Below are 41,738 nucleotides of genomic sequence, written 5' to 3'. Positions count from 1 at the left end.
CGGTTTCTCGTCCTATTTGCTTATACAGAGGCTAGTTATGTCACAGCCTCTTTTTTACTTACGTTATACGAATTGACGCATTTTAATGGTCGTTTTCTTCGATTACCTGCAAGCTTCAAATATTTATTAAATGATGAATTTGAAAAAATTTAGCTGAATGAGGTCCATGAATATAAAAATTTGCAATATGCATAGATTATAAGGTGTAACTCTGTGACCTGCGATGCTCCGGATATCACGCAACTTGATATTTTCAACGCTCCTGAAAGTGATATGTGTTAAGTAAGCTGTTTTTTCTGGCAGAGATTTATTTCAGGAGATATTTACTTACAAAAAAGATTCCGATTCAAAGATAGTTATGAAATCGGAACTGACCCAGGATAACAAATCTTAAAAAAGGGAATTCTTTTAAAAGAGCACTATTGCTGTGTAGTGAATGTTGTTGCACGCGTTTGTTTATCGTGAAAAGGGTGATAAGATTGTTAGCGGGTGGTTGCTAGAATGTTGATGATAGTAACTTAATCATTTCTTACAGGTTGCTTAGCGTGGTGCGTTGTACTTGGCAGCCAAACGTTGAAGTGTTCTGATAGTGACTTGACGTTCATTGTATTGATTAGCGGACTCTTTAATATTTTTGAAACAGGCATCGCTTTTCAATTGAGTCAATAGCTGGCACCCTGCTCTTGTAAGTTCACCGATTGAGTAGTCTAGATCATCATTTAAAAGATATTCGTTCTCAACTTTGATAAGGTTACTTTCATATAAGGATTGGACTGTCGACTCTATTACTTTTTTAGAATATGTCTTGTCGAGACCGAGATTGCTACTGTTAACATATTGACCAAATGGTTTGTCAGCGACAATTTTTAGTACATCACGCACACAATTGACATTAATCCCCATGATGGATAACACCTCCTCAACATAAATATATAACGAAGTAAGTTTTTTACAAAATATTTAACACTTTTTTATCCGTTTTGCTTAAATACGCTGTAATTTACTTTCATAGTTTCAAATTTAATTGCATTATTTAGGTATTTTTTCTGCTTAGGTTTTTCCGTTAGTTTTGGATAGGGGTGGTGAAAGTAAAGTCTGCAAAATTATAAGGATTCTTAAAATTTTAGCATATCAGAGATTTTATTTTTAACAAAAGTGATGATATTTGTTAGTATATGACTGCTTGAGAATTTATTATTCTTGAGCGTATTCAACTGATAGGCTTCAGCTAGAAATGGCTGGAGCTTTTTAGTATATATTCAGCTTTTATATCTCAAAAGATTTTAAAATTGAAAACTGGCGATTTCATCGGACTGATAAGCAACAGCTTTTGTTGTAGAAAGACCGAGTGCATTTAAAAGCTTCCCTGTTGGTTCGGTAAAACAAAATGGAATTGTATAAAAAAGCGCCGCACTTTATGATCTTAAGTTACGGCGCTTTTTTGAATTTTATGGAATAGAGAATGAACCGGCTGCTGTATTAATGGTGTAGGTCATTGATCATTCCTTTATTCTAAATTTGAACCAAAGATAGAAATAAAACAAAATTCCGGAAAAAGATATAGCGGCAGCTATTTTAAAACTAACTGGAGTTTGATAATGAATAGAAATACTATCACTGTTGGCCGGCAGAGAAAAGCAGAGGGTACCGCGTTTAGAAACATGACTCGGCAACCTTATGTTTTGCGCAGAGACTGTCAAGTTACCATAGTCTAGGAAAGGAACATCCAGTTTTTGTTCGTGTGAAGCCAAAGGTATATGATAGAGCATACCGTCAGGCAGAGGGGTTCTTTTATTGAAAACATATTTTCGACCGTCGATAGTACCTTGATGTTTTTCGATTTTACTTAAATACGAATGGCTTTTAACTGGTTCATAATCCATATATTTTGTCTGCATTGTAAGTTTTTCAAGCCGGCTAGTCGGATATTTAAGCTCAGTGCGGGATGTATAAATAAAAATGGTTGAGAATGTGACGGTAATCATCAATATCAGACTAACTATCTGCCAAGTTCGTTTATTTAATTGAGTGAGGTAGTCACTCAGACATCCTGCCATAAACAAATTGACAAAAATCAACAGTCGCCAAGGATGCTGAAGTATTCTAATTGGTGTATGATCGAATAACTTCCATGGGAAAAAAAATGTACAAAGGAAAAAAGCAAACATTCCGCAAACATACATTTTTTTTCCAAACTTACTCAAGCGTTTAAAGCAAATTGTGCAGATCAAAATAGATGCTAAAATAATAATTCCCAGGTTGACCCCATGAGTTGCTTCTTTTGGGTTAATAACGTTGCCGGTGCTTAAAACAAACGCTGAAAAACCAGACATAGCTTGCTTGCTTAGTGAACCTAGTTTGGGTGACGTTACATCGACTTTGGATGCAGTTGTAATAAGTGGTATAAGTAAAAAGAGCGTGTTGATTAAGATAAATAAAGAAGACTTGCATAGAGTCAGCAGACGTTGACGACGATGGTCCATTTTAAAAAAAGAACATAAAACAATTATTACTGTTATAAAAGCAATAATAACAGTTGAGAGCAAGTGACTGTAGGCAATGGTGGTTGCTGAAAAAACAAACCAATACCAGCGCTGCCAGTCTCCTAAAAGAATATCATACAGACCTACTGCAAAAATAGGTAGGATTATCATAACAAGACATTCGCCTAAATCAAAACGAACAATCAGGTTAAAAATATAATAGCCGCTTAGACCGTATGCAATTGCAAAAATAATCGGTCTGTTTACGGAATTATCCTGATATGCTAATTTTGTAAAACGTGTCATGGCAATATGTGCACAGACAAAATTGGTAAACAGCAGCGCTGTTAAGCCAAGATTGACACTCAGTGTAAGGTTGGGGATTATAAGATGCAGTATTGCAAAAGGTAACAATGTTAAATAAGGATAAAATGTATTCACGGCTAATCCAATTTGAGAAAAAGCAGTGGTATTGATAAAGGAGATAGGGTGTAAATGACGTAAGTTAGCTGTAAGATCTACAATCCTATTTAAATGAAAACTTTGATCCCATCCACCGAAAAAACCAGGTGTTGTTAGCAGAGGAAACGTAAGTAAAAAACTAAGTATTAGATAAAGAAGACTTAGTTTAAGCCACCGAAATTTTTCTTTTTTTAAAAATTGTACAAGCATATGCAAGATGACTTCTTTCATTCATTAAATTTATTTAGTGAGAGGTGCCGTATAGTTGAAATCAATTTGATGAACATTTTTGGTAAAGTTGTTGAATAACTGATCATTTTCACTAATTTGGCGTTTGACGGCTTTGTTTAGCTGCTCCAGGTTAGTTATTTTTTTAGAAGGGATATTTGAATTAACTTTGAAATTGTCCTGATAATTATTTTCACCTACAGCTAACATGGCATTTTTAAATTTATTGTTGATCCTGTTAGTTGTAACAATATCTTTGCGTAAAAAATGCCAACGAGCTTGAATTTCCTGTGGGAAAGATTCAGCTACCAGCTGCAGCAGACGATTTCCTTCTCCGCTCCTTAAATCGCCGCCGTTAGGATAATTATAGCGAACTTGTCTGGCGGATGGATAAAGTATTTTCCCATTTTCATAGAGGCCCCATGTCGCATCTAAATCATAGGCAATGGGGTACCAGTGTTGGTTATCATTTGTCAGATAAATCATATTTCGACCGGCACCGTCCTGATTATGAGTTAAATTAGTAAAAATATAATAGTTGATCAGCATTGGAATATTCAGATACCGATGGGCATTTTGTTTGAACTGTGCAACAGAAGAATTTGAAATGAAGCTGACAAATCGATTCACACTTTTTTGTTGTTGATCAGAAAGTTTAGATGGACTCAGTGACTGCCAATTTTTTTCATCAAATTTGGCCACTGATTGATAAAAAAGTGTGTTTCGGGAATAACCATTAGATCGTATTGCGATGTTTGATGAATCCTTTTTAGACATTCCCCAAAGTTTGCGGCCTTTAGCTGTTGTCAATGTGTATAGGCCATGGTAATCCCCGTTAATTTTAAGTGTCACAGGAAATCCCTGAACAGCGCCAAAATTATTTTTACTTTTCAATTGTGATGGATGATTCGAGTCGAAACGAACGAAGTCGGACCATAAATCGGCACTTACAAGGTTGCGGGCACTTGTCGAATCAGTATAGTTAGCTTTTAAAACATATTTCGAACTTTTTCTCCAGCCAGATTGCAGTTTTACAGAAAGTTTATGCTTGCACTTGGAACCAGAGTAAAGAGTTACAGCATAGTTTTTTTCTGGAAATTTTAAACTATGCTGGCCTTGAAGACGTATTTTTGCGTAAGCTTTGACTTTTTTGCCATTTGCCTTCTTTAAACGAAACTTGATAACTTTCTTTTGATGTGCTTCAAGGTTAGTGAGAGGACCAGTTAGTTTGACTGTTGGCAAATCGACAGTGCTGGAAGCAGATTGAGGCAACTGTCGATCTTGCTGAGAATAGAGACAGTAACAGATTACCAAAAGTGTAAGCGAAACAAGTGTAAAAATTAACCAGTGTGGTATGTGTTTATTTTTCATTACGTTATCCTCATTTTGAAATTTCTAAAGTGAAACATGACGATCGAAATTGTCATTTGTTAAAATAATTTCTAAGTTATCATTAAGTTGACGCAGTTCATCAAGAAAATATTTTTCATTAACTTCTTTTTTTAACTCAATACGGTAACGAGCTTCAAATAAAGTTCCTAAATTGACAGTTTTAACAGCATCAAGTTGGGTAGATTGCGTATATTTTTCGAAAACACTACTAAACGCACTTTGATAATCAAGTGACTCAGGAAATGTGATCCTTAGTAGACGCATATTTTGTTTCGCACTGCCGAAATTGATAAAAGTGTACAGTAGCATGCTTAAAGATACAACAATGGTGAAAAAAGTTGCGTATAGTAGGTATCCACGCCCTGTTGCTAAACCAACTGTCATTGCAAAGAAGATAGTTGCCATTTCTCTAGCATTGCCTGGCGCAGATCTAAAACGAACTAAACTAAATGCACCAGCAACAGTTATGCCGGCTCCAAGATTGCCATGGACAATCATAATGACTGATTGAACCATCGTAGGTAACAATGCAACTGTAAAAATAAAATTTTTTGAATAATCATTTTTGTACATGTGTACGAGAGCGATTAAAAGTCCCAAAAGAAGGGTTACTATTATAGTGACAACAATCTGTTGAAAAGTTACCAGATGGTGCTTTGTTCCTAAGTAGCTAATGAGCATATTGAGAGTCCTCCTTGATTAAACCATACTTGTATGCCATCCCATACTTTGAAAAGGGACGCGGACGTAATTCAAGTTGTGAAAAAATTTTGCTCCAGGGATAAGGAATTGCATTCATAACTTTGATTTCCATAACGACAGTTCCAGGTTCAAGTAAAAAATGATACTTATTGTCTGAGGTAACTTTTTTCCAACGGATATTTTCATCAAAAGTCACACGAATGGAGGGATCTAGTATTCCGAAGCATGCGGTTCGTTCATAAGCAATTTCAGTCTCGTTAACTAAAGGCCATTGTTCAACAAATGTTGTTATCTCAGAGAAACCGGGTTGATCTTGACAAACTTGCGGTAAATTTGTCTGCTGCTTCATGTAATTGACAGCGGACAATTTAGAACTACTGATGCGTCTCTTATAAGTTATGCCGCTTAACTTTTTTTTGAGCTCAATGTAAGCCGGAGATTCTAATGTTGCCTGTCCATAAGTCCGCAGGCGTAGCTTTTCTCGAAAGCTTTGTTTAGTCAGCTGTTTGCGGGCAAAAAAGTAGTCTTGTGTGTCGTAGTAAATCGAACGGATAGTTTGACTGCCGTATTGATCGACTTGAAGTGTTGTTTCTAGTTTTTCCATAAGTGATTGATACTGAGCAGATGTTAGAAGATATTTCTGCTCAACACGTTTAAATGTTGCTTGAAATCTACCATTCTGAGATAAAACATTGGTTGTAATCATTAAATCTCCCCCTTAGTTCTAGTTGTTTTTTATTTGTAAAAGTACTTCTGCTCATAGAACAAAAAAATGACGTACAGCAAAAGTCCAACGCATGAAAGAAAGAGTCCGCTGATGAGACCAGGTGAGTGGTAATGCAGTTCGACATAATTTCTTCCCTTATTAATTGGCAAAATAACAAACCCACGCAAACCTTTCTGAACTTTGACGGAATGATGATTGACTTTTGCATGCCATCCCTTTTCATACGGAATAGATAAGAAAAGATGTTGCTTGCTAGATGTACCGTCAATAGTTCCACACAAACAGTTTCCATTGATTTGATGCAGATGAAATCGTCGTTCATATGTTTTGTTCATGGCTTTGTCAAATTGCTTGGCATTTAAACTAAATAGCTGCTGTGCTTTATCCCAGTTCCTAGAGCTCGTAGCAAGTGAGAGGTGAATTATTTGACCTTTGGGATAGTTTCCGAGCGGGCAAATCATACGCTGTCCTTGGTTGTCAACAGTAGGTTTTTTTGAACGATTGTTGATTCGTAAAGTTCGCAATTCGGCAGATGCATCTTGAGAGTAATAATATAATGGTCCGGCAACTGTTGTGCGTAAAGTAATTCGATGAATAAACTTTCTAGAAGTATTTTTTTTGTGATTATGAACTTTTAGCAAGTCCACCTTTTTAAAATAATGTTTTTGAGCAGGTACAAGATGTTGCAGAATCGTTTCCTGGTTTTTAAGAGCTTGACGCTGTGGTAATTTGAGCCCAAGTATTTTCTGATCGATGGCGGCTCCCAAACCAAAATAACTTGTATTTATTTTCAATTGAGCATCATTTTTATTCAGATCCAGTTCATTTTGAACACCCAACAAACTCTGTGTTAGTTCAGTGCCGCCAACAAAGCTTATCCGACGCGGATTAACGCTCAGATATCCCAATGACTCCAAATCTTGGCGTGTTGCTTTATTCAAAGTCGAACTATACATACTAATGCCAAAATAACGGAAGAGAAGCGCATCGTTGTAACAGTTGTATTTCTCATTGTAGGCATTTTGAAAGGACGTATCTTTAACTACGGTCCGTCCCTGATGATGAAAATAACTATTATGTTTCAAATTTGTAATCTGTTTCTGTTTGAATTGATAATTTGAAGCATAATTTTTTTGGTTACCATAGGGAGTTCCAAACATACTCAATCCAAAGTTGATCATCAATTCTGCACACGTCAGAGCGATTAAAAGTAATTTCACATTTTTCGAGAGTGGTAGTTTGAAGAGTAAAAACCAGCTCATAGCATAGAAACAAATGCTTAATATAAAAGACATCCAAATTTTCACTGATGGCAGTCCGGCTTGTGAAAGCAACTTTGAGAATGACTGATTTGAATTGAATTTTAAAACATTCTTCCAAATGAAACCGATACAAAAACTTGCAAGTGGGATGAAAAGTGTCCAAAATTTTTGGGAAACAGTTAAGAAGTGCCAAGGTTTGTATTGGATTGAACGATAAGCTGTGCAGACTGCAAAAAAAGTGAAAAATAGGGCATTTCGAAAGGGAAATCCAGCTGGGTGCTGAAACAAATGCCATATAGTATTAAAGCAATTGATCCACATGCATAGAAATAAAACAAGCAGTGTCGCAGCGGTGCGCTTTTTTTCGTTGGAAGGGACATTTTGATTAAAGAAAAACGCAACTATCAATAAGAAAACACAACTGCCGGTAAAAAGGGCAGGTCCGTGATTTAAACGCGAAATATAATTGTTGGCGCCTAAGCCTAATTGATTCAAACTACCAAGCCCAAAAGCAGGGAGCAGGCTATAATTTGACCAATTAAGAGCGGCCTTGTCTGTCGCCAACATTCCTAAAGAAGCTGGCAGCAGGATTGACATGCTTGAAAGGACTGCCAAGAGCGAGATTAAAACAAAGTGGAAAATTAGTTTTGTTTCTTGTTTAATAAAAGTTAGAAAATGTTCGTTGTTTTCTTGAAGACCTGAAAATTGATAAAAGAAATAAATTACGGCGAAGAGGCATGTCATGTATCCCATATAGTAGTTAGTAACAATTGCTGCTAACAAGGAAATGAAATATAGTTTTGAGGTATGTTTATGAATTAAAAGGTCAAGTCCGACACAAACTATCGGCAACAAAAGAAGTGCGTCTAACCACATTAGTGTGTAGTATACGGATGCGACCCAACTAGAAACTGCATAAGCAGTCGAAAAAAGTAGAATTATTATGTTTTTTTTATTTCGAAAAGAGGTAGTCGAAAGAAAGATTGCCATTGTCAATCCGCTTAAACTGATCTTTAGAGTCACGATCCAGGTCAAAGCGGTCGGAATCTGAGATGCTGGGAAGAAGATTACGATCAGATTCAGAGGGCTCATTAGATAATAAGCATATGTTGGCAGCGTATTGCTACCTAAGCCCAAGTAATAAGAGTATTGACTAAAAGTATGGTGCAGTACATCATGACGCAAACTTGTCAGAAAAATATTGTACTGTGTACCAACGTCACTAAAAAGTAAATTGTGATTTCCCCAAGGTGTGACCTGCTGGGACATAAAAAGAACCATTATGATTAAAAATGGCAACAGGAAGGCTAGAAGAAATAATTGCTGTTGTTTATGTGAACGAAAATAACGTAGCATAACGATTCAAGTACTCCTCAGGAAAAATTATGATGGTTTAGAATACAAAATGTTATACATTTGAACAATGCATAACAAAACCATCATGGGATTAAAATAACATTATTAGCATACACGCTTGTCTCCATTAAAGCAAGTAAGTACTTGAATGCTTTTTGGAACCGGCGTATTTGAAAGCAAAAAATATAGAGCCAACTTATTATTTTTTAATATTGAAGAAAATTTACAATGTTTTAAAATACTTTTCGCAATTTTTACGATATATGAAAAAACCCAACTGTGCTGCTTCGCTAAGAGCAGGGATCTGATTTACATGAATTACATCATGAAAATAATAAATACCAATTAAATATTTTAAAAAAAAAAGCATGAGACTATGACCAACTCTTGTTGGAATATAGTTTCATACTTTTGCGTACTATATATAAAAAACATTTTTATTTGAGCTGTTGAATTTTTAAGAGGCCTAAATTACGTTTTATTTTTAAGATGCGGTAAACGGACGCATTAATTTGTTTTTCTTTGATACTGCCAGCGCGCACAGCTTGTTCGATTGCAGGTATTCCTTGCACATAGTTGTTGCTGAGCAAAGCATCATTTCCGGCCTTAACCGCAAGAACATCCGGTGTAACTTTATGTTCCTGACTGTATTTTGTAATAGCCCCCATACCTAAATCATCTGTAATGATTACACCTTTAAATTTAAGCTTTTTACGTAAAAGCTGATGAACTTTTGGAGACAAAGAAGCGGGCAATTGACTGTCAACGCTCTTCATAACGACATGTGCGACTAGCACAGTCGAAACATTTTTTTTGATACCTGCTTCAAAAGGAAGAAAATCATTTTTTTGAAAATCAGCAAGCGAACGGTCAGTACTGGCAAAACCAGTATGTGTGTCAGCAGCAGAACCATAACCAGGAAAGTGTTTCAAACTTGCTACAACATGCTGTTTCTGAATTGCAGGAACCACTTTTGAGATATAAGTAGCAGTTGTTTGATAATTTTGTCCTAACGTCCGCGGGTAAATAAAGCTTTTTGGATCATTTGAAACGTCTGCGACAGGAGCAAAGTTCCAATTGATTCCAAGGTTATGCATAATTTTGGCTGTTTTTGAGGCTTCAGCAATGGTTACGGCAAGTCCTTGTTGATTGTACGTTTCCTGAGGTGAAGGAAAGTATCTGCTGTTTGTCAGTTGAGGATCAGTACTTAAACGTGAAACTGTCCCACCTTCTTGATCCGTTGCGATAAACAAGGGAATTTTCGCAGAGCTTTGAAAAGAAGTAAGCTTTTGCTTGAGCTGAGCAGCATTCTGATTCTTGAAATCATTTCCGAATAAGACTAATCCACCCAGTTGATATTTGCTGATGTCATTGTTAGTTTTAGAAACGTCTACAGGACTGGGAGTTATGTACATCTGACCAATCTTTTTAGCAAGTGACATTTTTCTAACAGCTTGGTGGAGCTGATTATTAGTAGGCCTAACTTTTTGAGCATATGTCACTTGTTCAGATGAGAATAGTACTAACAATATTTCAAAAAATAAGGCATAAAAAATTTTTTTCTTCATTACAGTTTTTCCTTCTTTTATTAAATCATTTGAGACTACAAAGTTTATTATATATTTTTTTGAGGGAAGGCGATAGATATAAAAATATTTAAGTCAAAACAGATAATTAAGTGATAAGAAGTTGAGAACGTAATGTTTGTAGTAATTTATGTTTAACTTAAGGCATCCTTCACTAACGTATCTTCAGAATTTTGCTGACTATCGTGTTCAGGTTATTTATTTGCGGTTAAAGATAATTGAAATGTATTTTGAATATAAAATATTTGCAGCATTGATTTGTCAAAGCCATGAAGCGTATACTTATATGTGGTATTTTTTGTTACACAGCTTTGTCAAAGCAGGAAGGATTTATAATACATATATGAAAGAGAATAGGTTACAGAAGTTTAATGAGTTAAATAGTTGGCAACTCTTTGCGATGACGGCTTCTATGGTGATGACTGTTTATGGTTTTGCTCCATTTGCTAAAGAAGGACCAACAGCACTATTTTTCCTCTTTTTGGCAGGAATTTTTTGGTTCACACCTGTCACCAGAGCGGCTGGAGAAATGGCATCCATTAATGGATGGAGTAAAGGCGGTGTCTTCACATGGACAAGTAATATGCTGGGGGAAAAATCCGGATGGGCAGCCTTGTTTTATCAGTGGATTCATATTACTGTCGGAATGGATGCGATGATGTATTTTATCATCGGTTGTCTTTCGATGGTTTTTGATTTGCCGCTTTTAAATAATAATCCATTGGTAAGATTTGTTTTGATGATGATTATTTTATGGACAATTATTTTATGTCAGCAACATGGTACAAAACGTTCGGGTAAGATTGCACAGTGGTGCTTTTCTCTAGGGGTTATCTTGCCGGTAATTTTTTTACTGGTATTGTTTGTTGCATATTTAGTTCATGGTAATCCGGTGTATGTCCATGTTTCATGGAAAACTGTGATTCCGCACAGCTTCAACGGTACGGTCCTAGTAGGTTTTGTCCCGTTTATGCTGGCTTTTGCCGGTGCAGAAGGATCGGCTGCACATGTTAAAGATTTGAAAAAGACCAGCTCATATCCAACTGTGATGTTAGCATTGTCGATAGCAGCAATTGTTTCGGATATAGTGGGCAGTATGTCAATTGCAATGACAGTTCCAAATGATCGTATTCATCTTAGCACAGGAATTGTTTATGCATACGGAGAACTGGTTAAACATATTGGATTCACACCTGTTTACTTTGAAAAGATGATTGGACTCATGTTGGCTATCGGTGCTATTGGAGAAATCAGCAGCTGGGTTGTAGGACCAAATCAAGGAATGTTTGAGGCTGCAAAAAAAGGTTTCCTACCGGTCCGTTTTGGCAAGACAAATAAATTTGGTGTTCCAACAAAAGTGATGGTGCTTCAAGGCAGTATTGTTTCTATCACTGCAGCACTATTTACTTTTTCCGGTGGAAAGAATGCTGATTTGGCATTTGATATGGCAATGAGTTCAACAGTGGCCCAATACACACTTATGTATATGCTGCTTTTTGTGAGCTATTTGGTTTTACAGTTTAAGCATGCCGATCTGAATAGAACTTATTTTGCTTCAAAACATAAATTTATGCGGCTGCTATATGGCTTTTTTGGGTTAGGATTATCAGCGTTCGGTTTTGTTGTTACCTTTTTTCCAACTGCCGGAATGGATCAGCAGATGCGGCGTGTGTATACATGGCTGCTACTGGCGACCTGTTTCTTGGTCTTTGTAACTCCATTTATTTTATATAAATTTCATTATCGCTGGAGTCACAAAACTGATTGATTCTGATAGATTAGAATATTACGCAATGGAGAAAAATATGACAATGTTGTTGTGATAACTTTTTTTAATACCAATATAAAAATGAGACGGTGTGATATAAGTCGGTCGAAATTGAGGACTAGCATGAAATTACGAACATAGCGTATTATTTTCTATGGGTGGTTTGAAGTTAGGCGGATTGAAATTTGACTTGTGGAGCATGTTCATATGTATTAGGGAGCTTGATCAAAATTAAATTTTTGATCAAGCTCCCTTTTTTTAAAACATTTTGTTTGCCGTAGAACCTATAAATTTAAACGTTTAAATTAAAAGAATAAGCTTTTGTAACCTCATCTCGTGCAATTAACACTATAATAGTAGTGTAGTACTTTTTAATAACATAAAAATTTTAAATAGCTAATCAATTATCTTTCAATCGGCTAGCGATGAGATCGATTGGAAAATAGCTGGTTGAATTCGAAATGAATTGCGGGAGCTATTCAAGAAATGTTTTATGAGTGTTTTGAAAAGTAAACTGCTGGCAGGTTAAGAATCAAGTTTCAAAAGTTTATGATGAGGTGAATAAATATTATGTTGGAACATAAACGAATAGGGATAGAGGATTCGTTTTTAAGATATGCATCTTCGGTGATTGCATTGGGCGGTTTTCTATTTGGGTATGACACGGGTGTGATTAATGGCGCACTTTCATTTTTGAGCCAACCAAGTCAACTAGATTTGAATTCAGCTCAGCAAGGTATAGTCTCAAGTTCTTTAATTATTGGTTGTTGTTTTGGAGCGTTGCTAAGCGGTCGTTTGGCGGATAGGATCGGCAGAAAAGCCTCTCTGCAGTGGGTAGCGATAGTGTTCACTATAGCGACAATTGGCTGTTCTTTTTCAATTACAAGTAATATGCTGATTATTTTTCGGACTATCTTAGGTTTATCAGTTGGTTGTGCTTCTGATCTTGCGCCAATGTATTTAGCTGAAATTTCACCAAGTGAATGGCGGTCTCAGAATGTTAATAAAAATGCAATTGCGATTGTTATTGGACAGCTTGCTTCGTTTACAGTTAATGCTGTATTGGGTAATGTTTGGGAAAACTGGGCCCCAATTTGGCGTGTGATGATGGGAGTTGCAGCTTTACCGGCGTTCCTGCTATGGCTCTTGTCTTTTGATCTGCCGCAAAGTCCTAAATGGCAGTTGTTAAATAATTCATTAGCACAAGCAAAGAAAAATTTCAGTAAATTAGGATTTCCTAAAATTGATATTCAAAAGAATTTGGTTCGTGCTAAAAAAATAGTTGAAACCAAAAAAGATAAGATGGATGTTAAGAAAATATTCAGCAATAAACATTTGACGTATCTCTTGGCAGCAGGTGTCAGCATTGGTCTTATTCAGCAATTGTCTGGTGTCAATGCTGTTATGTATTATGGAACGATACTGTTGGAAAAGATCGGAATGAGTCGGGGCATGTCTCTTTACAGTAATATTTTGGTTGGTGTGATTTCAACAGTTGCAACACTTCTTGGAACACGATTAATAGTTAATCATAATCATCGGCGAATGCTGGGAATCGGACTTTTAGGTAATTCTGTGTTTTTAGGTTTGCTGACAGCTGTTTTACATCTTGGTCTTTTTTCAAGGACGAATACAAATATGGTTGTTTTAATACTGCTGGCCTTATTTTTAGCTACTCAGCAAGGAATTGTAAGCCCAGTCACTTGGTTGATGTTATCCGAGATTTTTCCGCAACAGCTTAAAGCACGTTTTATGGCTGTTTCAACAACTGTTATTTGGTTGACTAACTTTGTAATTAGTTTAGTTTGTCCCATCTTGCTCGGAAGTTTTGGCACAGCTAATGTTTTTCTGATGTTTACAGTCAGCAATGTTTTGTGTATAAGTTTAACTTTCTTTTTCATAAATCCGCGGGCATTGAAAGACGCATTTAAGCAAGTAAAATAGTGTGTTTCTACTTGTAAATGAGGATTATGCAAGTGTCGACTTGTGATATAGTGTATAATTGAAAAGGATAAAGTCAAAGGAGGTTTTATTAGTGAAAACAGTTGTTATAACGGGTGCAGCTTCTGGAATGGGGCTTAGTGCTACAAAGTTATTTTTAGCAAAAGGTTGGCAGGTCATGATGGCAGACTTTAACCAGGAAACTGGGGAGAAGACTGCTGATGAATTAGCCACGCGTTATTCGAAAAAGCAAGTGGCTTTTCATAAAACCAATGTTGCTGACGCATCTTCAGTTAAAGAATTGAAGAATGCTACAGCAAAGTTCTTTGGTGTAGCTGATTCAATTATAAATAATGCTGGCATATTTACCAAAGGGGCATTGCATGAGGTTTCAGAAGAAAACTGGGATCGAATCATGGCAGTTGATGTAAAGTCTATTTATTTAATGACCAAATATTTTGTGCCGGATATGATAAAACAAAAAGCAGGAACTATCGTTAATACAGCTTCTATTTCGGGCTTGACAGGCGACTATAATATGGCTGCTTATAATGCTGCTAAGGGAGCCGTTGTCAACTTGGTTCGTGCGATGGCACTAGATTATGGAAAATACAATATTCGTGTTAATAATGTTGCTCCCGGTCCTACAAATACACCGATGTTTCAAGCTAATCCGCAATCTGTGATTGACACATTTAAAAAAGCCAGTCCACTAGGCCGTTTGGTTGAACCTGATGAAATTGCTAAAGCAATTTACTTCTTAGCATCTGAAGATTCTAATTCGATAACGGGTGAGAATATTCCAGTTTCAACTGGTTATGAGATTTATAGCGGTCAACCTGTTCAATAAAAATTAATGATGTAACAACGAAAAGAGAAGAGCCTATGACAAAATGATTGTTTTGTCATAGGCTCTTCTTGCCCACTTGATAATTATTTTACAGTAATGAAAGGAGTGAAACCATGTAACTAGGGGAAGTTACGGGGATTTGAAGGATTATCATACTTGTAAAATAACTAACACATAGTTTAGTGTCATTGCGGACAAATCAGAGCTTTTTATCAGCTAGTAAAAGCAAATTCAAATAATAAAAAATTTGTTTGAACATCACATCCGAATCTGGAGTAACTTGTTTATCGGTTAGTTGAAAAAGGTACAAAGGTAAGGGCGTAAGTGAAATTGTTGGAATTTTATAAGCATTGGTTCTGCTTAAGTAAAAGCATTTTCTGGGAGATACAAGTATTTTTTTATTATTCAACTGGTTTGTCTTAGAAAAATGAATAATTAATTTTCGGGTAGTGCGTGTTGAAGCATAAAAAATGTTTTCTTTAGAAAATTTGAGTGAACCTAGATGTTCCATCGTTAAACATAAGAGGGCCTTTTGATGATCTTTCTTTCCATCCCAGTACTCTGGATAATGAGTCAACCAATTTGTTGTTGCTGAATGTTCTTTTTTACCGAGTTGGGATAGCTGTGAGTGCCCACTGATGAATAAAAAGTGCAGGTTCTTTTGTGGCACAATTTTTTGATCGTGAAAATATTTAAGGATTGCCAGCACCCCTAATGGACCGTTTCCTTCAATTGAATTTGGACCATCAGTATGTGAACTGATAATTATTGATTTGCTGTTTTGCAAAGTGCCTGGGATGGTTACAGCTAACGATTCAGTGCGCCATTTTTTATGATATGTTCCAGTAAGAGTTAGGCACACTTTTTTATTTTGTGCTGCGGCAGCAATCAGACATGCAGCATTTTTTTGGTTAATCCATAATGTTGGAATCCCTAAGTAGGTATCGGTAAAGGGCAAGATATTATTTTTCATTAATTTTTCTGGAAAATGGTGACAAATCAGAATAATTCCACTTGCCCCTAAATTTCTGATTTTTTTAATCAATGTTATTATATGCTGGCTTATAATTGCAGGCTGGATTAATTTAGATGGTAGATTGAATCCGTAGGGCAATTGACTGTAAACCTTATAAAGCATATGTCTATTTGCTTTATAAGGATAGACATCCAAAAGAACTAATTTATTTTTAATCTTTTTTTGATTAAACTTATTCCATCTAGTCAGTGTACCAGTTATTCCATTAGCGGATGTTAATCCTGAATATGGAACATAGCCAATAGGTTGAACTTCTTCGAAACTCCCGTCAGGCTTTTGCACTCTTAGCCGCCAATAATTTACTTCACAGTAATTAAAAAATTGGGTACAGTTTTTTAAATCATACTGCATATTCAGAAGTTCAGTTTTTAGCCATTCGATGAATGCAACATGTCCGTAACTTCCAGTTAGGTGTGACCCAAGCTGGTTGAGGTGCTCCTGCCATTTGGCTAGATTTCTTTTTAATTGGTCCTGTACCGGTTTATCCAATTAGACACACCTTCCAAGCAGTTTGATTAGTCAGCTGGTTGTTTTATTCCGAAGTTCTTATAGGTTTTGCACCCAACAATAATCAAATGTACAACAATTGCGGCTAAGCCAAGTAATATTAAAGCAAAAAGCAAATGATGATTGCCTGGTCCGCCGTATAAGAGATTAAAATCAGCTTGAATAGTGTAGAAACACGGTGAGAACTTACTCATCATTTTGAAAAATTGTGGAAGAATCATTTCTGGAATCAAGCCTGCACCAGAAACAACCTGAATCAGCATGAACGGCATGTTAATCAAAATTCCTAATTGACCTAAAATAAGTGTAAAAATAAAATTAACATTTAATGCAGCAAAAAGCTCAGTGCTATGAATCATCCAAAGATGGAAAAAGGTCTGATTGTCAAAACCATTTAGATGTTTTGCTAAACCAATAATCAGCGGTGGTGCGATAACAGCAAGCAAAATGATCGATAGTTCGGCAAGAGCATAGGATTTCCATTTACCAATAATTTTTACAAAGTCGTTGTAAGTCATGTATAGAATCATTGCACCTATCATTGATCCAATGTAGAAAGCAAGTGAAAGAAAGAAGGGGGCCATACTGTGATTCATACCTGATGGAATCCTGTTGACTTTCTTTATTTTATAATTAACAGTATTACCGGCTTTTTTATATAAAGCTGCAGATGTCTTAGCGATATCTTTTCCTTGCTGCTGAACCTTAGCTTGAATTGTTTTGGCTGCAGCAGGATTGCTTTTAATTTCCTGCTCGGCTTGTTTTTGCAAAGTTAACAATTGGCTCTTAGTAAATATTGCTTGACCTGAAGCTAAAGTTATCTTGTTTTTTATAGATGAGCCAATAAGTTTAGCGGTGTTTTCCATAGCCGTAACAGCAGTTGTAGGATTGGATTCATTTATCCAAAATTTTAAATTAGTATTCTGTTCTTGTTTGACAATTTTGCTGTGGAAATTTTTAGGTATCTGAATAATCATATAAATTTCTCTGTTTTTTAGTTTCTTTTGTGCTTGAGTTAAAGTGTATTGGGTTCGAACGTGATGAAAAGGTAGATCCTTTTTTAATTGCTTTTTTAGGTTTTGACTTTGTGTATCTTGATTGACGATGGCGACTGGTAATTCTTTAACCTTATGAGGAATCACCTTGTAACCCGAAAAATATGTTCCTACCATCACTAATCCATAAAATAAGATCATAAACAAGGCCCCAATGGTTCCTTTGCTTATCAAAAATTTGCGTACATTCATTAAATATTCCTCCCTATTTGCTATGGGGATAAGATAACACTTTTTAGTAAAGCGTGCAAGTGCACGCTTGCAATAAAAACGAACGGAAAAATGATTTTTAAATTTTTAAAGTTTTACAATCAAATGTTATATATATTTCTGCTAGATCAAATGAATTGTTTATCAGGATTTTCATGTATTTGGAAAATGTTTGTAACTTGAGTGCAAGCATATGCAGGCGGAAATAGCTAAAAAGATTATAATGAATGGCAAATGTGTGTTGAAGTATTGGCAATAAAATAGCTAGGTATTTTTAAAAGAGAAAAATAAAAAACTGCAAAGAAATAGAGATCTGCTTCGATTTCTATTTCTTTGCAGTTTTTTTAGGCCTAACTTGTTATTAACAATAATGATGTTTAGCAGTGTTTTAACAAAAATATGTTAATAATTTATTTTGTTTGACCAGAAAGGACTATAATTTTTCTGCTACTTTTTGATTAAGTATAACTAATTCAGCATTTAATTTATGATGCTGCGCAATTAATTCCTCAATTGACTGATCAGCTAATTCACTGAATAGTTTCTGCGTAACCCCAACTTGGCTTCGAATGTCTGTGAGCATCTTAAAAGAAGCTTTATTTAGAGAAATTTCTAGGCGCCGGTTGTCCTTAGGAGCCTTTTTTTTTAACTAGCCAATTTTTGTTTACCAGTTTTTGAATCACCGGAGTCAAAGTGTTATTCGCCAAATCTAATTTTGAGCAGATAGTCGATAGTGAAGTTTGTTTCTCATTTCTTACAACTATTAGTACCATATACTGTAAGTATGTTAATTCATATTGACTGAGTATCTTACTATATAGACGGTGAAAATAACGATTGGTTGTGTACACGGAGAAGCAAAGCTCATCATAAGGTTCATGTGTTGATTTAGTCATAATTAACGGACTTCTTCATAAATCATATATCGTGCACGATATATGATAACACATTAAAAAAAATGGTCAAGAAAATTATCTTTTTATTTTGTGTTTTATTTAAAAATAGACAATGTTTTAATAAAAATTCACATTTAACATTTGTGGTCTAGGTTTCTACTATATTTTACAGATAATTTTGACCATTTAAATGAAACTAAGGTGTAATAAGCAACTCCTGTGCACCGACATATTCATAAATATGTTGCAGTTTACTGATATAATTTTGAATATCAAACCTAAGTGCGGTTTTTTTGACTTGCTGACGGTCAAGTTCATCTCGCAGGTAATAAATTTTTGAACAAGCGGCAATAAAAGCAGATTGATCGTTCATAGGAGTTAAGATACCGTTCTTATCGTTAATAATATCAGATGGGCCTGTTGGACAGTCAGTTGCGATGACAGGCAAGCCATGAGAAACGGCTTCAATAACAACCATTGGAAAGCCTTCATATGTTGAGCATAAAAGCAGGCAATCAGCTTCTGAAATTTTATCCCAAGGATCAGGGACCCATCCGCGCCATGAGATATTTTTTTCAATTTTTAGTTGATGTGCTAACTGTTGGGCATCTTTGATATCTTTTCCTTGTCCAAAAATGTCAATCTGCCATTTAAATGGCAGTTTAGCTAAAACATGGAGCAGCATACGGACGTTTTTTTGATCGTCCAATAGAATGCGTCCAATAAAGACGGCGTGAAAGGGTGCTTTTGTTTTAGGACGGGCAATTATTTTATGTGAACCTGATTGAATCGGGTTAAAAATCAAGAAAACATTTTCCGGTGCAACGCCAAAGTCAATTAGTTGTTTTTGGATGCCTGAACTGATAGCTAAGTGATAGTCAGCGTAGTGAATATTTTCTTTTATAAAATTCTTCGAATCAGTGATTGATGTATGTCCCCATGAAATAATTTTAAAGTGAAGATGATACTGCTGCCTAATGTACGAAGCTAACTTATTGGCTTTTCCCTCCAGACAAAGAACAATATCAGGTTTTTGGGTCAAAATATTCTGAATTACAAAACAACGTTTTTTCTGTTCAGTGTTGTGATGGCAGATTTTGACAGAATATCCTTTTGGACGGGTAAACCATTGGAGCCATTCAGGTTTACCACTAGAAGGAACTAGAACCTGATAATCATTCTTTAGATCATGATTAATTAATTCTGTAATTACACGTTCTGTTCCTCCATGTCCTTCTAAAAATTGTGTTATTAATGTTATTTTCACGGTATTTCATCCTTTCAAGTATGAATCTAACATTGAGAAAACGCGGGCAGCCATGACACAAACTGCCTGAAATTGTTTTACCAAAATACATAAAACAATCATCTATAATGTAAACTGCACCTTAATTATAGTCCCAATCTAATTATATGTTAATTATACTGTTATGAATTAAGCCGTTTAGCAGCAATTTATACTTAAAAATGGCGTCAAAATATTGGATAAAAATAAAAATTGTTAGAAAAAATTAATTCTTTTTATACTCTTAAATACTCATCTATAAAGTTAACCAATATTGATTTTTAAGTTTACTAACAATATAATATGCTTAACAAAATAATAAGATAAAGGATGTGGGGAAATAGTAATGGTTGAATGTTTTGATTTTGAAGCAATAGCTGCGCGATATGGTGATCGAATAGCTATCATATCTCAAAAGCAAAAAGTGACCTATCGTGAGTTAGCCGAGCTTGCTCGCAAAAAATCGCAAAAATTTCATTGGAACTGTCCATATGTTGTACTAAAAGGTAGGCAGCAACTTGAATTTGTCGTAGAGTTTCTTGCTGTTCATTATGCAAAAAGAATTCCAATTGTTGTTAACGACTTTATGATGCAGCATTTGGAGAAAACGCTTGAAAAAATAAAAGGCAGATGGCAGCTTTTAGGGGAGAAAAAAGAAAATAGGGAGCAAACAACAGAAAATAATGTGTTGTTTTTAGGATTAACATCTGGCACAACAGGGCTTGCAAAGGTATATTGTCGAAATTGGATTTCATGGAAAAAAGGCTTTGTTCTATGCAATGAATGTTTTGGGCTAGAATCCTGCGAGAATATTGCGACTTTCAGTCCGATGGCAACATCACTTGGAATGCATACATTATTGCTGAGCTTATATTTAGGTAAAACGATGTATCTTATAAATAAAAAAAATATTTTTCCTGATACTGACACTTCAAAAACAGCAATTTTTGCCGTACCAGCCTTTTTTGAACAGAAGCTAAGTATGGTCGATTGGAGAAATGTCAATTGCTTAGTATTATGTGGTGGAATTCTGGCTGAAAATCTTTTAAATAAAATTCAACAACAAAGTGGTGGGACAGATGTTTTTGAAATGTATGGTTCATCAGAAACTAGTTTAATTTCTTGGCAGAAGCTGAACAAAGAGAAAAAGGAAAATTGTGTTGGAAAGCCATTTGCACAAGTACAGTTTGTATGTAACCAGTCTTCATTGATTGAGGTCAAAAGCCCATATTTGTTCTCAGGTTATTTAGGCTGTAAAGCCAAAGAGACGGTTGTAACTAGTGATATTGGCGAAGTGAAGAAAGGCAAAGTTTTTATTTATTCCCGGCAGAGTGAAGTAATCGATCATGGCGGCAATAAAATATTTCCAAGTGAAATTGAAAAATGTTTATTGCGTTTTGTTGATGAGGCTGTTGTTTTTGGAGTACCCGACAAAAAGTATGGAGAGCGGATAGTAGCCTTAGTTGTTTGCGAGATGACGCGTAAAAAAATTGAGCAAGAAGCAGATAAACTTTTGGAAAAGTACAAAAAGCCACAAGAATATATATATGTTTCTAAAATTCCGGTTGGTCCTAATCAAAAGATATCCCGGTTGTGGCTTGCTCAAAAATATGAAAGAGGGGACCTTGATGAAATTTAAAAACAAAGTGAGTATTGTCGATGCAAAAAGACTGCCGATTGGTAAAGTTAATGGTATTTTGCGAACCGCTATCCCTGAGGATTTATATGCTACATTAATTGCGAAACAGTTTGAAAAAGTGGAGTCAATTAAGCTCGCTGATATTGAACAGGTTTTTTTAGGAAATGTTATGAATCTTGGCGGAAATATAGCACGCAGATGTGCCTTAGCTGCACAAATTGCTCCTAAGATTCCAGCGCAGACGATTGATTGTCAATGTGCATCGGGACTAGCTGCAATAATAAGTGGGGCTGATAGTATTTTAGCGGGTAACGCTGAAACAGTGCTAGCAGGTGGGATAGAAAGCAATTCGAATGCTAATTTGATAATCGATCGAGTTACAAAAAAACAAAAATTTCGCTATCCAATGACTGCTGGGGATTTTCCAGATAGAGATGTCGGTTTTTTGACAGATAAGCTGGCGGCTAACTTTGGCTTGAAACGCTCGGAAGTCGATGAATATGCCTTTGAAAGCCAGAGAAAAGCTTACGTTGCTTTTTCAAAAGGGATGCTCAAAAACGAGTTGATTCCCTATAGGGGACTGATGAAGGATGAATGTCCACGTTTTGACACAAATATGGAAAGATTAGGTCAACTAAGAACTGTTTTTTCAGATTCAGGGATTTGTACAGCTGGGAACAGCTGCCCAATTAACGACGGTGCTTCATCTGTCATTTTGAGGAAATTCCGTAAAAATGACAAGGCAGCAGGCTATTTGCTAGGTTCTCAATTAGTTGGTTGCCGTCCAGAAGAATTTATTTTAGGTCCGATTTATGCAACCAGAAAATTATTGCATAAATTTAATTTAGATCTTGAACAAATTGATGCCTTTGAGATGAACGAAGCTTTTGCTGCCCAAGCACTTATCTGTCAAAGAAAACTTAAAATTCCAAAAGAAAAACTGAACAAATTGGGTGGAGCAATTGCCTACGGACATCCTTATGGTGCCACTGGCGGTATTCTTGTTACACATCTGTTGAATGTCTTGAATAGACTGCAGCGACCAGCTCTTGGAATTGCAACCTTATGTGTGGCAGGAGGCATGGGTGCAAGTATTTTAATTGGAAATGCATATTGGAGCCAAGAGAATGATTAAACTGTGCGAGCAGCGGATAGATGAGCAGGAGTTGGTTGAACCACATATTTTTAGCAGTGTAGGAGGAATGTGGCAACGACTAGTCTTACCTTCTAAATACAAAAATGGCAGAAATATTCTTTTGGAGGAGAATTTTTATCTACTAGAAGAAGGGGTTCTTAAGACGGACAGAATCGTTTTGAATTTTATTCGCAAATATCGGACCTCAAAAGGGAAAAAAATTATTGAACTGTCTTTAGACCTGTATTACAAAAATAAAATTACCGCAAGGTTGCAGCTAACGATGATGACAGAGGTTGAGTGGAATGAAGATCTATTTAAAAATTACAGACAAGATGGTTAAAAATTATATTCGACAATATAATGATCAGAACCTCCTTCATACAGGCTCAGACAAGATTATTCCAGGAAATTTACTTGTTGATCGGCTTGAAGAATATTGTACCAGCATTAAAAAAGATTCGCTGAGATATTTGAGGATTAAATTCAGTGAACCGCTGTACACAGATGAGAGAATACTGATTGAAATTACTACTAAAAATTTTACTATTAAAAGGATACAGTCTGACAAGACAGTATTGCTTGCATTTGGGAGCTGGAAATAAATGAGAAAGAAAATTTTGATAACTGGTGCTACACGTGGAATAGGATGGGCACTTGCTAAAAAAGCAGCTGTTACAGATTTGGACGTGTTTCTTCAGGGACGAAATCCGCAGCTTTTAGCGGAAAGAAAAAAATTTTTGGAGAAAGATAACATTGAAATACATACTATTTGCTTTGACATCCGAGATCGTTCAGCAGCCCAAAAAGAACTTGAAAAAATTAGTGATATCGATTACATTGTTAATAATGCAGGGATTGTGGCTGATAATTGGTGGGGTGAAATGAAGACCAAACAGTGGGATGATGTACTTGCAACAAACCTTACAGGTGCATTTAATATAACAAAAGTTTTGACCCCAAAACTGAATAAAAATGGTCAAATTATATTTTTGACATCACAGTCAGGTCTTCTAGGGAATGCTGGTCAGTCCAATTATAGTGCTGCAAAGGCTGGTTTAGTAGGCTTGACATATACTTTGGCTGAAGAATTACAGCGTTTTTCTATTCGCGTAAATGCTGTCTCACCTGGTGCAGTGACCGAAATGACTGCCCCTGTACTAAAAAAGTTAGCAGATAAATATGGGAGTTTGCCCTCTGAATGGCATTTAGGTTCAGCAGATGATGTCGCAGATTTTATCATTGATGAAATTTTACCAACAAAAAGAACAGGCACAGTTTTTGCAGTTAATGGAAATAAAAAAGGATATTGGAGTAAACCGCAATACAATTCCTTGTAGATAATTATCATGAAAGTAGGCGGTAAAAAATGTGGTATCAAGATATAGGTCTAAAATATCCTATTTTTCAAGGTGCGATGTCTTGGGTCTCAACACCAAAGCTTGTAGCTGCAGCGTCGAATGAAGGTGGGTTGGGTATTCTTGCCAGCGGCGGTCGGACTGCTTCTGAATTGCGCAATATGATCCGTCAAACTAAAAAAATGACTAAATGGCCCTTTGGTGTTAATTTGGTTTTATTTGAAAAAAATGCTGGGGCTTTGTGCAGAGTGATTTGCGAGGAAAAAGTTGCGGTCGTTACGACTGGGGCAGGGACTCCTCAAAGATTTATTAAACAGCTAAAAAATGCTCAAATAAAAATCTATCCTGTCATTCCAACTCTTAAGATTGCTAAAAAGATGCTGAAACTTGAAGTCGATGGACTTATTGTTGAGGGAATGGAGGCCGGCGGACATATTGGAACTGAAACATTGTTAACGATGTTGCCGCAAGTGACAGCGATTACTAATAAACCTGTGATTGCTGCTGGAGGAATCTATGATAAGCATTCAATTGAAGCAGTTAAATGTTTAGGAGCCCAAGGAGTTCAGGCTGGAACAATTTTTTTGGCAACAGAAGAAAGTGAAATATCTTCACAGTACAAGAAATTGATAGTTTCTGCAAGCAATCCAGGAACAACTATCAAAAGATCAAATGCAGGTTTTTCTGCTAGAGTCCTTGATCTCAGTGGTAACAATCAAGCATTATCATTAAGGGATGCAGTTATTGAGGGAGATGTTATTACAGGAGCTTTTATGGCAGGACAAGTTGCCGATCGTATAAAAAAAATCGAGCCATTAAAAAAGGTCTTCAAACGTTTGCTGTAGCTGGTTGAATGCTATGGAAGAGAAGCGGCGATTCAATATTAAATAGGGAAAAACTAGAAAGATATTTTGAGATGTGTTTCGCATAGTCAGCTGATAAGCATGTTTGAACAATTAGATATAGAATTAAAAAAAGAGGATTTCTGTCGCCAACGTGTTTTGCAGACAAAAATCTTCTTTTTGTGTTAGAGCGAGTAACTAAGCATTATAATCCATGCGAATAATAACGGGTGTCTTTGTAACATAGTCTCCAATATGGGCTAAAAATTTTTGGAAATGGGGTGTTTCGTTATGTTTTGCAACAGCTTGCTGATCCTTCCAATGTTCGATAATTTCATATTCAAAGTCAGCATTCAACTTTTTAAAATGACTATAGGAAAGATTGCCTTGTTCGGCGGCTGAGTGTTCCACTAATTCATTTGCGAATTTTTCATATTCGGCTTGCAGCTCAGGTTTAACAGTTAATTCAACATTGATGACTTTCATTGTTTCCTCCAACGTGTTTTTTTAGTATATGGCTGGTGCATTAAACGTATCTGACAGCTGTTCCATAGGCTGCAACAGATTGCATATCGGTGCCAATTGATCCAGAGTCAAAACGCATCATAACAACCGCATCGGCTCCCATTGCTTGAGCATTTTTTCTGAGACGTTCAAGTGATACCATTCTTGATTCTTCAAGCATTTTAGAATAATCTTTTATTTCGCCACCGACAACATTTTTTAGTGAAGCACCAATATTTCTAAGAATATTTTTTGATTGCGTGGTTAAGCCAAAAACTTCACCAATAGCTTCATATTTTTTGCCAGGGATGTTTTCGGTGGTAACAATTAAAATATCAGACATAAAAATTCCTCCTTCAGTACTATTGTACCTTAGTTGAAAAATATACCAAGGTACTAAATTAAGAGATGCAAGGCTATGCATGCTAAAAAAGATTAAAAGAGGTTAATAAAAGGTTAAAATAATAGTGAAACACAGAAAAGACATACCTGTTCAAGTTACACTTGGTTTGTGTCAAGCAAGGCACTGTTACCAGCACCTCATTGGAGATGAAAGTATGAATTTTTTTAAAGGTTTGTTCAATGGAGTATTTATGAGTATTTTTTTATGGGCGTTGGTTTTTTTAATAATAAAAATTGTATGAACGAACAGATAATGAGAAGTTTCTGAGGTGATGTTAGACCTTAGAAACTTTTTTCGTGTATGATAAGATTATAAAAAAGACTGAGGAGTGAAAGTTTTATGAAGATTGGGATCGATAAATTAGGCTTTTTCACCCCTAATTTGTACATTGATATGGCTAAGTTAGCCCATGCAAGGCAAGAGGATCCGAACAAGTATTTAATCGGAATCGGACAAGAAAGGATGGCTGTTATTCCTCCAACTCAGGATGTCGTGACGATGGCAGCTAATGCGGCAGATAAGATACTGACAGATGATGATAAAAAACAAATTGATTTTGTTATTTTCGCAACTGAATCAGGTATCGATAATTCAAAAGCAGCTGCTGTCTATTTAGCACGGTTGCTGGGCTTGGGTTCTGATATTCGTGCGATAGAGATAAAACAGGCGTGTTATGGAGCAACGGCAGGAATACAACTTGCAAAAGAGCATGTTGCGCTTTTTCCGGAACGCAAAGTATTGGTGATTGGAGCCGACATTGCGCGTTATGGTTTGCGAACACCAGGTGAACCGACACAAGGTGGGGGAGCAGTTGCAATGTTAATTGGTGCTAATCCTCGAATTTTGATGCTCAGCAAAGAAAGTACATATTATACGCAGGATATTATGGATTTTTGGCGGCCTCTGGGCAAAACTGAAGCCATGGTCGATGGTAAGTATTCCTCGAATATTTACCTTGAATTTCTTGAGCGGGTCTGGAACAGTTACCAAAACAAAACTGGTCTTGCACTTAAAGACTTTGATGCGTTATTGTTTCATTTACCGTATACAAAGTTGGGTTTAAAGGGCTTACGCCAGCTAATTGCTGGTGCGGATTCTGTTTTGACGGTACGTCTAACGCAGGAGTTTGAAAATGCCCGGATGTTTAATCGGATTGTCGGTAATTTGTATACCGGCTCGCTTTACCTAAGTCTTTTATCCTTATTGCACAATAGTGAGCGACTAACTGCTGGTTCAAGAATTGGTTTATTCAGCTATGGATCGGGAGCAGAAGCTGAATTTTATTCGGGTGTTTTGCAAGATACCTTTAGGGAAGGTTTGATGAAGATCGATTATGCGCGGGAGTTAAATCAGCGTAGGGAAGTTAGTATCACAGAATATGAGGAATTGTTCAATAATCAGCTGTATAATGTGGAAACACGAAAACTTGAGTATAAGAACGATCCAGCTAACTTTGTTTTGACGGGGATCAAAGGATATCAGAGACAATATCTAAAAAAATGATTATTATTGATGCGGTGTTTTGGACGGATAGCAGTTATTTGCTGATATGACAGTTATATTATTGAGTTGTTTTATTAGGGAATGTTATAATAGCGCTATACGTTAGTGCAATAATTTTAGAATTATAAATAACCTCTGCTGTTTTTTGAACACAAAAAGAGCCGCTTTTGCTCATTTTTGCATCAGGTAGGCTTTAAACAGGTAGTTGTTGATAAGGGGAGATAGATTTGGCGAATATACAGGATAGTGTAATACAACGAGAACATGTGCTTGCAACGACTGAATTGACAAAGGCAGTTGCGAATAAGGCAAGATATTTACAGACTTTGGCGGCGGCAATTCAGGCTCAAGATGATCGGTTGATTTATCAATTAATAGATGGTGAACGTTATTCTAAAGAAATTCAACAGGCTAAGCACGGCTCCTCAGATGAGAGGAATGAACAGCTTGTTATTGATATTTCAGATAAACTTAGTCAGTATCTTAGTGGTAACTTAATTGCATATCTCCATGAAACCTATCCCTTTTTTTATTTTGAACAGACTAGCCTCGGGCACTTTCAATTCTATTTTGGAAATTGGTGGGATCGCCGTCTTTTTGGAACCTTAGATGTTCTCAAAGTAAGATTTAACTTTGATCAAACTGAATATAAAAAGTTGGAGCTTGCTTTTAAGCTTGAGATACAAAAAAAGAGATTAAACAGCGATAAGATCGCGGCTATATCACAACAGACAGATCAATTACAATCTTTGATAGACTCACAGGATAGTCGAGATCAAGAGAAAGAAAAAGTTAGACTTCAATTAAAAAAATTGGCACAGGATAAAGTTTTGCCATGGGAGGCTTCTAAGGCTAAAGAGGCCAAGCAGAAGTTGGTAGAACGTTTATCTTTTCTAACTGATCAGGACGAAAAAGCGCAGCAAGCGTACAAACTTATTCGTGAGAGTGAAGAAAAAGTATTAGCTCTTTCAAAAGAAGACACACTGATTGGCTACGAGAAACAAAGTATTGTCGCCAAATTTGGCGGCTTTGAAAACTTTACCGCACGCAATGCATCGCTTTATCGCGATTACATCGCTGATTTAATCGCCACAAAAGGGCGGGTGAAGATCAATGAGTGAAAACTTTGAGCAGAAAACAGTCACTTTCAAACCAAAAGAAAAAAATATTTTAAAGACAGATGAAGAGGCAAGTGTCCGTGAAAGTGCTGCAACTTTAAGTACGACTGGTCGCTTAATTGCATATAACCAAGAGTTAAAAGACAGCCTGCATAATGGCATTCGGTTTACACAACTTCTAGAACAGCTAGTCCAAACGAAAGAACCACAAACATTATTTGAAGCAGCATTGAAACTTGTTAACTTCCAGCTAGATAATTCTTATCTTGTGTTTCCACAACAATACAGTCGAGCTGATTTTTATTTGATTTTCTTGAATCGTTTACTGGAATTACATAATAGCGAGAAGGTAATCTTACAGTCGTCGGATAGAAATCGCGAATTGTACCATGAATTTCCAGGAATAAATACACATGGCTATTTTGCATTTCAACTTGAAAAAGGAACAACTGATGGGGCCTATTATACGGAAAAAAATTCTGGTGAAATTCTCTTTTATTTGAATTTTCATAAAAATATTGTTCGTTTCAATAGCCGGTCCCTTGTTCAACTGCTGCTTGTAGATTATCCGGATAAAATTCTGCCTGAGGCTATTAAGAGTTTTGAAACTTATTTATTGAATATCGGTCGCTTTTTCAAGGAGGATTACGGTTTTGATGTTGACTTTAACTTGTTAGATCCGTCTAATAGTGCAGTCTATGAATTGTCGAATCCTCAGATTCAGCATAGTGTCATTGACCAATTGTTTGTGATGGCTGCTGAGGGTGGCAGGATGCTTAAAGTTGGTGCACATAATGAGGCTATCTTGAATCTGAATGAGGGAACTGTTGTTACTTTATTCGACAAGAGTATTCAGAATAATACAGGCGTGCCTGAATGGGCAATCAAGGTAAACGACGCTGAACATCAAGTTTCATGGTTTGATATTCTGCTTCAATATCAATTTGTCAGGAAATGGTATCTTGATAACTTGTCTGATTTGGAAGTAAGGTCTGATTCGTTATATTTTAACTAAGAATAAAGGAGAGATCTGAACTTGCAGATAAAAGAAATGATTGATACTGCGCGGCATTTTGAAGATGGATCGCTGGCTGGAAAGTTTACAGACGAAGAAAAAGCAGCGGTTTTGTATATTGAGTTAAACAGCGCACTGGCAGTTCTTTTTTCAAAAACAGCCAAGAAAATGGAAGGTACAGAGCTACTTGCAAGTTATTGTGATGTTCTATGTGCATTCTGCAGAGTGGGTAACCATCAAAAGTGGACATACTTGATGCTACTTTCGGATGAAGAAACTGACCGTATGAGACATAAATGGACGAGTCACTCATTTGCAAAGTTGTTCATGATTCTGCAACAGCAGTTGAATAAAAGCTTTTTTGAGCGGCAAAGTGAACCTTTTTTGCATGCTTGGCATATTTTGATCAAATTTGGTTTGGTTGAACTGGGGTATACACCCACACAGATTGAAGAGAAGTATTTTGAAAAATTTGGAAATTTGTCCAGCTAATAAAAAGCTTGAATTATGTAAGCGTGACTGACTTATGCAGCACGGTATTTAAAAGGGATACTATATCGAAGTTTAATTTACGGTAGAGTATCTTTTTTTGTGTCTTTTTTAACAAAAATTGAGCTGATTAGTGAAAAAATGCTTGCTGAGCATTGCTCTCTAAAATTAACTGTTAAACAAGTTAAGTTGAAATTAAATATTGTGACCAATATCCCAACGATGTAAAACTTGCTAATTCAAATTCTGGTGTAAATGGTAAGTGTACAGTTGTTAACTGTCCAAGTACTAAAATTTAATTGCTAAATCAACAGTTACAAAAAATCAAAAAAGCTGCAACCATCATACCGGTTGTAGCTTTTTCGCACAGCTATTTAGTTTATAAAAGCAGCTGACACTTTAAATTATTACTTATAATAATACACAATTAATCCAGAGTTAAGTGCCACAAGCCTCAGGAAAGCAATGCTATTTACCCAAAAGTTTGTCTTGTCGTACATCATTCTTGAAATGCTTATAGCCGCTGCGAGTTTTGCGCTGGTTGTCATAAAGCTGAATAATACCAGCGAGGAGCAAAATACCTATAAGTGCTAAAAATTGTATCATTCAAACCATCCCTTTTTTTATATTACATTTCATTTACAATATTATCACATGATTACATAAACATTTCAATTATAATGCTTATTTATAGATTGTTAATAAAATAAGAATATTTTCAAAAAAAGTTTTGACAACATAGGTGGAGTCATCCTATAATAGTTAGTGTTGTTTATGGCTCGGTAGCTCAGCTGGATAGAGCATCCGCCTTCTAAGCGGACGGTCGAGAGTTCGAATCTCTCCCGCGCCATTACGGCATTAATAGCTGAGGTGCCTCAGGGCATCTTGGCTTTTTTGACTGTAAGAATTATAGACTTTTGGAAACGGTAAATGAATTAGTAAAAAAGATTGACGATTCGCTTGTTTTTTGCTATCATTTGAGTGTTGTATTTGTGCATGCCACAACTGCAACCGCACGTTTTAAGTTTAAGAACCTGAGATTATTATCTTGGGTCACTACATTACGGCGAGTCTAAGAAATTATAAGGAGGTGCACAAATGTACGCAATTATTGAAACAGGTGGTAAACAATTAAAGGTAGAGGCTGGACAAGCTATCTATATTGAAAAACTTGCTGCCGACGCAGGTGAAAAGGTTACTTTTGATCATATTGTCTTAGTTGGTGGAGATAAGACTGTTATTGGTAAACCATTCGTTGATGGTGCCAGTGTTACAGGAACAGTTGAAAAGCAAGGCCGTGCTAAGAAAGTTGTTACTTTCAAGTACAAGGCAAAGAAACATTCACATACAAAGCAAGGACATCGTCAACCATACACAAAGGTTGTCATTGATGCTATCAACGCTTAGTTATTGATGAAAGTGAGGCCTTGGAGATGATAAAAGTCCGTTTCTTTGAAACCGGACAGAATAAGCGTGGCTTTGAGATCACAGGTCATGCAGATTCTGGTGTATATGGACAGGACATTGTCTGTGCAGCTGTTTCAGCATTGGCGATCAGTACGATCAATGGGCTGGAAAAGCTTGCACACACCGATCCCAAGGTTGATGCAAATGAGGAGGAAGGAGGCCATCTGAGAGTTGAACTGAACTCGCAAGAGTTGAACAATAGCGATGCTCAATTATTATTGGCCAACCTCAAACTTGGTTTGCAGGATATAGAAAAAAATTACGCTAATTACATTAAAATAACCGATTGAATACAGGGAGGTGCACTTAACTATGTTAATGAACTTACAATTCTTTGCTCATAAAAAGGGTGGTGGTTCCACAGCTAACGGTCGTGACTCAGAATCTAAGCGTTTAGGCGCAAAGAGTGCTGATGGACAAGTTGTTACAGGTGGTTCTATCCTTTATCGTCAACGCGGAACACGTATTTATCCAGGTGTGAACGTTGGTTTGGGTGGTGACGACACATTGTTTGCTAAAGTTAACGGCGTTGTTCGTTTCGAACGTAAAGGTCGCGACAAGAAACAAGTGTCAGTTTACCCAGTAGCTGAATAAGATAATTATGTTTCATTATAAGACCAATGCGAGACAAAACGTTTTGTGTTGGTCTTTTTTGTTTTTTCATAACTGTTTTATAGGAGATGATTCGGTGAATACTAAAAGAATCACGAAATTATTGGTTCGGCTGGAGCAGATGAGTCTCGATTCTTTTATGGTAACGGATCCGGTGAATATTTTTTACCTAAGCGGTTTTACTGGCGATGCAGGAGTTTTGTTGCTAACAAATGAGGAACAGTATCTAATAACGGACAGCCGCTTTGAACAGCAGGTCCAAAAAGAGTTGACGGGTTGGAAGATCATGATCAGCCGCGACTACATTGGAACAGCATGTGACTTGGCTGAGAAGTTGGGATTAGTCGCTATGGGGTTTGAAGATACGCTATCGTACCGACAGTACGATTACTTAGATGAAACTGCAGTTTGTGACATTATTCCGCTGGAAAATGTAATTGAAAATTTACGTTCAGTTAAAGAACCTGTCGAGATTCAAAGTATCAAAAAAGCAGCGGCATTAGCAGGCAGATGTTACCGCGCGTTTTTAGAGGTGGTAAAACCAGGCTGTACTGAACTTGAATTGGCGAATTGGATTGATAATTATATGAAACAAAATGGCGCCAGTGAAAGTTCTTTTCCAACGATAGTGGCAAGTGGAGAGAGGACGGCATGGCCACATGCTGTTGCATCTTTTCGCCGGATTACATTGGCTGATCTTCTGACCCTTGATTTCGGTTATTACTATCAAGGATATACTTCCGATGTGACACGGACTTTTGCGCTTGGTCCGCAATCTGCTGAGGTCAAAAAAATGTACGATGTTGTTTTACGAGCTCAACAAAAAACGATTTCGGCTGTTTGCGAAGGTATTTCAGGTCAGGAGTTGGATTTAATTGGGCGTACTTACATTGAAGAAAATGGTTTTGGCGCTTTTTTCAATCATGGGATGGGTCACGGAATTGGTTTGTCAATCCATGAATTGCCTAATATCGGTAAGAATTTTACGAATAAGCTTCAGGCAGGACAAGTTATTACGATCGAACCAGGTATCTATGTTCCTGGTACTGGTGGCATCAGAATTGAAGACGATATCTTAGTCACAGATAACGGTTATGAAATTTTAACGGATTTTGAACGCAACTATCTAGAGATTGAAGGATAGACTTGCATTTCAAGGGTTTTTATTGATATTATTAACTGTAATCAATTGAATCTGAGAATGCACTTAAATCTTTCTAATAGAGAGAATTTAAAAGAGTAAATGACTCAGAGATTTGTAGGAGGAACATTATGATTTCAGTAAACGAATTTAAAAATGGATTGACCATTGAAGTGAATGGTGAACTTTGGCGCGTTGTCGAATTTCAACATGTCAAACCGGGAAAGGGCAGTGCATTTGTACGTTCAAAGCTTAAAAACTTACGGACAGGAGCTGTTCAGGAAAAAACTTTCCGTGCGGGTGAAAAAGTTGAACGTGCACAGATTGATAACCGTAAGATGCAATATTTATATGCCGATGGTACAAGCTATGTTTTCATGGATACAGAGACATACGAGCAATTGGAACTTCCAGAAGAGAAAATCAAAAATGAATTGAACTACTTGAAGGAAAATATGCTTGTCAGCATTATTATGTACGGTAATGAAACATTAGGGGTAGATCTTCCTAATACGGTTGATTTAACAGTTAGTTCAACTGAACCAGGAATTAAAGGCGATACAGCTTCAGGCGGGTCAAAGCCTGCAACGTTGGAAACAGGACTGATTGTACAGGTTCCCTTTTTCGTCAACGAGGGTGATGTTTTAACGATCAACACGCAAGATGGAAGTTACATTTCCCGTGCCTAAAGTTTAAAGGAGGTACTATCGATGGCTGAGAGTAAGAGTATTGTTTTAGCAAGTCAAAAACCTGCACTGGGTCAGATAGAAGTTGCACCTGAAGTTATCGAGATTATAGTGGGAATTGCGGCCAAACAAGTCGAAGGTGTTTATTCGATGAGAGGCTCATTGGCAAGCAGCTTGAATGAGTTATTCGGCCGCAAGAGTCGTGGTAAAGGCATTAAGCTCGAGCAAGATGGTGATACATTAAGTGTAGAGATTTATGCTTTTCTTGATTATGGTGTTTCTGTTCCTAAAGTGGCGTTGGAAATCCAAGAAAAAGTTAAACAGCAGTTGCTGTTCATGACAGGATTGGAGCTCGAAACAGTCGATGTTTACGTTCAAGGTGTAGTTCCTGAAAAACAAACTCAGAGTGTGGATCCAGACGACTTGTTTGGTGAAGAAAATGGTGACAATAAGTGAGCATGACAAGACATACTATTCGACGCATTGTTTTTCAAATATTGTTTGCACTTGAAAGCAATCCGGAGACGAATATAGAAGAACTGTATACCCAAATTCAGAGTGAAAGTGAAGCTAATGACATTGGTGTAATTCCAGTATATTTAACTGAACTGGTGAATGGTGTAGTATCTAAAAAAGAGGAACTTAATCAGGTTATCACATCTCATTTAAGCAATAAATGGAGTATTTCACGTTTGAATAAAACAGACCTGCTTATTTTACGTATTGCAATCTATGAGGCCCAGTTTGAAGATGGAGTACCTAAAAAAGTTGCGATTAATGAAGCCTTGCAGTTATCAAAGGAATTCAGTGATGAAAAATCACGTCGTTTTATAAATGGTGTTCTCTCAAATTTGATAACAGAGAAACAAAATGATGCAGAATAATCTACTAAATTTGTGTATAGACTATTAATTTTTTTAATGAGCGGTTAAGACTACTGAAAATGTGAGTCTTGATCGCTTATTTCATTTGGTTTTTTTAAATGAACTGGATTGGTCTATAGAAAGAAAAGAAGATATGCTAGAATATACTTTAAGTAAATAATGATGAGGATGAATAAAATGGTCGCAAAACTGCTGGATGGAAAAGAATTATCCAAAGAAATTCGCAATAAGTTAAAACAGAGAGTTACGGTATTGAAGGAAAAGGGAATTACGCCTAAATTAGCAGTGATTTTAGTAGGTGAAGATGAAGCGAGCAAAGTGTATGTTCACAATAAACATCGTGCTGCGGAAAAAATTGGGATTGAGACAATTGATATAAAACTTGCGCAGGATATTACTGAAAAAGAACTGCTCCTGCAGGTAAGAAAATATAATGAAGATGATTCTATTCACGGAATACTTGTTCAACTACCTTTGCCTAAACAGATAAGTGAAGAAAAAGTAACATGTGCGATAGCGCCAGAAAAGGATGTCGATGGTTTTCATCCTGTAAATATTGGACATTTGTTTATGAATAATCCGCACTCACTACCATGTACTCCGCATGGAATTATGAAATTTTTTGAAAAATATGAACTGCCGATCGCAGGGAAAAATGTTGTGATAGTGGGTCGCAGTAATATTGTCGGCCGACCAATGGCTGCAATGATGCTGAATAATGACGCTACCGTGACGATAACACACAGTAAGACAAAGAATCTCTCTGAATTCACACGGCAAGCCGATATTTTGATCGCTGCTGTTGGACATGCTGCTTTTATAAAGAAAAATGATGTAAAACCAGGAGCAGTTGTAATTGATGTTGGAATGAATCGAAATGATAAAGGGAAACTAGTTGGTGATGTTGAGCAAAAAGGAGTATCCGAAGTAGCTTCTTATATAACGCCTGTCCCAGGAGGTGTTGGCCCAATGACAATCGCTATGTTGATGGAACAGACTGTTAAATTTGCAGAACGAGGTGTACAGATTGGCAACAGAAAAGTATCTAACGGTTAGTGCTTTAACAAAGTACTTAAAGCGCAAGTTTGATGCAGATCCTTATTTAGGACGTGTCTATCTTACGGGGGAAATCTCAAATTTTCGAATGCGTCCCAATGCCCACCAATATTTCAGTTTGAAGGATGAGCGCGCTAAGATTAGTGCTATTATGTTTCGTTCATCTTTTGAAAAAGTAAAGTTTCGGCCCGAAGAAGGAATGAAAGTTTTAGTTGTTGGACGAATTTCACTTTATGAAGCAACCGGAAATTACCAGATCTATGTTGAAAAAATGGAACCAGATGGTGTGGGAGCTTTGTACCAAGCTTATGAGCAGTTAAAAAAGAAACTTGCGGCCGAGGGACTTTTTTCCGCTCCCAAGCGAAAACTACCTCTTTTTCCGCAACGAATAGCTGTGATTACGAGTCGTTCTGGTGCGGTAATTAAAGACATTATGACAACTGTCAGAAGAAGATATCCTATTGCACAGCTGGTATTGTTTCCAGCGCTTGTTCAAGGAGAAAGTGCGGCAGCTGACATCGTGGAGAAAATTCATACTGTTGAACGTTCAAATAATTTTGATATCTTAATAATTGGACGTGGGGGTGGCTCGATTGAGGACCTGTGGCCTTTTAATGAGGAAATGGTGGCACGTGCTATTTATGATTGCGATATACCGGTTATCTCATCTGTCGGCCATGAAACAGATACGACAATTGCTGATTTGGTGGCAGATGTTAGAGCAGCCACCCCAACGGCTGCTGCTGAGTTAGCTGTTCCAGTGCTGAATGATGAACTTTTAAAAATAAATCAAGTCAAGATGAGGTTATATCAAGCTTTTAAAGCTGAATTAAAAATAAAAGAACAACAATTGTTGAAGTTGCGTTCTTCCTATGTTTTTCAACAGCCCGAACGATTATATGAAGGTTACTTGCAGAAGCTTGACTATTTTGATAAAAGAGCTGGACAAGCTGCTCAAGCAATAGTTTCGGTACATGAGCGGCGCTTTGCACGGGTGCTGTCCCGTTTGCGCGAGGCTGCGCCTATCGAAAGTGTACGGTTAAATGAGAAGCAGATTGAATATTTGCAAGAAAGACTCCGTAAAGCAGAAATGACATTTCTTGAACAGAAGGAACAGCGGGTTAAAGCCGCAATTGTCAGTCTGGATATGCTGAGCCCTTTAAAAATTATGACACGTGGTTACAGTTATGTTTCACAGGACAAGCATGTTATTAAATCGGTGAAACACTTAACGAAGAAACAGCAAATTGAAATTCATTTTGCAGATGGTAATGCTACAGCCGAAATAAAGGAAATCAAGGAGGAGCAGGATAATGACCGATAAACCAACTTTTGAAGAGAATTTAAATGAACTTGAAGAAATTGTGCAAAAATTAGAGCAAGGTGACATTCCTTTAGAGAAGTCACTTGAAAAATTTCAACGTGGAATGAAACTTAGCAAGGAATTACAAGCAAAACTTGAGAATGCAGAGAAAACACTGACTAAAGTAATGGATCAAAATGGAAATGAAGAAAAATTTGAACGGGATGATAACGATGAAGAGTGAGTTTGAACATTTTCAAGAACAGCACCTTACACATCTTAATAAATATCTCGAAATGTATCTATCACGTTTGAATGGCGAACAGACGCTTAAAGATGCTATGTTTTACTCGGTTTCTGCAGGAGGAAAAAGAATCAGACCGATGTTGATCCTCGCTATTTGCAACGAAACAAAGAGAAAGATAGATGAAGACGTTTATGCAGTTGCTGGCAGTCTGGAATTATTGCATACTTATTCATTGATACATGATGATCTTCCTGAAATGGATAATGATGATCTTCGACGAGGACAATTGACAAATCATAAAAAATTTGGTCAAGCGATTGCAGTTTTGGCAGGAGATGGTTTGTTGACGACAGCGTTTGAATGTATTGGGAATACTAAGCTGAATGACAGCATAAAAGCCAAATTGATGACGGCGCTGGCTAAAGCTGCAGGACCGCAAGGTATGGTTAGCGGACAGGTTGCAGATATTGAAGGTGAAAAAAAGCATCTTACACTTGCAGAGTTGCAATTACTTCACCAGCGTAAAACGGGTGCCCTAATTGCTTATGCTTGTGATGCCGGCAGTCTTTTAGGCGGCGTATCAACTGAGCAGCAGAAAGAAATACATCAGTTCGCTATGGCCTTTGGACTGGCTTTTCAGATTTATGATGACATCTTGGATGTTGTCTCGACTGAAAAACAGTTGGGGAAAGCTGTCCATAAAGATCAGTTTGAGCATAAAAATACATATCCGGAACTGATGGGACTTGATGGAGCATACCATCAACTAAATGAGGCCTTGTTCAAAGCTCAGTGCAGTTTAAAGTCTCTGGGACAGTTGGGCATGAAAACTGAATTGTTGAGTGGCTTTTTAGATTATTTTGCGAGAAGGAAAAATAAATGAAAAAAGAACGTGTTGATGTTTTATTAGTTAAGCAAGGATTATTTGCTACACGTGAACAAGCTAAAAGAGCAGTAATGGCAGGCGAAATATTAGGTAAGAATGAAGAACGGCTTGATAAGCCGGGAATGAAAATTGATGAAGCAACCAAACTTCATTTTAAGGGTGTTAAAATGCCTTTTGTCAGTCGAGGTGGTTTTAAACTTGATAAGGCATTGAAGGTGTTTGATTTAGATATCAAGGGTAAAACGGTGCTAGACATTGGTTCATCGACCGGTGGTTTTACGGATGTGGCTTTACAGAATAAGGCTAAAATGAGTTACGCATTGGATGTTGGGACAAATCAGTTAGCTTGGAAAATACGCCAAGATCCGCATGTTGTGGTCATGGAAAACACCAATTTTCGCTACAGCAAGTTAGAAGATTTTACGCATGGACAGCCGGATTTTGCAACAATTGATGTTTCTTTTATTTCGCTTGAGCTGATTTTACCGGCACTTCATGAAATACTGACGCCTGGTGGAGATGTTGTTGCATTGATTAAACCTCAATTTGAAGCTGGAAAAGAAAATGTTGGTAAACATGGTATAGTTCGTGATAAAAAGGTGCATAAAAACGTTTTGAATAAAATTCTGTCTTTTGCATCAGAGCATGGATATAATGTTTGTGGACTTGATTTTTCACCCATTACTGGTGGTGAAGGCAATATTGAATTTCTCGTTCATCTGCGTAGTGTGGTGCAGAATGTTCACCTTGACGAACAAATAGATATTGATGGGGTACTCGAATCGGCATATGCAACTCTGAAATGAAACAGCTTTAGTTATAAAATACAATTATTCTTTAATATTTATACAATATAGGCTATCATTAAGGATAAATGCGAATATTATTTTTAGAAGTTGGTGACTGTGATGCGAAAGCAAGATAGACAAAAAGCAATAAGAACGCTAATACAGCAAAATAGTATTGATCGGCAGGAAGATATTGTAAAACTTTTAAGAGAACAGGGAATTGAAGTAACACAAGCTACCATCTCACGTGATATTAAAGAAATGCAGCTAATTAAACTACCTTCACCTAAGGGAAATTATCAGTATAGTATGCCAACAGAAAAAAAGATGGATGCGGAAAAAAAATTAAGACACACACTACATGATTCATATGTTTCCTCCAGAATTCAGAATGAGTTTTTTTTGATTAAGGTTTTGCCAGGAAACGGACCTGCTGTAGCAAGTTTGATAGATCAGCTCAAAATGGAACAAATTTTTGGTACAATTGGGGATGATGATACAGTGCTGGTCATAGCTGCTACGACTGAAAAAACACATGAGGTACAAAAAATATTATTGGAAATGACAGAATAATATTTTGTTTGGTATTTAAAAGATTATGGTTACCCTTTAATTGGGGTAAAAGGGATGGTTCAATGTTACAGGAACTCACGATTAGGGATTTTGCGATTATTGAAAAGATGGATATTGATTTTCGAACAGGAATGACGGTTTTAACGGGTGAAACAGGAGCTGGTAAATCAATTGTAATTGATGCACTGGGGCTTTTAGCCGGGGGTCGCGGGTCACAAGAATTTATCCGTAAAGGTGCAAGTAAATCGATGTTGCAGGGGCTTTTTACCCTTTCAACGGATGATGCACTGAATACATTACTGGATGAAATAGGTATTGAGCACGAAAATGATGGTCTAATTTTGCAGCGCGACCTTTATCGCAATGGTCGAAGTGTTTGTCGAATCAATGGAATACTTGTTAACTTATCAGTGCTTAGACAAGTTGGTGAAAAGCTGATTGATATTCATGGACAAAATGAGCACCAAGAGTTGATGAAGACAGAGCGACATATATTTCTTCTTGATGAGTATATACCTTCTTTTGCTTCTTTAAAGAAACAGTATCTACAGGCTTTTCAAAAGTATGGTTCTTTGAAAACTGCTTTGGAGAAAAAAGAAACAAATGAAAAAGAATGGGTTCAGAGACTTGATATGTTAAAATTTCAAGTTAAGGAAATCGAAGATGCCGATCTAAAAATTGGCGAGGAGGAAAAATTAAGTACTGAAAAAAGTCAGCTGGAAAATTATCAGACGATCCGAAGTGCTTTGCTGAGAAGTTATCAATTGTTATCTGGTGAAACAACTGATACATTAGGGCAGATTGGGGGAGCAATGGAGGAATTAAACAATATTGCCTCTTATTCGGATAAATTGCAGGCAATCAGCGAAGGATTTGCAAATGCTTTTTATGCACTTCAAGATGCTGTACATGAAATCTCAGGTGAACTAGATATGATGGAATGGGATGAGGATCGTCTAAATGAGCTTGTTCAGCGATTGGAGTTGATTCACCAATTAGAGCACAAATATGGTGATTCAATTGAACAGGTCCTTAAATATCAGCAAAAAATTACTCACGAGTTATCTGAGATGCAAAAAACTGAAAATAACAGTGAACAACAAAAAGAAGCTGTGTTGTCTGCATTTGAAGCGGCTAAACAGCTTGCAAATAAGTTGTCAGTCAAAAGGCATGAAGCAGCTAAAAAATTGCAAAAGGATGTTCATCAGCAACTAAAAGAACTTTTTATGGATAAAGCGTTGTTTGAGGTGAAGTTTAAACGTTCGAAAAATGAACTTGGACGCGAAGGTATAGATGAGGTTGAATTTTATATACAAACTAATCCTGGTGAAACAATGGGCCCTCTAGCCAAAATTGCTTCAGGGGGTGAGTTGTCTCGAATTATGCTTGCATTGAAAACTATTTTTGCTCAGACTCAAGGGGTTACCAGTATTATTTTCGATGAAGTTGATACGGGAGTTAGTGGTCGTGTTGCGCAGGCGATAGCCGAAAAAATAAGTCAAATAGCATCTCATTCGCAAGTTTTATGTATTACACATCTGCCACAGGTGGCGGCAATTAGTGATCATCATTATTTCCTTGCTAAACATACTGTGGACGGAAGAACCGAGACAACTATCAAAAAGATGAGTATGCATGAACGTGTAAATGAGCTTGCACGTATGCTTGCAGGGACAACGATAACTAAATTAACACTTGAACATGCTGAAGAATTGTTGAAGATGTCGAATGAATTGAAAAAGAAACGTGCTGAAAAAATGCAAAAAAACTAGAATTATACGGATAATACTCAATTGGTTTGAATTCTTATTGAGTTTCACCCTATAATTCTAGTTTTTTAGAACAGGTTTTATATTATTACTAAAGAAAGTTACGATATAGACCAATTACTTTGCCAAGAATTAGTACGGAGTCCAAAATAATTGGATCCATTGTATCATTTTCAGGTTGTAACCGGATATGATCATCTTCTTTGAAGAAACGCTTGCATGTTGCTTCATTTTCCTCAGTCATTGCGATTACAACATCACCATTGTCGGCATAGCGCTGTTTTCTAACAATAACCTTATCACCATTTAAAATTCCAATGTTAATCATGCTTTTTCCGCGTATAGTTAACATGAAGAGATCATCTGCCGATTCCATATTTGGAGGTAATGGGAAATATTCTGTTGCTTCCTCAACGGCTAGAATGGGTGCACCCGCAGTTACGGTTCCTAAAACTGGAATGGAATCCGCATGTTCCTGAATTCCGAGTGCCTCCAGACCAGCCGCAGTTAATTCAATTGCACGCGGTTTGGTTGGATCTTTTTGAAGAAATCCTTTTTTCTCTAATCGTGCAAG

General features: G+C 36.7%; 43 protein-coding genes, 1 tRNA gene and 1 other annotated feature (1 of these 45 cut by a window edge). Of the genes, 28 read left to right on the top strand and 16 right to left on the bottom strand.

The window, feature by feature from the left end; translation table 11 throughout:
• Positions 1-540: 540 nt before the first annotated feature.
• The 7 genes from FD20_RS03500 to FD20_RS03470 form a co-directional block, all read right to left on the bottom strand.
• Positions 541-903, bottom strand: coding sequence for a DUF2513 domain-containing protein (locus FD20_RS03500; RefSeq protein ID WP_057736196.1), 363 nt, complete (start codon positions 901-903; stop codon positions 541-543).
• 596 nt (positions 904-1,499) lie between these two features.
• Positions 1,500-3,176 (bottom strand): glycosyltransferase family protein, encoded by a 1,677-nt coding sequence (locus FD20_RS03495; protein ID WP_235807698.1) that lies wholly within the window; start codon positions 3,174-3,176, stop codon positions 1,500-1,502.
• 9 nt (positions 3,177-3,185) lie between these two features.
• Entirely contained in the window at positions 3,186-4,544 is a 1,359-nt protein-coding gene (locus FD20_RS03490) for a CotH kinase family protein (protein WP_057736194.1), read from the bottom strand.
• A gap of 24 nt (positions 4,545-4,568) precedes the next feature.
• A complete protein-coding gene (locus FD20_RS03485) occupies positions 4,569-5,246 on the bottom strand; it encodes a DUF4956 domain-containing protein (RefSeq protein WP_057736193.1) in 678 nt (225 codons plus the stop codon).
• Positions 5,236-5,973 carry a polyphosphate polymerase domain-containing protein gene (locus tag FD20_RS03480; protein ID WP_057736192.1) on the bottom strand — a complete coding sequence of 246 codons (738 nt, stop codon included), beginning with the start codon at positions 5,971-5,973 and terminating at the stop codon, positions 5,236-5,238. Before FD20_RS03480 ends, FD20_RS03485 begins: the two co-directional genes overlap by 11 nt.
• Positions 5,974-6,002: 29 nt before the next feature.
• Complete coding sequence (locus FD20_RS03475; protein ID WP_057736191.1) at positions 6,003-8,612, bottom strand: YfhO family protein; 2,610 nt, start codon at positions 8,610-8,612, stop codon at positions 6,003-6,005.
• Between the two features lie 437 nt (positions 8,613-9,049).
• Positions 9,050-10,180, bottom strand: coding sequence for a glycoside hydrolase family 3 N-terminal domain-containing protein (locus tag FD20_RS03470; RefSeq protein ID WP_057736190.1), 1,131 nt, complete (start codon positions 10,178-10,180; stop codon positions 9,050-9,052).
• Positions 10,181-10,541: 361 nt separating this feature from the next.
• Between FD20_RS03470 and FD20_RS03465 the strand changes: the two genes are divergently transcribed.
• The 3 genes from FD20_RS03465 to FD20_RS03455 all read left to right on the top strand — a co-directional run bounded on the left by FD20_RS03465 (position 10,542) and on the right by FD20_RS03455 (position 14,757).
• Positions 10,542-11,966, top strand: a complete 1,425-nt coding sequence (locus tag FD20_RS03465; RefSeq protein WP_057736208.1) for an APC family permease — start codon at positions 10,542-10,544, stop codon at positions 11,964-11,966.
• A gap of 573 nt (positions 11,967-12,539) precedes the next feature.
• Positions 12,540-13,910: a sugar porter family MFS transporter gene (locus FD20_RS03460; RefSeq protein WP_057736207.1), complete on the top strand. Its 1,371-nt coding sequence runs from the start codon at positions 12,540-12,542 to the stop codon at positions 13,908-13,910.
• Between the two features lie 91 nt (positions 13,911-14,001).
• Positions 14,002-14,757, top strand: a complete 756-nt coding sequence (locus FD20_RS03455; protein ID WP_164478841.1) for an SDR family NAD(P)-dependent oxidoreductase — start codon at positions 14,002-14,004, stop codon at positions 14,755-14,757.
• Positions 14,758-14,956: 199 nt separating this feature from the next.
• On the opposite strand, the gene FD20_RS03450 is transcribed toward FD20_RS03455, so the two are convergent.
• The 5 genes from FD20_RS03450 to FD20_RS03440 all read right to left on the bottom strand — a co-directional run bounded on the left by FD20_RS03450 (position 14,957) and on the right by FD20_RS03440 (position 19,728).
• Complete coding sequence (locus tag FD20_RS03450) at positions 14,957-16,282, bottom strand: hypothetical protein (RefSeq protein ID WP_057736189.1); 1,326 nt, start codon at positions 16,280-16,282, stop codon at positions 14,957-14,959.
• Positions 16,283-16,308: 26 nt separating this feature from the next.
• A complete protein-coding gene (locus FD20_RS03445; protein ID WP_057736188.1) occupies positions 16,309-17,547 on the bottom strand; it encodes a YhgE/Pip domain-containing protein in 1,239 nt (412 codons plus the stop codon).
• Positions 17,548-17,998: 451 nt separating this feature from the next.
• The gene (locus tag FD20_RS13275; protein WP_157060836.1) at positions 17,999-18,148 is read right to left on the bottom strand and encodes a hypothetical protein; all 150 of its coding nucleotides are present in this window, start codon (positions 18,146-18,148) and stop codon (positions 17,999-18,001) included.
• Positions 18,149-18,194: 46 nt separating this feature from the next.
• Positions 18,195-18,461, bottom strand: coding sequence for a MarR family winged helix-turn-helix transcriptional regulator (locus FD20_RS13965; protein WP_157060835.1), 267 nt, complete (start codon positions 18,459-18,461; stop codon positions 18,195-18,197).
• 196 nt (positions 18,462-18,657) lie between these two features.
• Entirely contained in the window at positions 18,658-19,728 is a 1,071-nt protein-coding gene (locus FD20_RS03440; RefSeq protein WP_057736187.1) for a glycosyltransferase, read from the bottom strand.
• 364 nt (positions 19,729-20,092) lie between these two features.
• Here FD20_RS03440 and FD20_RS03435 point away from each other — a divergent pair, with 364 nt between their 5' ends.
• Genes FD20_RS03435 through FD20_RS03410 form a run of 6 tightly spaced genes read left to right on the top strand, consistent with a single transcriptional unit; the run spans position 20,093 to position 24,723 of the window.
• Positions 20,093-21,385: an AMP-binding protein gene (locus tag FD20_RS03435; RefSeq protein WP_057736186.1), complete on the top strand. Its 1,293-nt coding sequence runs from the start codon at positions 20,093-20,095 to the stop codon at positions 21,383-21,385.
• A complete protein-coding gene (locus FD20_RS03430) occupies positions 21,375-22,520 on the top strand; it encodes a thiolase family protein (RefSeq protein WP_057736185.1) in 1,146 nt (381 codons plus the stop codon). The genes FD20_RS03435 and FD20_RS03430 overlap by 11 nt, the downstream gene beginning before the upstream one ends.
• Positions 22,513-22,863, top strand: coding sequence for a hypothetical protein (locus tag FD20_RS03425; protein ID WP_157060834.1), 351 nt, complete (start codon positions 22,513-22,515; stop codon positions 22,861-22,863). Before FD20_RS03430 ends, FD20_RS03425 begins: the two co-directional genes overlap by 8 nt.
• Positions 22,826-23,125: a hypothetical protein gene (locus tag FD20_RS03420; protein ID WP_057736183.1), complete on the top strand. Its 300-nt coding sequence runs from the start codon at positions 22,826-22,828 to the stop codon at positions 23,123-23,125. The genes FD20_RS03425 and FD20_RS03420 overlap by 38 nt, the downstream gene beginning before the upstream one ends.
• Positions 23,126-23,860, top strand: a complete 735-nt coding sequence (locus tag FD20_RS03415) for an SDR family oxidoreductase (protein ID WP_057736182.1) — start codon at positions 23,126-23,128, stop codon at positions 23,858-23,860.
• A 29-nt stretch (positions 23,861-23,889) separates the two neighbouring features.
• Complete coding sequence (locus FD20_RS03410; protein ID WP_057736181.1) at positions 23,890-24,723, top strand: NAD(P)H-dependent flavin oxidoreductase; 834 nt, start codon at positions 23,890-23,892, stop codon at positions 24,721-24,723.
• 195 nt (positions 24,724-24,918) lie between these two features.
• Here the strand turns inward: FD20_RS03410 and FD20_RS03405 are convergent, their stop codons facing one another.
• Positions 24,919-25,206, bottom strand: a complete 288-nt coding sequence (locus FD20_RS03405) for a putative quinol monooxygenase (protein WP_057736180.1) — start codon at positions 25,204-25,206, stop codon at positions 24,919-24,921.
• A gap of 40 nt (positions 25,207-25,246) precedes the next feature.
• Positions 25,247-25,567 (bottom strand): heavy metal-binding domain-containing protein, encoded by a 321-nt coding sequence (locus tag FD20_RS03400; protein ID WP_057736179.1) that lies wholly within the window; start codon positions 25,565-25,567, stop codon positions 25,247-25,249.
• A 399-nt stretch (positions 25,568-25,966) separates the two neighbouring features.
• On the opposite strand from FD20_RS03400, the gene FD20_RS03395 reads away from it, so the two are divergent.
• The 4 genes from FD20_RS03395 (at position 25,967) to FD20_RS03380 (ending at position 29,755) form a co-directional block, all read left to right on the top strand.
• Entirely contained in the window at positions 25,967-27,130 is a 1,164-nt protein-coding gene (locus FD20_RS03395) for a hydroxymethylglutaryl-CoA synthase (protein ID WP_057736178.1), read from the top strand.
• Positions 27,131-27,357: 227 nt separating this feature from the next.
• Positions 27,358-28,251 carry a hypothetical protein gene (locus FD20_RS03390; RefSeq protein WP_057736177.1) on the top strand — a complete coding sequence of 298 codons (894 nt, stop codon included), beginning with the start codon at positions 27,358-27,360 and terminating at the stop codon, positions 28,249-28,251.
• Positions 28,244-29,263 carry a hypothetical protein gene (locus tag FD20_RS03385; RefSeq protein ID WP_057736176.1) on the top strand — a complete coding sequence of 340 codons (1,020 nt, stop codon included), beginning with the start codon at positions 28,244-28,246 and terminating at the stop codon, positions 29,261-29,263. The genes FD20_RS03390 and FD20_RS03385 overlap by 8 nt, the downstream gene beginning before the upstream one ends.
• A 21-nt stretch (positions 29,264-29,284) precedes the next feature.
• Positions 29,285-29,755 carry a hypothetical protein gene (locus tag FD20_RS03380; protein WP_057736175.1) on the top strand — a complete coding sequence of 157 codons (471 nt, stop codon included), beginning with the start codon at positions 29,285-29,287 and terminating at the stop codon, positions 29,753-29,755.
• A gap of 465 nt (positions 29,756-30,220) precedes the next feature.
• Here FD20_RS03380 and FD20_RS13265 read toward each other — a convergent pair whose 3' ends face one another.
• Entirely contained in the window at positions 30,221-30,358 is a 138-nt protein-coding gene (locus FD20_RS13265) for a hypothetical protein (protein WP_157060833.1), read from the bottom strand.
• Between the two features lie 170 nt (positions 30,359-30,528).
• Here FD20_RS13265 and FD20_RS03375 point away from each other — a divergent pair.
• The 15 genes from FD20_RS03375 to recN all read left to right on the top strand — a co-directional run bounded on the left by FD20_RS03375 (position 30,529) and on the right by recN (position 41,167).
• Positions 30,529-30,602, top strand: a tRNA-Arg gene (locus FD20_RS03375).
• Positions 30,603-30,751: 149 nt separating this feature from the next.
• Positions 30,752-30,836, top strand: a sequence feature (ribosomal protein L21 leader region).
• Between the two features lie 14 nt (positions 30,837-30,850).
• Entirely contained in the window at positions 30,851-31,159 is a 309-nt protein-coding gene (gene rplU, locus FD20_RS03370) for a 50S ribosomal protein L21 (protein WP_057736174.1), read from the top strand.
• A gap of 26 nt (positions 31,160-31,185) precedes the next feature.
• A complete protein-coding gene (locus FD20_RS03365; protein WP_057736173.1) occupies positions 31,186-31,509 on the top strand; it encodes a ribosomal-processing cysteine protease Prp in 324 nt (107 codons plus the stop codon).
• Between the two features lie 28 nt (positions 31,510-31,537).
• Positions 31,538-31,813 (top strand): 50S ribosomal protein L27, encoded by a 276-nt coding sequence (gene rpmA, locus FD20_RS03360; protein WP_446197897.1) that lies wholly within the window; start codon positions 31,538-31,540, stop codon positions 31,811-31,813.
• A gap of 94 nt (positions 31,814-31,907) precedes the next feature.
• Positions 31,908-32,975, top strand: coding sequence for a M24 family metallopeptidase (locus FD20_RS03355; protein ID WP_057736172.1), 1,068 nt, complete (start codon positions 31,908-31,910; stop codon positions 32,973-32,975).
• A 128-nt stretch (positions 32,976-33,103) separates the two neighbouring features.
• Positions 33,104-33,661 (top strand): elongation factor P, encoded by a 558-nt coding sequence (gene efp / locus FD20_RS03350; RefSeq protein ID WP_057736171.1) that lies wholly within the window; start codon positions 33,104-33,106, stop codon positions 33,659-33,661.
• 21 nt (positions 33,662-33,682) lie between these two features.
• Positions 33,683-34,114 (top strand): Asp23/Gls24 family envelope stress response protein, encoded by a 432-nt coding sequence (locus tag FD20_RS03345; RefSeq protein WP_057736170.1) that lies wholly within the window; start codon positions 33,683-33,685, stop codon positions 34,112-34,114.
• A gap of 2 nt (positions 34,115-34,116) precedes the next feature.
• Positions 34,117-34,542, top strand: a complete 426-nt coding sequence (gene nusB / locus FD20_RS03340) for a transcription antitermination factor NusB (protein ID WP_057736169.1) — start codon at positions 34,117-34,119, stop codon at positions 34,540-34,542.
• 177 nt (positions 34,543-34,719) lie between these two features.
• A complete protein-coding gene (gene folD, locus FD20_RS03335; protein ID WP_057736168.1) occupies positions 34,720-35,598 on the top strand; it encodes a bifunctional methylenetetrahydrofolate dehydrogenase/methenyltetrahydrofolate cyclohydrolase FolD in 879 nt (292 codons plus the stop codon).
• The gene (gene xseA, locus FD20_RS03330) at positions 35,570-36,922 is read left to right on the top strand and encodes an exodeoxyribonuclease VII large subunit (protein ID WP_057736167.1); all 1,353 of its coding nucleotides are present in this window, start codon (positions 35,570-35,572) and stop codon (positions 36,920-36,922) included. Before folD ends, xseA begins: the two co-directional genes overlap by 29 nt.
• Positions 36,912-37,145 (top strand): exodeoxyribonuclease VII small subunit, encoded by a 234-nt coding sequence (locus tag FD20_RS03325; protein ID WP_057736166.1) that lies wholly within the window; start codon positions 36,912-36,914, stop codon positions 37,143-37,145. Before xseA ends, FD20_RS03325 begins: the two co-directional genes overlap by 11 nt.
• Positions 37,099-38,031 (top strand): polyprenyl synthetase family protein, encoded by a 933-nt coding sequence (locus FD20_RS03320; protein ID WP_420864734.1) that lies wholly within the window; start codon positions 37,099-37,101, stop codon positions 38,029-38,031. Before FD20_RS03325 ends, FD20_RS03320 begins: the two co-directional genes overlap by 47 nt.
• Complete coding sequence (locus FD20_RS03315) at positions 38,028-38,840, top strand: TlyA family RNA methyltransferase (RefSeq protein WP_057736164.1); 813 nt, start codon at positions 38,028-38,030, stop codon at positions 38,838-38,840. Before FD20_RS03320 ends, FD20_RS03315 begins: the two co-directional genes overlap by 4 nt.
• Before the next feature lie 102 nt (positions 38,841-38,942).
• Positions 38,943-39,395, top strand: a complete 453-nt coding sequence (gene argR, locus FD20_RS03310) for an arginine repressor (protein ID WP_057736205.1) — start codon at positions 38,943-38,945, stop codon at positions 39,393-39,395.
• 62 nt (positions 39,396-39,457) lie between these two features.
• Positions 39,458-41,167 carry a DNA repair protein RecN gene (gene recN, locus FD20_RS03305; protein WP_057736163.1) on the top strand — a complete coding sequence of 570 codons (1,710 nt, stop codon included), beginning with the start codon at positions 39,458-39,460 and terminating at the stop codon, positions 41,165-41,167.
• Positions 41,168-41,255: 88 nt separating this feature from the next.
• Here the strand turns inward: recN and lexA are convergent, their stop codons facing one another.
• A protein-coding gene (lexA, locus tag FD20_RS03300) for a transcriptional repressor LexA (RefSeq protein WP_057736162.1) crosses the window boundary here: on the bottom strand, positions 41,256-41,738 show its 3' portion. Its footprint extends 141 nt past the window's final position; the window shows 483 of its 624 coding nt (coding positions 142-624); its start codon lies beyond the right edge, outside the window; it ends in the stop codon at positions 41,256-41,258.

The sequence above is a fragment of the Liquorilactobacillus uvarum DSM 19971 genome, from assembly GCF_001434935.1.
GTDB lineage: Bacteria > Bacillota > Bacilli > Lactobacillales > Lactobacillaceae > Liquorilactobacillus > Liquorilactobacillus uvarum.
The sequence above is the reverse complement of the archived record's forward strand: the minus strand, read 5'-3'. Positions and strand labels throughout refer to the sequence as shown.

What these genes read in the sequence shown, in the direction of transcription:
- FD20_RS03500 (WP_057736196.1), bottom strand. Translation starts at nt 903, where the DNA reads ATGGGGATTAATGTCAATTGTGTGCGTGATGTACTAAAAATTGTCGCT.
- FD20_RS03495 (WP_235807698.1), bottom strand. Translation starts at nt 3,176, where the DNA reads ATGAAAGAAGTCATCTTGCATATGCTTGTACAATTTTTAAAAAAAGAA.
- FD20_RS03490 (WP_057736194.1), bottom strand. Translation starts at nt 4,544, where the DNA reads ATGAAAAATAAACACATACCACACTGGTTAATTTTTACACTTGTTTCG.
- FD20_RS03485 (WP_057736193.1), bottom strand. Translation starts at nt 5,246, where the DNA reads ATGCTCATTAGCTACTTAGGAACAAAGCACCATCTGGTAACTTTTCAA.
- FD20_RS03480 (WP_057736192.1), bottom strand. Translation starts at nt 5,973, where the DNA reads ATGATTACAACCAATGTTTTATCTCAGAATGGTAGATTTCAAGCAACA.
- FD20_RS03475 (WP_057736191.1), bottom strand. Translation starts at nt 8,612, where the DNA reads ATGCTACGTTATTTTCGTTCACATAAACAACAGCAATTATTTCTTCTA.
- FD20_RS03470 (WP_057736190.1), bottom strand. Translation starts at nt 10,180, where the DNA reads ATGAAGAAAAAAATTTTTTATGCCTTATTTTTTGAAATATTGTTAGTA.
- FD20_RS03465 (WP_057736208.1), top strand. Translation starts at nt 10,542, where the DNA reads ATGAAAGAGAATAGGTTACAGAAGTTTAATGAGTTAAATAGTTGGCAA.
- FD20_RS03445 (WP_057736188.1), bottom strand. Translation starts at nt 17,547, where the DNA reads ATGAATGTACGCAAATTTTTGATAAGCAAAGGAACCATTGGGGCCTTG.
- FD20_RS13275 (WP_157060836.1), bottom strand. Translation starts at nt 18,148, where the DNA reads ATGCTCACAGACATTCGAAGCCAAGTTGGGGTTACGCAGAAACTATTC.
- FD20_RS13965 (WP_157060835.1), bottom strand. Translation starts at nt 18,461, where the DNA reads ATGACTAAATCAACACATGAACCTTATGATGAGCTTTGCTTCTCCGTG.
- FD20_RS03435 (WP_057736186.1), top strand. Translation starts at nt 20,093, where the DNA reads ATGGTTGAATGTTTTGATTTTGAAGCAATAGCTGCGCGATATGGTGAT.
- FD20_RS03430 (WP_057736185.1), top strand. Translation starts at nt 21,375, where the DNA reads ATGAAATTTAAAAACAAAGTGAGTATTGTCGATGCAAAAAGACTGCCG.
- FD20_RS03425 (WP_157060834.1), top strand. Translation starts at nt 22,513, where the DNA reads ATGATTAAACTGTGCGAGCAGCGGATAGATGAGCAGGAGTTGGTTGAA.
- FD20_RS03420 (WP_057736183.1), top strand. Translation starts at nt 22,826, where the DNA reads ATGAAGATCTATTTAAAAATTACAGACAAGATGGTTAAAAATTATATT.
- FD20_RS03415 (WP_057736182.1), top strand. Translation starts at nt 23,126, where the DNA reads ATGAGAAAGAAAATTTTGATAACTGGTGCTACACGTGGAATAGGATGG.
- FD20_RS03410 (WP_057736181.1), top strand. Translation starts at nt 23,890, where the DNA reads ATGTGGTATCAAGATATAGGTCTAAAATATCCTATTTTTCAAGGTGCG.
- FD20_RS03405 (WP_057736180.1), bottom strand. Translation starts at nt 25,206, where the DNA reads ATGAAAGTCATCAATGTTGAATTAACTGTTAAACCTGAGCTGCAAGCC.
- FD20_RS03400 (WP_057736179.1), bottom strand. Translation starts at nt 25,567, where the DNA reads ATGTCTGATATTTTAATTGTTACCACCGAAAACATCCCTGGCAAAAAA.
- FD20_RS03395 (WP_057736178.1), top strand. Translation starts at nt 25,967, where the DNA reads ATGAAGATTGGGATCGATAAATTAGGCTTTTTCACCCCTAATTTGTAC.
- FD20_RS03385 (WP_057736176.1), top strand. Translation starts at nt 28,244, where the DNA reads ATGAGTGAAAACTTTGAGCAGAAAACAGTCACTTTCAAACCAAAAGAA.
- FD20_RS13265 (WP_157060833.1), bottom strand. Translation starts at nt 30,358, where the DNA reads ATGATACAATTTTTAGCACTTATAGGTATTTTGCTCCTCGCTGGTATT.
- rplU (WP_057736174.1), top strand. Translation starts at nt 30,851, where the DNA reads ATGTACGCAATTATTGAAACAGGTGGTAAACAATTAAAGGTAGAGGCT.
- FD20_RS03365 (WP_057736173.1), top strand. Translation starts at nt 31,186, where the DNA reads ATGATAAAAGTCCGTTTCTTTGAAACCGGACAGAATAAGCGTGGCTTT.
- rpmA (WP_446197897.1), top strand. Translation starts at nt 31,538, where the DNA reads ATGAACTTACAATTCTTTGCTCATAAAAAGGGTGGTGGTTCCACAGCT.
- efp (WP_057736171.1), top strand. Translation starts at nt 33,104, where the DNA reads ATGATTTCAGTAAACGAATTTAAAAATGGATTGACCATTGAAGTGAAT.
- FD20_RS03345 (WP_057736170.1), top strand. Translation starts at nt 33,683, where the DNA reads ATGGCTGAGAGTAAGAGTATTGTTTTAGCAAGTCAAAAACCTGCACTG.
- nusB (WP_057736169.1), top strand. Translation starts at nt 34,117, where the DNA reads ATGACAAGACATACTATTCGACGCATTGTTTTTCAAATATTGTTTGCA.
- folD (WP_057736168.1), top strand. Translation starts at nt 34,720, where the DNA reads ATGGTCGCAAAACTGCTGGATGGAAAAGAATTATCCAAAGAAATTCGC.
- FD20_RS03325 (WP_057736166.1), top strand. Translation starts at nt 36,912, where the DNA reads ATGACCGATAAACCAACTTTTGAAGAGAATTTAAATGAACTTGAAGAA.
- FD20_RS03320 (WP_420864734.1), top strand. Translation starts at nt 37,099, where the DNA reads ATGGAAATGAAGAAAAATTTGAACGGGATGATAACGATGAAGAGTGAG.
- FD20_RS03315 (WP_057736164.1), top strand. Translation starts at nt 38,028, where the DNA reads ATGAAAAAAGAACGTGTTGATGTTTTATTAGTTAAGCAAGGATTATTT.
- argR (WP_057736205.1), top strand. Translation starts at nt 38,943, where the DNA reads ATGCGAAAGCAAGATAGACAAAAAGCAATAAGAACGCTAATACAGCAA.
- recN (WP_057736163.1), top strand. Translation starts at nt 39,458, where the DNA reads ATGTTACAGGAACTCACGATTAGGGATTTTGCGATTATTGAAAAGATG.